This window comes from Micromonospora sp. NPDC049359, assembly GCF_044466585.1.
GTDB lineage: Bacteria > Actinomycetota > Actinomycetes > Mycobacteriales > Micromonosporaceae > Micromonospora.
This window is the reverse complement of sequence record NZ_JBITMW010000020.1, coordinates 1-57190: the sequence shown is the minus strand read 5'-3', so window position 1 is coordinate 57190 and position 57190 is coordinate 1. Positions and strand designations below refer to the sequence as shown.

Here is a 57190-nt window from a genome sequence, read left to right as displayed (position 1 = left end):
TGCTCGCGTACGGAGGTGTGCCGCGCGTCGCGGTCCGGCACCTCGATCCACCGGACCGGGAACGGGCGGCCGAGCTGGGCGGAGGTCAGGTAGGCGACGTCCGGCAGCACGGAACCGTCGTCCATGATGATCTGCATGGCGGCGAGGACACCGGCGTCCGGCGCGAGGCGGGTCAGCACACCCGGGCCCAGCTTCACGCCGCGCGGCGCGGACCAGCGGTAGAAGAGGCCGTTGGGCTCGTCGGCGTCCTCGGAGAGGTAGACGTGGGTGCGGTCCCGGTCGATCGCCAGCGCCTCGTGGGAGTAGCGACCCAGACACTTGATCGGCCGCGGGTCAGCGCTGCCGTCGGCCCAGACCTCGAAGACGTACCCGTGGTCCTTGGCGTAGACGCCGGAGCGGTCGCCCTCCTCCCACCTGTCGCCGGCGCGGTCCTCGGTCTCCTCGCAGGTCAGCCAGGTGCCCCACGGGGTCGGGCCGCCGGCGCAGTTGGAGATGGTGCCGGAGAGGGCGACGAACTCGCCCAGGTTGCGGCCCGCGAGATCGGTCGTGATCACCGTGCAGCCACCGGCGTCGACGGCGCCCGGGTCGTAGACGGTGCCCTTGACGTGCGGTACGCCGAACTCGGCGCCCGGGTCGATCTCGTGGTTCTGGATCAGGGTGTAGCGGCCGCGTCCGGCGTCGTAGACGGCCATGCCGTCGTGGTCCGCCGGGGTCACGCCCTGACCACGGTCGAGGCGGGTGACGCCGGTACGGGTGACGATCGTGTAGCGGAAGCCCTTGGGCAGGGCCAGGATCCCCTTGGGGTCGTCCACCAGCGGCGGGAAGGGAACGCGACCAGCCCCGCCCGGCGAGTGCGGTCGGGCGGGGCTGGCCTGCGCCAGGGACGGCAGGCCACCGGCGACGGCGAGGCCCACACCGGCGGCGGCGCCGCCGGCGAGGAAGGTACGACGGGAGGAAGGCACGGGGATCAGCTCCTGATCAAGACAGTGCGACGGCCGAAAGCCAACCCGCACCGATGAACACCGAAGCGTCAGCTGTGGGCTCCACCGGTGACATCGGGGTGAAGAAACGGCGTCACCGGGGTCGTCGCGGTGACGCCCAGCCCTGCTCGTGCAGCCGTTCGATGCCGTCCAGCAGCAGGTCGAGCGCGAACTCGAACTCGAACTGGTCATCGCAGCCCTGCCCCACGACCGACTCGTCGTCGTGGGACGCCGCGGTGGCGATCTCCGCCAGGTGTGGGAACCGGGCGGCGAACTCCGGCGGCATCGCCGCGGCGGGTTCGGGGCTGGCCGCTCCGGACCGACCGGCGCGGCGGGAGTCGTCGAACAGCTCCTGGCTGAAGCCCAGCACCCGGCTGCCCATCGTGTGCATGACGTGGTGTGCGAGGTTCGCGGAGAACCCACCGGCCCGGAGGGTGCCGACCACCGAGTCGAGGTAGGCCAGGACGGCCGGCGTCGCCATGGTCCGCGACTCGATGGCCAGCGGCGCCCAGGGGTGCCGGCGCAGCACCGCCCGCGCCGAGAGGATGCGCCGGCGGATGGCGTCCTTCCAGGTGGTGTCGCGCTCGGGTGGGTCGATCTGGCCGACGACCACGTCGATCATGCCGTCGAGCAGTTCGTCCTTGTTGGCCACGTGCTTGTAGAGAGCCATCGGCACGACGCCCAGGTCCTGGGCGAGGTTGCGCATGCTGAGTGATTCGATGCCGGTCTCGTCGGCGAGCGCGACGGCCGCCCGCAGGATGCGGTCCCTGCTCAACGGCGTACGGCGCAGCGTCTCAGCCTGCTCGACCATCTCGTCCTCGTCCTGTCCGGCGGTTGTTGAACGATAACCACCATTGACAGGTGTACGGCGTACACTTACCGTTGGTGTACGCCGTACACCCCAGGGAGGGGCCATGAAGGCGATCGTGCAGGACCGGTACGGCGGCCCGGAAACACTCGTTCTCGGCGACGTCGACACGCCGACACCCGCCCCGAACGACGTGCTCGTGCGGGTGCGGGCCGCCTCGCTCAACGCGTACGACTGGCACGCCATGCGCGGCGATCCCCGGATGGCGCGGTTGGCGATGGGCCTGTCGCGGCCCCGCGCACGCATCCGCGGCCGGGACATCGCCGGCCGCGTCGAGGCCGTCGGGGCCGACGTACGCGACATCCGGGTGGGCGACGCGGTCTTCGGCGACCTCGGCGACGCCAACGGCGCGTTCGCCGAGTACGCGTGCGTGCCCCAGACGCAGGTCGCACAGCTGCCGACGAACCTGACCCCCCAGCAGGCGGCGGCCCTGCCACTGGCCGGCACCACGGCGCTCCTGGGACTCTGCGACGTCGGGCGGGTCGAGCCCGGTCAGCGCCTGCTCGTCAACGGCGCCTCGGGCGGCGTCGGCACCCTCGCGGTGCAACTGGGCAAGGCGCTCGGCGCGACCGTGACCGGGGTCTGCAGCACCCGCAACGTCGACCTGGTCCGCTCCCTCGGCGCCGACGACGTCGTCGACTACCGCCGGGACGACTTCGCCGACGGCTCACGCCGCCACGACGTCGTGCTCGACCTGGTCGGCAACCGCTCCCTCACCGACCTGCGGCGCGCGCTGACACCGACCGGGACGCTGGTGCTCTCCGGCGGCGGCGTGTACGGCGGCGGCAGCCTCGTCGGGCCGGTGTGGCTGATCGCGCGCGGACGACTACTCGCGCCGCTGGTCCGGCAGCGCATCGTCACGCTCACCACGACGCCGGGCCGGCAGCACCTCGACACGCTCCGCGCCCACGTCGAGGCCGGCCGCCTCACCCCGGTCGTCGACCGGACGTACCCGCTGCACGAGGTGCCCGACGCCATCCGGTACGTCGAGGGCGAACACGCGCGGGCCAAGGTCGTCATCACCATCTGACGTCCGCCGCGCGACCGCATCCGCCGGTACGGACGTCCACCAGCGTCGCGACGCCAGCGCGGCCAGACCCGCACCGGCGGCGTTGAGCAGCACGTCGTCCACCGAGGACACCCGGTCGAGCCGCAGGACGTACTGCGCGGCCTCCACCAGGACCGAGCAGCCCGCCCCGAGCAGCAGAACCCGGCGCACCGACGTCAACGCCGCGAACCGCAGCGGGGCGAAGAACCCCAGCGCCGCGAACACCAGCAGATTGCCGACGATCTGGCCCGTCGCCCTCGACGGGCCACCATCGACGACGATCGTGATCAGATCGCGTAGCGGCACGAGGTTCACCCGACCGGCGACGACGCCGGCCGCCGACCCCGGCAGGAGGATCATCCACACCCACGGCACCGTCCCGTAGGCGATGCCGACCTCCGCCGCCGACTTGCGCCACGCGTGCGGGTCACCGGCGGCCCGCCGACGACGCGCCAGGGCCCACACCGCCAGCGCGGCCAGCGGCAGGACGACCACCGTGACGAGGGCGACGCCGGTGAAGGTGCCGAACCAGCCGTGCCAGCCCCGGAGCATGGCTATCCGACGCCCTTCCACTGCGTCGCCGGGGTGAGCGGCACGGGCACGGGTCGGCGCGGCGTCGTCGTCAGCTCGATCCGGCGGCCCTGCGCCGCCGACTCCAGCAGCGCGGTCATCGTCTCAAGGACGTGCAGGGCGACGTCGCCACCGGCGCGGGGCGCACGCTGGTCATCGGCCAGGACGAAGTCGAGCAGGCCGATCCCCCGGCCGCTCTCGGCGTACCCGGCGCGCGCCTGGAGGGCACGCCACTCGTCGCCACCGAGCGCGAAGTGGCGGACCTCGCCGTCGAAGTAGTTCGGGTCCGGCACGGCGAGCGTGCCGGTCTCCCCGTGGACCTCGATGGGCGCGGCGGTCGTCGCGATGCCGTCGAAGCTCGTGGTGATCGTGGACAGCGCGCCGTCGACGTGTTCGAGGACGCCGGTGACGTGGGTGTCCACCCGAACCGGGATGTGCTCACCGGCGCGTGGGCCCGAACCGATGACGCGCTCGGAGCGCAGGCGGCTGGCGGCCCCGACCACCGCGCGGACCGGCCCGAGCAGGTGCACGAGCGCCGAGATGTAGTACGGCCCCATGTCGAACAGGGGGCCACCGCCGGGGGTGTAGTAGAAGTCCGGGTGCGGGTGCCAGCGCTCGTGACCGGCCGTGACCATGACGGCCGTCGCGGACATCGGGCGGCCGATCAGGCCGTCGTCGATCGCCGCACGCGCCGTCTGCGTGCCCGTGCCCAGGACGGTGTCCGGCGCGCATCCGATGTGGACGCCCGCCGAGGCGGCGCGGTCGACGATCGAGCGGCCGTCCGGGAACGTCACGGCGAGCGGCTTCTCGACGTACACGTTCTTGCCGGCGTCGATCGCGGCGCGTGAGACGTCGGCGTGCGCCGCGGGGATCGTCAGGTTGAGCACCGTGTGCACGTCCGGGTGGGCGAGCAGGCGCTCGACGCTCATCGCCGCACTGCCGGGGACCGTGGCCGCCGCCGCGGCCGACCGGGACTCGTCGAGGTCGGCCAGCGCGGCGATCCGCACCGCGGGGTGGTGCGCGAGGGTGTCCAGGTACGCGCGGGAGATGACCCCGAGACCTACGATGCCGACGCCGTGCGGGTCGCCCACACCATCCCCCTCTCGATGACGGTACGTACCGACGGGTGCTCCAGCACGTCGAGGTTGTGGCCCGGAGTTGTCACGACGACGCGGCCCGCGCCCCAGCGGCGGGTCCAGATCGCCGGCGAGGTGACCGACCGGTGCCACGGATGCCACTCCCGCGTGGGGTGGGTGGTGACGGCCAGGACGTCGATCAGGTCGTCGTGCAGCACCCAGTACTGCTCGCTGACCAGGTCGAAGTCCTCGATGCCGGCGGTGATCGGGTGTTCCCGGCCGAGGTCGGTGACGCGCACGCTGTGCGGCAGGAAGTTGTCCTCCTCCCCACCGTGGCGCTCGCACGGCTCCTTGCCCGGGTGGGTGGCGAACTGGCCGCCCACCAGGTGCAGGTACTCCGCCGAGGCACGGAACGCGTCCACCATGCCGCCGTGCCAGCCGGTGAAGCCCGTGCCGGCGACGACCGCCGCGGCGAGTCCGGCCACCTGGGCCGAGGTGATCTCCGACATCGTCATGCACTGCACGATCAGGTCGGTGCCGGCCAACTCGTCGGCATCGGCGTAGATCTCCGTCGACTCCTCGACCCGTACCGCGTAGCCGTTGCGTTCGAGGAAGGGGATGAACAACTCGGTCGCCTTGACCGGCTGGTGCCCTTCCCATCCGCCTCGGACCACAAGTGCTCTCAGCTGCGTCACCGTCGCTCCTTCCACCGTCCGTCGCCACCGGGCCGACCGCTGCCGCCCCGGCGTTTGTCGGGCATCGAAACCGTACCCGTGCGGCCGTGTCACGGCACGGCGCGGTGCGTGCCGGATCGTACGTCGGATGGCCGATTGTCCACGCTCAGCGCCGTCGATACGGTGATTCCGTGTTCGGGGAGGCCGTGCAGGAGCTTCGGCGCAGCAGCGCGTTGACCCAGGAGGATCTGGCCGCGAAGACCGGGCTGTCGGTCCGTCACCTGCGGGACCTGGAGGCCGGGCGGATCGCCCGACCGCGTCCCGCGACGATGCTGTTGCTCGCCGACGCCTTCGGTCTACAGGGGTCGAGACGGGACCGTTTCCTCGCCGGGGCCCCCACCCCACCCCCGTCCAGTGGCGTTCCGGCGCAGTTGCCGGCGGACGGTTTCGGCTTCGTCGGCCGCGAGGGCGCGCTGGCCCGCCTCGACGAGATCCTGGCCCGGTCGGTGGATCAGCCGACCGCGATGGGGCTCGCGATCGTCTCCGGCACCGCCGGGGTGGGCAAGACCGCGCTCGCGGCGCACTGGGCGCACCGCGTCGCCGCGCACTTCCCCGACGGCCAGCTCTACGTCAACCTGCGCGGCTTCGACCCGGGCGGCGTCCCGCTCAGTCCGAGCACGGCGCTCGCCGGGTTCGTCAACGCTCTCGCGGGACCGGCGGCCCGCCCGTCGACCGGGCTGGACGAGCAGGTCGCCCGGTACCGGAGCCTGCTGGCCGGCCGACGGGTGCTCGTCGTGCTGGACAATGCCGGCGACGCCGACCAGGTACGCCCGCTGCTGCCGGGAGCGCCGGGCTGCTTCGTCCTCGTCACCAGCCGCCACCAGTTCCTGGGCCTGGTCAGCGTGAACGGCGCCCATCCGGTCACCCTGGACGTCATGTCCGGGGCCGAGTCCCGCGCGCTGCTGACCCGACGCCTCGGCGCGGAACGCGTGGCCGCCGAGCCCGAGGCCGTCGACGCCATCGTCGGCGCTTCCGCCGGGCTGCCGCTGGCGCTGTCGGTCGTGGCCGCCCGCGCGGCGATCCACAGTGGGTTCCGGTTGACGGACCTGGCCGCGCACCTGCGCCCGGAGGCCGATCGCCTCGACGCCTTCGACGGCGGTGAACCCGTCACCGACCTGCGGCTGGTCATGTCCTGGTCGTACCGGACGCTCGACCCGGCCACCGCCGGGCTGTTCCGGCTGCTGAGCGTGCATCCGGGCCCGGACTTCGCCGTCGCGGCGGCGGCCAGCCTCGCCGGGATCACGCCCGCGCGGGCCCACCGCCACCTGACCGAGCTGACCCGGGCCCACCTGCTCAACGAGCACCGGCCCGGCCGGTTCACGTACCACGACCTGCTGCGCGCTTACGCCGCCGAGCTGACGGCGGTCGAGGACGGCGAGGCGGACCGTCACGCGGCCCGTACCCGCCTGCTCGACCACTACCTCGGCGTCGCGTACGCCGCCGACGAACTGCTCTATTCGCAGCGGGACCGACTGCCGATCGACCCGCCGGGGCCGGGGGTCGCGCCGGTGCCACTGGCCGACCGGGACGCGGCGCTGGCGTGGTTCACCGACGAGCACCCGGTGCTGCTCTCGGCGCTGCGGCTGGCCGCCGACCACGGTTTCGACCGTCACACGTGCCACCTGGCCTGGGCGATCACCACCTATCTCAACCAGCGCGGCTACTGGGAAGACTGGACCGGCAGCCTGCGGGCGGCGTTGTCGGCGGCCGTCCGGCTGGCCGACGACCGGGCCGAGGCGTACGCCCACGGGGTGCTCGGCTTCGCCGGCATCGCGCTGCACCGGTACGCGGACGCGCAGCGCCACCTGGAGCTGGCGTACGACCGGTACCGGCGGCTGGACGACCTCGCCGGGCAGGCCCGCGCCGAGCTGAACCTCGGCTGGATCCGCGACCAGACGGGCGAGCCCGAGTTGGCCCTCGGCCACGCCCGGGAGGCGCTGCGGCTGCACCGGCAGGCCGGCCACGTCACCGGCCAGGCCTTCGCGCTGAACGCGGTGGGCTGGTCCCAGGGCCAGCTCGGCGACCACCACGCCGCGATCGAGAGCTGCCAGCAGGCGCTGGCCCTGTTCACGTCGGCGGAGAACGTGCTCGGGCAGGCGATCACCTGGGGCAGCCTCGGGCAGTCGCACCTTCAGCTCGACGCGTTCACCGACGCGGTCACCTGCTACGGGCACGCTGTCCGCCTGCGCCGCGAGATCGGTCACCGCCGGTTGGAGGCGGACGCGTTGGTGAGTCTCGGCGACGCTCACCTGGCCGCCGGCGACGCCCCGTCGGCCCACCTGGCGTGGCAGCGGGCGCGGGACATCCTCTCCTCGCTCGGCGAGGCCGACACCGGGGCGCTCGACGCCAAACTCGCGCAGCCGCGCTGAGGGCCCCAGGTGCCCCGCGTACCGGTCAGAACGTGGCGATCGGGTTGACCGGGCTGCCGGACGTGCCGGCGAAGCGGACCGGTGCGACGGCGAGCTGGAAGTCCCACTGGCCGAGTTCGGCGGCGGTCGTCGCGCACGCCTCCAGGTCGCAGTTGTCGAGCAGCCAGAGACCCATCGCGACGAGACCGACGGCGTGCACGGGCATCAACACGTCGTCGTACCCCGAGGGCTGGACGTCCTGCGGGGAGTCGGCGGCGATCAGCGCGACGCCGCGCTCGTGGAGCCACGGCAGGCAGGACGCGTGCCAACCGGTCTGCGCGAAACCGGTGGCCGAGCGCCCCTCGCGCCGGAAGCGCCCGTGGCCGGTACGCAGGAGCACCGCGTCGCCGACACCCACCCGTACGCCCTGGCGGCGCTCGGCCTCTTCGAGGTCGTCGGGGAACACCCCCTGGCCCGGTTCCCACCAGGGGACGTCGCGGGCCCCGGCGACGTCCAGCAGGACACCGCGGGTGATGATGCCGTCCGCCGCCGCCGTGACGGCCGCCCACGCCGAGCCCGCCGCCTCGTCGACCAGCGAGTGGGACCGCCCGTTGTACATCGCGCCGTCCCAGAAGATGTGGCACGGCGAATCGAGGTGGGTGATGGTGTTGCCGTGGTACGTGATGCCGAGTCGCTCGTTCGAGAAGCCCCAGCGCCGGTCGGCGTGGAAGGCGGCCGGCATGTTCTCGGCGCCCGGCATCTCCACGGCGTACGGGCACGTCGTCGTCGACCGTTCCATCTCCCCCGGCACGGTGACCTCCCACGCGCAGGACACACTCCTGCCACGGCGCACGGCCCGCGCCGCCGCCAGTCGGACGTCGTCGGTGATGTGGTTCAGCGTGCCGCGCTCGTCGTCGTCGCCCCACCGGCCCCAGTTCGACAGCTTGTCGAAGTATCCGAGCACGTCCTCCTGCGTCGGCAACGCCCGCTCTGCCGTCATCGCGGCACCTCCTGTCCGGCCTTCCTGCATCCCAGGCAGGGTATCCCCCGGCGCGTCAGGTCTGGATGGTGAACGTGGCGACGACGCCGTTGTGGTCGGACGCGGTGCCGCCGACGATGTCGTATCCGGTCATCCACATGAGCTGGTACTCGGGCAGCCGCTTCCAGAAGTAGATGTAGTCGATGTGCCGGTTGCCGTGCGTACCGGTGCCCTTCTCGCCGTACAGGTTGTAGTTGGAGCGCAGGTTGGGCAGTTCGTTGGCCTCGAAGACCCGCCACGGGAACTTCGCGTACCCGAAGGCGCGGTCGGCGCTGAAGTCGACGTTGAGGTCACCGCTCACGATGACCTGGCCTCCGCCCTGCTTGTCGACCGCCAGGTCCTTGAGTCCCTGGAACTGCGCCTCGGCGCACCGGGTGCGCGGCAGGTCCTCCGGCCGGCCGGCGTCTTCGATGCCGGCCACCGCGTGGGCGTTGATGTGTGTCACGGTCCGACCGCTGGCCTTGTGGCGGTACGTGACCCAGTTGTTGTACCGCGCGGGCGGCACCTCGCCCGGGCCGTTGGTGTCACATACGAAGATCGAGCCCTTGTCCCGTACGTCGAACATGCTCCGGCGGGCGATCAGTGCCTCGCCGGCCTGGTTGGTGCCGCCCGGCGCGTACAACCACCATCCGTTGTCGGCGGCCCAGTTCTCCAGGAAGTCCTTGCGGTTGCCGACCTCGTTGAGACCGACGAGGTCCGCCCGGGACGCGATCAGGTTCAGGTCGTGCGCGAAGTCGGCCTGGCTCAACCCGTTGTAGATGTTCAGCGTCGCCGCCCGGAAGGCCGTGGTCGCGGCGGCCGCCGGTGTGGCCGGCAGCAGGGCCGCCACCAGCGCGATGGCGGCCGCGAGAGCACCAAGGGCGCGGGCTGGGCGGCGTGTTGTCGTCGGCATCGACTCCCCTTCGCACACGTGAGGACCGCCGTCGGTGGCGGTCGGCGCACTCTATCGATCTCAGTCGACCTGATGCCGAACGCGGAAGTACGCGGAGGCGACAGCTTGGGGTCGCGGGCCGGTGGGGGTCCAGCCCTGCGGGTCGGCCAGCACCACCGCCTGTGCGGCGATGACGCGTTCACCGTCAGAGGTGAGCACGGGAGCTCAGATTTCTTGCGTGTCACGCATCTTTGCGTGGCACGCAAGAAGTGCTAGGGTGGTGGCATGACGGGGCTGCGGGAGCGCAAGAAGGCCGAGACGCGGGCGGCGCTCGGCTGGGCCGCGATCCACCTCACCGCCGAGCGCGGCTACGACAACGTCCGCGTCGAGGACATCGCCGAGGCGGCCGGCGTCTCCCCGCGTACCTTCAACAACTACTTCTCCAGCAAGGCCGAGGCCATCGCCTCCCGCCACCTCGACCGCAGCCTGCGCACCGCCGCCGCGCTGCGCGAACGCCCCGCCGACGAGCCGCTGTGGGCCGCGCTCACCCAGGCCGCGCTGGCGCAGTTCACGCGCGGCCCCGAGGTCGAGGCGATGCCCTCCCCCGCGCACGCCCAGTGGGTGGCCGGCGTCCGCACCATGCTCGCCGAGCCCGCCCTCCAGGGCGAGCGCCTGCGCGCCGTCGCGACCGCCGAGGCCGAGTTGGCCAACGCGGTCGCCGAACGCACCGGGACCGACCTCGCCACCGACATGTACCCGAGGCTCGTCGCGGCCGCTGCCAGCGCGGCCGTCGCCGTCGCCATGCAGCACTACCTCGACAGCGCCGACCCGCCCACTCCGATCGAACACCTCATCACCGACGCCTTCGCCCAGGTCGCCGCCGGCCTCCCCGCGCCGCCCCGCTGACGCGCCGGCCCGCACCCGGGCACCCCTCACCCACCATCCTCAGCCGCGTCACACCCCGCGGCGGGCCGGTCGTACGCCGCGCCCGCCGTGGCGACGACGCACGCCCCGAAGGGATCACGACCGTGATCGACGTCCTCATCGTCGGCGCCGGCCCCAACGGCCTGATGCTCGCCTGCGAACTGGCTCTCGCCGGTGTCCACCCCGTCGTCCTCGAACGCCACCCGACGCCCGGCGGCGAGCCCCGCGCCAACGGCCTCGTCGGCCAGGTCGTCCGCCTCCTCGACCGGCGCGGCCTGTACGCGCGCCTCAGCGGCGACAGCAACCCGCCGTCCCCGCAACCCGCCTTCACCTTCGGCGCGTTCCCGCTGGACCTCACGGTGCTCACGGACAACCCGCACTACGTGCTCGGCGTGCCGCAGGCCCAGCTCGAAGCCGCCCTCGCCGCCCGCGCCGCCGAACTCGGCGTCGACCTGCGCCGCGGCCACGAGGTCGTCGACCTGCGCCAACGGCCCGACGCGGTCGAGGTCGACCTCGCCGACGGTACGCGGCTCACCGCCCGCTTCGTCGTCGGCGCGGACGGCGGCCGCAGCCGGGTACGCCGTACCGCCGGCATCGACTTCCCCGGCGTCACCAACGACCGGTCGGTCTCCCGTACCGCGACGGTGACCGTCCCCGCGTCGTTCCTCGACCCCGAGACCGGCGGCCTGCTCGCCCCCGGCTACGGGGTCGTGCCGCCGTTCCTGCACACCCGCACGCCGCGCGGCCTGATCGCCTGGGCCCCGTTCCCCGGCCGGCCGGCGCTGGTCAGCACCACGGAGTGGCCCGACGCGCCGACGAGCGACGAGACCCCGATGAGCCTGGCCGAGCTGCGCGCCAGCGTCACCCGGGTGCTCGGCGTCGACGTGCCTCTCGGTCCACCCGACGGCCCCGGCCTGCTCCGCCGGCTGACCGGTCGCAACACCCGGATCGCCGCCCGCTACCGCGCCGGTCGGGTGCTGCTGGTCGGCGACGCCGCGCACGTGCACCCCGCCATCGGTGGCCCCGGCCTCAACCTCGGCCTGCAGGACGCCGTGAACCTGGGGTGGAAGCTCGCCGCCACCGTGCGCGGCTGGGCGCCGGAGGGTCTGCTCGACACGTACGAGACCGAACGTCGTCCGGTCGCCGAGCGGGTCGTCATGTCCACCGAGGCACAGTCGGCGCTGATCGGTCCCGGCGAGGAGATCACCGGGCTGCGGGAACTCTTCGGCGAACTACTGCGGATACCGGAGGTGACCGGGCACATCGCGGCGCTGATGTCCGGCGCGGACATCCGCTACCCCGCCGATCCCGCCGACCCGATGGCCGGCCGGTCCGCCCCCGACGTGGTCGTGCACGGCGACCGGGGCGTCGTACGACTCGCCGAGCTGACCCGCGGCGCCCGGCCGCTGCTGCTGGACTCCACGGGCGCCTGGGCCGAGGTCGCCGCACCCTGGCGGGACCGGGTGGACGTGGTCACCGGCCACCTGGAGGGCACGACCGCGACCGGGCTGCTGGTCCGCCCCGACTGCTTCGTCGCCTGGTCGGCCGGGGACGCCTGCACGTTGCGCGCCGCGCTCACCCGCCACTTCGGCCGGCCGCTCTGACCATCGGTGGCCGGGAACGCCTCGCGCTCCCGGCCACCGGCTGTCCACAGCGCGGGATCAGTTGGTGATCACCGGCCAGGCGTAGGCGAGCAGCGCGCAGGCGGCGCCGAGCAGCGCGAACGAGATGCCCCGGGTGGGCAGGGGCAGGGCCGCGAGCACGATCAGGATGACGGCGATGATGTAGAGAAATGCCTGGGCGGACATGGAGGTCTCCTCAGTAAGGGGGGTAAGAAAAACGATCAGCCGTCCGGGGTGAACAGCCCCTGGATGCCGACGACAATCGCGATCAGGCCAAAGATCGCGAGCAACAGGCGGACTCCGGTCGCGCCGTCCGACTGCTCCACGCCCGACGCCGGACGACCGGTCAGACGGCCCCACAACAGGGCCAGGCCGACACCGATCCCGACCACCTCGAAGTGGAACACCCGGGGGCCGGACACCAGGTGGACGATCAGGTAGTAGCCGCCGGTCACCAGCGCCACGAGCCCGACCACCCACGCGATCGGCGCCACCCGACCGGCGAGGCGGCCCAGGTCGTCACCGACGCGCGGCAGCAACCGCAGCACGGCGATGGCGAGCAGGAAGCCGCCGACGATGTTGGCGAGGTCGAGCAGCAAAGCCATGATCACGAGGGTCTCCGTCGATCGGACGATCAGCCGGCGGGCAGATACCCATGGACCTGACCGGTTGAAACGACATTCGGCGATCGACCTTGAGCCGGAGCGCTCACTGTGGAGCGATGAGGGGGGCGTAGTCGGCACGGCCGAGCGGCTGTGCCGACAGCAACCCGTCGGCGCGCGGCACTCCCAGCGGCCGTTCGTCGCGCACGAACGTCACGGTGCTGACGTCGGGACGGCTGGTGAGCGTGCAGACGATCTGCCCGAAGGCGAGCACCTCGTCGCTGCGACCGGCGTCGTCACCAGGTTCGTCGACCATGACCCGGGCCTGGCTGGCGCTCAGCGTCACACCGGCCGCGTTGACCGCCCCCGGCAGGGCACTGGTGAGGTCGGTGTCGCGTTCGGCAGTGGTGGGGCCGGCGAACAGGTGCCGCAGGTGCTCCTCGATGGTGGGTGGACGGTCGACGCTCCGCAGCACCGGGACGATCCGGTTGTCGCGTACGAGGCAGAGGGTCTCGGTGGCCGGACCGGCCGGCGCGGTGTCGGCGGATGCGGTGTCGGCGGTGGTCGGGAACGGCCCGCGCGGCGGCGACACCGGGCGGGGCGCGTCGTCGGCGGGGATGCCGCAGCCGACCAGCAGCGCGACGAGACCCAGACCGAGCAGGCGCCGACGACTCATGCCAGGCTCTCCGGCAGGGTCACGCGGAACCGGGCGCCGCCGCCGGGATGGTCGGTGACGGTGACGGTCCCACCGTGCGCGCTCGCGTGCTGGGCGACCAGGGCGAGACCGAGCCCGGTGCCGTCGCCCGCGCCACGCGTGTGGGCGGCACGTCCACGCACGAAGCGGTCGAAGATGGCCTCCCGGTCCTCGACGGGTACGCCCGGGCCGTCGTCCTCGACCTCGATCACGGCGGCGCTGCCGTCGCGGTCGAGCAGGACGGACGTCGGACCGCCCCCGTAGGTCACGGCGTTGTCCAGCAGGTTCGCCAGGATCTGCGCGACGCGCCGACGCTCGACCCGCCACGTCGCGGGCGCCCCGGGCGCGAGCCGCACGATCGACACCGGCAGGTCCAGGGCTTCGCAGGCGGCGCGGGCCAGCGCCACCGGGTCCACCGGCGCGCGGTGCGCGGGCTGGTCGCTACGGGCCAGGTCGATCAGGTCGTTGACGAGCCGCTGAAAGCGGTCGATCTCGTCGGCGACCAACCCCGCCGCGATCGCCGTCCGCTCGTCCTGGTGTTCCCGGCGACGGGCCAGCACGCTCGCCGCGGCGGCGAGGGTCTGCAACGGCGACCGCAGTTCGTGGCTGACGTCGGCGGCGAAGCGGCGGTCGCGCTCGATGCGGTGGGCGAGCCGGTCGACCATCTGGTTGAACGAGGAGGACAACCGGGTCAGGTCGGGGTCGGTGGCCGGGTCCAGGCGGGCCGTGAAGTCACCGGCCGCGATCTTCTCCGCCGCGTCGGCGACCGCCGTCAACGGGCGCAGCCCGTGCCGGGTGGCGTGCCACCCCAGCGCGGCGCCGGACCCGGCGATCATGATGGCCACGGTGGTCAACGCGAGCGCCAGGACCTGAAACGTCTGCTCCAACTCGCGCAGGGAATTGACCTCGAAGTACGTCGCCGTCGCGGACAGGGGCACGCCGACCACGAGAACCGACTGACCGTCCACCCGTACCCGTTGCACCGCCGGCTGCCCGGACGCCACGACGCGGCGCAGGTCCTGGGGGATGGCGGTGGTGGGGCCGGGGTCGGCCGTGCGGGCGTACCACTCGCCGTTGAGGTGCAGCACCGGGCGACGTCCGCCGCCGGTGTCCAGCGACCGCAGCACCTCCACGACATTGGGGGTGTCGGTGTCGATCCCGGCGCGCACGACCGTCGCGTCGAAGTACGCGGCGCGCAGGGCGGTGCGTTCCCGCTCTCCGATCAGGGATCGGCGGGTCAGCTCGTAGGAGACCAGGGCCATCGAGGCGGCGAGCAGGAGCGCGCCGACGGCGAACGCGGCGGTGACCCGGGTACGCAGTCCGAGGCGTCTCATCGCTGCAACTTGTAACCCATACCCCGCAGGGTGACCAGGTGCCGAGGGGTCGCCGGGTCCGGCTCGATCTTCTGCCGCAACCGGCCGACGTGCACGTCGACAAGCCGCTCGTCGCCGATGTCGTAGCCCCAGACCCGCTGCAGCAACTGTTGGCGTGACAGCACCCGGCCCGCGTGCTCGGCCAGCTCGCACAGCAACCGGAACTCGGTACGGGTCACCGCCACCGGCCGGCCGCCACGACGCACCTCGCCCGCGTCGGGACTGATCTCCAACTCGCCGAACGCCAGCACGGGCACCGGCTCCGCCGCCGGCCCCCCGACCACGGCGCGGGCACGGCGACGCAGCGCCCGCAGCCGCGCGGTCAGTTCCTTGATCGCGACCGGCTTGACCAGGTAGTCGTCCGCGCCGGCCTCCAGGGCGGCGACGATGTCATGGGTGTCGTCCCGGGCGCTGACCACCACGATCGGCACGTCGTCGTCGCGGCGGAGCTGCCGGATGCACTCGAAGCCGTCGAGGCCGGGAAGCATCAGGTCGACGAGCACGTAGTCCGCCGGATCACGGCGCTGCGCGCGCAGCCCCTCCTCGGCGGTGGCCGCGCCCACCGCGTCGTACCCCTCGTCCTGGAGGGCGAGCAGCAGCGCCAGTCGGATCCGGTCGTCGTCCTCGATCACCAGTACGGCCGTCATAACCGCATCATCCCCAGGCCACGACGACACGGCCAATCGCGTCCGCCGGCCTGCGGATTTGTCACCCAACTGTCATAGATCCGCGCGACGCCCGCCACGCCGGACCGGCACGGTGGCAGGCGACCAGAGCCACGAGAAAGGGGTACGACAGTGACGGGACCACTCAAACCTCCGTCGTACGCGCTGCCGCTGGTGGAGGTCAGCATCACCCAACTGGACCTGAGCTGCCTGGCCGAGAGCGGCGCCGTGTTCGACCGGCTGCTGGCGCTGCGCCCCGGGCAGGTCGTCGTCGACCTGTCGGAGTGCCGTTACCTCGACGCCGCCGCCATCGGCCTGCTGCTGGACATCCACCGACGGCTGGCCCGCGCCGACGGGACCCTCGTCGTACGCAACCCCAACCGGCGTATCCAGCGCATCCTGCACCACGCCCGGCTGGACCAGGTCCTGCCGATCGTCACCGAACCGCCGTCGGCGTCGCCCGGCGATCCGGCGACGCGGGACGAGTCGCGGCCGGTCGAGCCGGCGCTCGCCGCTCGCGGCGGACAGAAAGGATCAGCGGCATGACCGTCGTCCCGGACGACAACCTGATGACCCTCATCTGTGACATCTGCGGCGACAGTCTCACCGCCACCGCCTGCGTGCTGCCCGACGCCGAGGTCGTCTGGACGCTCGTGTCCGAGCACGGCTGGAGCGGCTCGCCGTTCGCCACCGGACCACACCGCTGCCCCCACTGCAGCCTGCTCCCGCCCGCGAACCCCCGGCAGGCCTCGATCGAGGGCCACGGTCCCGGCGGGATTCTCGGCATCGACCACCTCGACGACGCCACCATCGTCACCGCCAGCGGCGACATCGACGTCGCCACCGGGGACGCGCTGCGTGCCGCGCTGCGGCAGGCGGCCGAGGCGGGCGCACCCGTGCTGGTCGACCTGAGTCGTGTACACGCCATCGACTCCACCGGCCTCGGCCTGCTGGTCCGGGCCCACCTCGACGCCCGCGAGCGGGGCCTCACGCTCTGCCTCGCCGCGCCGTCGCGGTTCATCCGGACCGTCCTGCACACGATGCGCCTGGACGGCGTCTTCCCGATCTTCGACAGTCGCGAGGACGCCCTGGACCGGATGGCCCGGCCGGCGCTGTCCGTGGCCGCGCCCACGGCCGAGACGTAACGCCGACGGCCGTGGCAGCAGCTCAGACGCCCATCGTCACGAGATCCGCGGACGCCAGGTTCACGCCGATGACCAACGGTTTCGCAGGGTGGCCAGGCCGGCCGGGGTTATCTCGCCGAGGACGCGGAGCCGGGCCATTCCACCGTCCGGGTACGCGTCGAGGCGTACCCAGGTCACCGCGTCCGCGTCGGTGACCAGGAATCGGTGCCGGGTGTCGGGTTGCAGGCGGGTCACCGGCAGCAGGTCGAACCAGCCGTCCGGGTCGTCCGGGTCGGTGGCGCACCCGCGGACCGCCGCCGCCCCGGGCGCGTTGCCCTTGAAGTGGCTGGTATCCAACTCGACGAGCCGGACGACGCCGGGTGCGGCGAGGCGCAGCAGGACCCAGTCGTTGCCGTCGTCGCGGCGGCGGGCCGTCTCCCAGCCCTCCCCCATCGTGCGGGCCCGGCCGGGGGCGATCAGGTTGTGGGGCGTGCCGTAGAACATGTCGCTGCATCCCACGACGAGACCCCCGTGTTCCAGGGCCGCCAGGTCGACCAGGCCACCGGCGAGGAACCGGGGGTCGGGGGTGGCCTCGCCGTGCACCCGCAACCGGGCGACACCGCCGTCCGGGAAGATCGACAGGCGTACGTGGGTGACCCGGTGTCCCGGTTCGACGGAGAAGACGTTGCGGGTGTCGCCGGCGAGCGCCACCCGGGGCACCAGGGGCGTCCAGGTCGCCTCGGCGAGGTCCTCGGGTGCCGGATGCCCGTCCAGGCGGCAGGCGTCGACCGCCGCGTACGGCGGGTAGTTGCCGGTGAAGTGGCTGGTGTCCACGACGACGGTGTGCACGATCCCGGGCACGCCGAGCCGCACGATGGCGTGATCGTGCCCGGGGGTACGCCGACGGCGGGTCTCCCACCCCTCGTACACCTGGCCCTTGGCCCCGAAGGTGGCTGGGGCGAACGTCGGCGGCTTCGGGTCGACGAGGTGGTCGGCGGGGGCGAAGAACTCGTCGTTGGCGTGGACGACGCCACCGGACAGCGCCCGGGAGGCGAGGTCGGGAAGTGTGCTCATCGGCTGCTCCCGGAGATGAGGCGTCCCCGTGGCGGTCCGTCCGGCGAGACCGGCTGGCCACGCAGCCACACGTCGCGTACGACGCCGTGCAGCGTCCGCCCGGCGTACGGGGTGACGGGATGGCGGTGCCGCAGCGTCGCCGGGTCGACCACGAACGGCTCGTCCGGTGCGAAGGCGACGAGGTCGGCGTCGGAACCGGGAGCGATGCGCCCCTTGGTGCCCAGTCCGGCGATCTCGGCGGGCCGCTGCGCCATCCACCGGACGACGTCGATCAGCCGGTACCCGCGCCGCCGGGCACTGCTCCAGATGGCCGGCAGGCCGATCTGCAACGACGAGATGCCTCCCCACGCGGCGGCGAAGTCACCGCTCGGCGGTCTCTTCAGAGCCGGTGTGCTGGGTGAGTGGTCGGAGACGACGCAGTCGATGACCCCGGCGACCAGACCCGCCCAGAGCCGGTCCTGGTTGGCGCGGTCCCGGATCGGCGGACAGCACTTGTACTCGGTGGCGCCGTCGGGCACCTCCTCGGCGCTCAGGCAGAGGTAGTGCGGGCAGGTCTCGACGGTGACGCTGACGCCCGCGTCCCGCGCGGCGGCGATCAGCGGCAGGGCGTCGGCCGACGACAGGTGCAGGATGTGGACGCGTGCGGCGGCGCGTCGGGCGGCGTCCAGCACCCGGGCGATGGCCGTTGTCTCGGCGTTCGGTGGCCGGGACGCCACGAAGTCGGCGTAGCGGCGCGACGGTGGTGCGGCGCTGATGTCGTCGGGGTTCTCGGCGTGCACGATGAACAGGGCGTCGACCGCGCGGAGCGCGGTGTCGAGCGCCGGTGGGTCCAGCGGCGGGAACTCCGGCACACCGGAGTCGACGAGGAAACATTTGAAGCCGAGGACACCGGCGCGGTGCAGCGCCGCGAGGTCTCCGGCGTTGCCGGGCACAGCTCCGCCCCAGAAACCGACGTCCGTGTGCACCGCGCCGTCGGCGGCGCGGCGCTTCACGTCGAGGGCCGGCACCGACACGGTCGGCGGGAGGGAGTTGAGCGGCATGTCGACGATCGTCGTCACGCCGCCGGCTATCGCGGCGCGGGTGGCCGAGGCGAAGCCCTCCCATTCGGTACGCCCGGGTTCGTTCACGTGCACATGGGTGTCGACGAGGCCGGGCAGCAGGGCCAGGTCGCCGAGGTCGGTGACCGGCCCGTCGGGCGTGGCGTCGTGGTCGGTCACCGCCATGATGCGTCCGTCGGTGACGCAGACCGTCGCCGGCCGTTCGCCCCGCGGGGTGACGACCCGCGTCGAGCGCAGGACGAGGTCGTAGCTCACAGCGCCTCCAGGGTGGCTCGGTCGACGCCGACCTCGTCCGGGTCGAGCGCGCCGCAGTCGAGGCCACGGCGCAGGAACCCGGCGAGCGCGTGTGCGGTCGCCGGTTCGTCCAGCACGCCCCCGGCGCGGCGGTCCAGGTACGCGGTGAGGCGTTCCACGGTGGCCGCACGGCTCTCGCGGAAGAAGGCGTAGGTGGCGGCGTACCGGGTGGGCAACTGCGCGGGATGCAGGTCCCAACCCTGGTAGAAGCCGCGCGCGAGGGACCGCCGGACCAGGCTCGTGTGCAGCCGCCAGGCCCGGTGTACGGCCGTCGCGTCGCCGACCGGGAGCACGTTCGACGAGCCGTCGCTGAGGCGTACGCCGGTGCCGGCCGCCGCCGCCTGCATGACGGCCTTGGCGTGGTCGGCGACGGGATGGTCGAGCGACTGGTGGGCGGCCGCGACGCCGCAGGCGGCGCTGTAGTCGTACGTGCCGTAGTGCAGCCCGACGCAGCGGCCCTGGGCGGCGGTGATCATGCGGGCGACGGTGGCGGTGCCGTCCGCGCCCAGCACCGCCTCCGGGGTCTCGATCTGCAGCTCGAAGCGCAGGCTCGCGGCCGGCAGCGCGTACGCGGCCTCCAACGCCGCGCACAGCAGGGACATCGCCGCGACCTGCTCGACGGCCCGGACCTTCGGCAGGGTGACGACGAAACCGGGTGGGGGTGGACCGAGCGCGTCGAGGAACACGTCGAGGGTACGGATCGCCCGGTCCCGGCTGTCGGCGTCGAGGCTCTTGCAGCGCAGCCCGACGAACGCGGGGCGCGGGCCGTTCCGCAGCGCCGTCGCGGCGACGCGGGCGCTCTCGTCCTCCTCGTCGTCGTCGCGTACGCCGTAGCCGTCCTCGAAGTCGAGACGGAGATCCTCGATGGGCTCGGTGGACAGCTTCGCCAGCACGCGGTCGCGCAGCTCCACCGGGAACGGCAGGGGTGGGCACCCGTTCAGCGTGTCGAGGGCCTGCTCGCCCCAGCGCCGGCACAGGTCCGGGGTGTACCGGTCCGCCGGGACGTACACGGTGTGCACCGGCTGCCGGCCGGCGGCCGCACCCGGGTAGCGCCGCCGCAGCGCCTCGTCGACCGGCGCGAGCCGGCGGTCCAGTTCGAGGCCGGTCCGCTCGTGCAGTCGCCGGCCCATCAGTCGACGACCTCGTACGCGGGCACCGTGAGGAAGTCGACGAACTCGTCGTCCAGCGCGCCCCGCTCGACGAGGGCCCGTGCGTCCGGCCACCGCCCGGCCGCGTAGGCGGTCTCCCCCACGGCGTGCCGAATCCCGGCCAGTTCCTCCCCCACGACGCGTCGGACGAGGTCCGCGGAGACCGTCTCGCCGGTGTCGGCCAGCCGGACAGCCTGGTGCGCCCACTGCCAGATCTGGGCGCGGGAGATCTCGGCGGTGGCCGCGTCCTCCATGAGGTTGTTGATGGCGACGGCCCCGACGCCCCGGAGCCAGGCCTCCAGGTAGCGCAGCGCGACCGAGACGTTGGTCCGCAACCCGGCCGAGGTGACCTCGCCGCCCGCGACCGTGAAGTCGAGCAGCCGGTCGGCGGGCACGCGCACGTCGTCGCGGATGCGGTCCAGTTGGTTGTCCCGCTGCCCGAGGACGCCGTCGAAGACCTCGCGGCAGACCGGCACCAGCGCCGGGTGGGCCACCCAGGAGCCGTCGAAGCCGTCGTTCGCCTCGCGCTCCTTGTCCGCGCGGACCTGCGCGAAGGCCGCCGCGTTCCGCTGCGCGTCACCGCCGGGCACGAAGGCCGACATGCCGCCGATGGCGACCGCGCCACGGCGGTGACAGGTCGCGACGAGCAGATCGGTGTACGCGCGCAGGAACGGCGCGGTCATCGTGATCGCGGCACGGTCGGGCAGCACGGTCCGCTCGCGGAAGTTCTTGATGATGGAGAACAGGTAGTCCCAGCGCCCCGCGTTGAGCCCGGCGGCGTGCGGCCCCAGCGCGTGCAGGATCTCGTCCATCTCGAACGCCGCCGTGATGGTCTCGATGAGCACGGTCGCGCGGATCGCGCCGCGTCCGATGCCGAGCGTGTCCTCGGCGTACGCGAACACGTCGTGCCAGAGCCGCGCCTCCCGGTGGCTCTCCAGCTTCGGCAGGTAGTAGTACGGGCCGACGCCCCGCGCGATCGACTCCCGCGCGTTGTGGAAGGCGTGCAGGCCGAAGTCGACGAGCGCGCCGGCGGCCGGCACGCCGTCGACCAGCACGTGACGCTCGTCGAGATGCCAGCCCCGTGGTCGTACGACGATGGTGGCGAGCGGCCCGTCCGCGCGCAGGGCGTAGTGCCGCCCGTCCGGCGCGTCGTGGGTGATCGTGGCGCGTACGGCGTCGTACAGGTTGATCTGCCCGGCCATGACGTTCGCCCAGTGCGGCGTGTTGGCGTCCTCCAGGTCGGCGAGCCAGACCTGCGCGCCGGAGTTCAGCGCGTTGATGGCCATCTTGCGGTCGGTGGGTCCGGTGATCTCCACGCGCCGGTCGGCGAGACCGGGTGGTGGCGGGGGCACCCGCCACTCGGATTCGCGGATGTCCTTCGTCTCGGTCAGGAAGTCGAGTCGGCCGGTCCGGGCGATCTCCGCGCGTCGCCGAGCGCGACGGGCGAGCAGTTCCGCCCGGCGGGCGTCGAAGCGCCGGTGCAGCTCGCTGACGAACCCCAGCGCCTCGGGGCTGAGGATTTCCCGTTCGGTCATCGTCGGCACGTGCACTCCTGTCCTCGCTGTCGGGTGGGCCGTCACCGGGTTGCGTCGCGCAGCCGACCCGCTGCCCGTCGGGCCCGCAGGAGCAGGTCCCGTTCGTCGACGGTGCTCAGACGGCCGCCCTCAACGACCGGTCGACCGCCGACGAGCAGCAGCTCCACCGGCGCCGGCGCGCCGAGGACGAGGGCGGCGACCGGATCGGCGATGTCGGCGTGGCCGAGCCCGTCGAGACGCCAGAGCGCGACGTCGGCCAGCTTGCCCACCTCCAGCGAGCCGATCTCGTCCGCGCGGCCGAGGCAGCGGGCGCCGCCACGGGTGGCGAGGGTGAGCGCCTCGCGCGCGGTCAGGGCGGTCGGCCCACCCCGCAGACGGGCCACCAGCAGGGCCTGGCGTACCTCCGCGACCAGCTGTCCGGCCTCCTGGGAGGCGGCGCCGTCGACGCCGAGGCCGACGGACGCGCCGGCGTCGAGCAGGTCCCGCACAGGGGCGATACCCGCGCCGAGCCGGGCGTTCGAGCTGGGACAGTGCGCCAACGACGTGCCGCTCGCCGCGATCCGCCCGATGGCGTCGGCGTCCAGGTGCACGCCGTGCGCAAGCCAGACGTCGTCGCCGAGCCAGCCGAGCCGCTCGGCGTACTCGGCGGGCGCGCAGCCGTGCGTGGCCCGGCAGTAGTCCTCCTCGTCCACGGTCTCGGCCAGGTGGGTGTGCAGCCGGACGCCCCGGTCCCGCGCCAACGCGGCAGCGTCCCGCATCAACCGTTCACTCGCGGAGAACGGGGAGCAGGGACCCACCGCGACCCGGACCATCGCGTCCGGTGCGGGATCGGAGAAGCGGTCGATCGCCTCGGCCGTCGCGGCCAGCGCGACGTCGGTGTCCTCCACGAGGTGGTCCGGCGGCAGACCACCGGCGGACGCGCCGAGGTCCATGGAGCCGCGGACGGGGTGAAAGCGCAGCCCCACCCGGCCCGCCTCGGCCACCTCGGCGGCGAACAGGTCGCCGGCCCCCGCCGGGAACACGTAGTGGTGGTCGGTGGTCGTGGTGCAGCCGGACAGCGCGAGCCAGCCCAGCCCCGCGCCGACGGCCGCCGAGACGTCCTCCTCGCCGATGCGCGCCCACACCGGATACAGGTCGGTGAGCCAGCCGAACAGGTCGGCCTGCTGCGCGAGGCCCCGGGTAACCCACTGGTAGAGGTGGTGGTGGGTGTTGACCAGCCCCGGCGTGGCGAGGCAGCCGGTGCCGTCGACGCGCCGGACGGGCCCCGCCTGGTCCGTGGCGGCCGCCGGACCGGGCCCGACGGCGACGATCCGTCCACCCTCGACGACCAGGTGACCGCGCTCGTACTCGCGGCCCGTGCCGTCGACGGTCGCCACCGCGCAGCCCTCGATGACGATGCGCTCCGGCCGGGGCGGGGTCACACGTCCCACCACGACTCGACCCACCGTGGCGCGTCGTCGCGACGCACGGCGCCCTCGATCAGCCCGTACGGGCGGTCGGGGGCGTGGAAGACCTCGTTGGGATTGTCGAGCCCGAAGGGTGCGAGGTCGACGAGGAAGTGGTGCTTGTTGGGCAGCGACATCCGTACCTCGGTGATCTCCGGCCGATTTTCGAGGACCCGCTGACCCATCGCGTGGAGGGTCTGCTGCAGGGAGAGGCTGTGCGTGTCGACGAACGCCTCGACGAGGTGCCGCCGTGCCTCGCCGAACGAGACCGCCCAGTCGTCGCTCCCGCTCGTCGCGTGTCGCCAACGAGCGTCCACCGCCGTGGCCAGGATCCGGTCGTGCGCCTCGGGCAACGTCGTGTACGCGTCCCGCACGAAGCCGAAGAACTCCGAGTCGGTCGTGTTCATCAGCACCATCCCGGTCAGCCCGGAGACGACGACGGCGTCCGACCCGTCGACGGTGACCGTCGCCGTCCGCGTCTCGGCCCCCGAGCGGGCGAACGAGTGCGGGCCCAGGCGTCCCCAGGCGTGCTCGTGGATGTCGACGGTCGCCCGGGTGACGGCGGGCTGCGACTCGACGAAGTGCCGGGCCAGGCGCAGCCCGAAGTCCTCGATCGCGCCGACGCCGTGTTGGCGGGCGAAGGCGTACACCGTGTTCTTCTGGCTGTCGGTCGGCAGGACCTTGCTGTTGTCGCCGGTCAGGTGGGTGTCGGCCAGGTCGCCGGCGAGCGCGACGCCGACGGTCAGATCGGTCAGGTCGTGCCGCGCGCCGTGGCGGACGACGTGGACCAGCCGCACTTCGGCCTTGCCGTACTGGTGGGGGCCGAGAACAACGTCCAACGGGTCAACTCCCTCGATACGTCGAATAGCCGTACGGGCTCAGCAGCAGAGGCACGTGCACGTGCCGCCAGACATCCGTGACCACGAACACCACCGACACCTCCGGGAAGAACGCCCCGAGGCCGAGGTAGCCGGCGGTGTCGAAGCAGAGTCGGTACGTCCCCCGGGCCCAGCGCCGCTTGGGCACCCAGTCGCGCAGCCGCCCGTCGGGGTCCGTACGCCCCGTGGCGACGTCGATCCACCGGTCGCCGGCCCAGCGGTACAGGTGCACGGCCACTCCCTGGGCCGGTTCCCCGCGGGCGGTGTCGAGGACGTGCGTGGAGAGGCTCACTCGGCCATCAGCCTCGTCAGTCGCAGCGCCGTGATCCGGGTCAGCTCGGCCCGGACCACCTCCCGCTCCGCCGCCGCGCCGTTGGCGAGCCGGGCGGTGGCGGCGGCGACGATCTCCGCGGGCGACCGTCCGTTCGCGAAGATCAGGAAGAGGTGGCCGAAGCGGGCCTCGTAGGCGCGGTTGACCTCGCGCAGGGCGAGCCGGGTGCGCTCGTCGCTGTCGGCGACGCCGGCCTGCTCGCGGCGGGACCAGGTCGCGTCACGCCCGTCGCCGTCGGCCCGTTGCCCGATCCGGGGATGCGCCGCCAGCGCCTCGGCGATGTCGGGCCAGGGCAGGGCGGCGAGCGTCGCGGATCCCGTGGTGACGAGCGCCGCCGGGGTGGCGTAGGGACGGGCGGCGGCCACGGCCCGCGCCCACGACGGCGACGCGCAGCACGCCGACAGCTCCCGCTCGGCGTCGGCCGCCGGCAACGCGTTGAACCACGTCAGACGCTCGTGCACCGGACCTCCCCTCCACTTCGCGGTGGCGGTAGTCAAACAGCGACATCGAGCCGGGTGCATTGGGCGAGCGAACCGAACTTGAAACATTGCCGCCCTACGGTCTCTGGAGCTTCCTCCAAGGCAAGGAGTTGTCGATGCGCCTCAACGACCTCCTGGGCCAGGCCGGCCTCAAACTGACGTTGCTCAGCGGCCACAGCCAGGGCGAGCGGGTGATCCAACAGTTCTTCACCACCGACCTGCTCGACCCGAGCCGCTACCTGTCCGGCGGCGAGGTGGTGCTCACCGGTCTCATGTGGAGACGCGGTCCGACGGACTCCGAGGTGTTCGCGGCGGCCGTCGCGCGGGCGGGCGTCAGCGCGGTCGGGGCCGGCGCGGCGGCGTTCGGCACCGTCCCGGCCGATGTCGTCGAGGCGTGCGCACGTCACGACGTCCCCGTGTTCGAGGTACCCGTCGAGGTGTCCTTCACCGTCATCAGCGATGCCATCGGCACTGCCCTGCGGGTCGAGAGAGCCACCGGACTGGCCGCGACCGTGCACCGGCACCAGGGTCTGATCGCGGCGCTCACCGAGGACGCGCACCTCGCCGACCTGCTGCCGTCGGCCGCCGCCGAGACCCCCTGCTGGGTCCTGTCGCCCACCGGCCGGCTCGTCGCGGGCACCGCCCCGATCGACGGCGACCTGTGCGCCCGGCTGGCGCGTACGTTCCTGACCGCCCCTCGGCTGCCCCACGTCCTCGGCGTCGGCCGGGACCGGCGCGTCTCGCTCTTCGGCGCGAGCGCCCACCCGGGCCGGCGGGTCGGCACGTGGTTCCTGGCCTGCGCGGGCGACCTGACCACCTGGGAGCCCGAGCGCCGCCAGGCCGTCGAAGGGCTGGTCACCCTGCTCACCCTCGAACGCGCCCACCTCGACCGGCACCTGCACGTCGAGCGTCGCCTCGCCGCGCTCCTGCTGCGACCGCTGGTCGGCGGCGCCGCGCCCGCCGAGATCGCGGCGCGTCTCGAAGCGTGTCGCCTGGACCCGGACGCCACCTTCCTCGCCCTCACCGCCGGCACCGCAACGGCGGCGCCCGACGACCTGCCGCTCAGCGTCGTCGAGGAGGTCGTGCGGCCGCTGGCGCCCACGTCGGCCATCGCGACCGTCGGCGACGAGGTCCACGCGCTCATCCCCGTCGACTCCCCCGGCGACGTCAGCCCGGCCGACCTCGTGCAGGGGATCCGCCAGGCGACGCGGGCACTGACACCGGCTCTGGGCGCAGCGCGGTTCGCCATCGGGATCAGCGCCGCGGCATCGGGGGCCGACGCGCTGGACACGGCGGTCGAGGAGGCCCGCCACGCCTACCGGTACGCCGTCACCGGGCAGGAGCGGGTGGCGGTGGTGTCCAGCGGAGACCTGTCCTCGCACGCGCTGCTGCTGGCCGGCGTCCCGACCGAGGCCCGGCGGGCGTTCCACCGCCGGCTGTTGCGCCCCCTCGCCGAGTACGACCGCGCGCACGACGCCCGCCTCGTGCACACCCTCGACATGTTCCTGCGCTGCGACGGCTCGTGGACCCGCACGGCGAAGGAGCTGCACGTCCACGTCAACACCCTGCGCTACCGCATCCAGCGCATCGAGCAGCTCACCGGCCGCAAGCTGCACCGCTTCGACGACCGCGTCGACCTGTACCTCGCGCTGCAACTGCAACGCCACTAGGCCGTGTGTCAAAGCCCCTGGCCGGCCTGCGGAGGCCGAGCGGACCGGCCGTTTCGGCCGCTGGTGAACCGCCGCTCGCGGGCCCGTGGTCCGACCGGATCGGAGCCACCCGCTCCATTGAGCGTGATGCCTGTGGGTCATCAAGATGACTCACCGGCATCACGCTCATTCTGGTGTCCGCCGTCCGCCCCTCGGCTCGACCGAGGACCTTGACACCCGGCCTGGACGAGTACGTGTCCAGGTGGCTGCCCGCTGTGCGAAAGCCCAACTCGCGGCGGCGAGCACCCGGCAGCCTTCGTGCCCTGAGCCAATGGGCTGCGACCCTCCGCACTGCTGAGATGGCTGTCAGGTGAGCCGACCGGGTTCGCGGGACGGGGTGTGCGGGGTGGATCTGAACTCGGTACGGACCGTGGTGCCCGCGGCGGCGGCCGGTCGCTGGCAGCCGGGCGACGCCTGGCTCGCCGGTGGCACATACCTGTTCTCCGAACCCCATCGGCACCTCCGCCGGCTCCGCGACCTGACCGGCGAGGACTGGCCGCCGGTGACCGACACACCGCGTGGCCTGGACATCGCCGCGACGTGCACGATCGCGGAGCTGGCCCGGTCCACGACGGTGCGGCCCACGGCACTGCGGGAGCTGGTCCGGCGCTGCTGCGAGGCGTTCCTCGCCTCGTTCAAGATCTGGAACACGGCGACCGTCGGCGGGAACCTGTGCACGGCGCTGCCGGCGGGCCCGATGATCTCGCTGGGCACGGCCCTGGACGGCACCTGCCTGCTGCTGACCGCCGAGGGCGGCCGGCGTGAGCTGGCGGTCGCGGACTTCGTGACAGGCGAGGGCACGACCGCCCTCGTACCCGGGGAGTTTCTGCGGTCGATGACCCTGCCCGCCGCCTCCCTGCGCAGTCCGACCGCGTTGCGCCGGGGATCCCTGTTCGTCGGCGGCCGGTCCGCCGCGCTGCTGGTCGGCCGCACCGACCCGGACGGGTCGTTCGTGCTCACCGTGACCGCGTCCACGGTACGGCCGGTGCAGCTCCGGTTCGACGCCCTGCCCACGGCCGGGACGCTGCGGCAGGCCGTCACCGACGGCATCCCCGCCGAGCGGTACGTCGACGACGTGCACGGTCTGCCGCGGTGGCGACGCCACCTCACCCTGCTGTTCGCCGAGCAGATCCGCGCCGAACTCGCCGGAAGGAGCCCGCGGTGACCGCCGGCGGAATCGTGGTTGACGGGACGGCGTGCAACCAGGCCCCCCGGCCCGGCCAGTGCCTGCGCACCTACCTGCGCGAACGCGGTCGCCTCGGGGTCAAGAAGGGCTGCGACACGGGCGACTGCGGCGCCTGCACGGTGCACGTCGACGGCCAACCCGTGCACAGCTGCGTCTACCCGGCGGTCCGGGCCCGGGGTCGTCAGGTCACCACCATCGGCGGCCTGGCCACGCCCGACGGCCTGCACCCCGTGCAGCAGCGCTTCCTGGACGCGCAGGGCTTCCAGTGCGGTTTCTGCACCGCCGGGTTCATCATGACGGCCGCCGCGCTCGACGAGCGCCAACTCGACGCGCTCCCGCAGGCGTTGAAGGGCAACCTGTGCCGCTGCACCGGCTACCGGGCGATCGAGGACGCCGTTCGCGGTGACCGCCACGTCCACGAGCCGGCCTCGGGCGCGGCGGTCGGGGCCAACGTGGCGGCGCCGGCCGGCCGGGAGGTGGTCACCGGCGCGGCCCGGTACACGTTCGACGTCGACGTGCCCGGTCTGCTGCACCTGAAGGTGCTGCGCTCGCCCCACCCGCACGCGCGGATCCTGGCCGTCGACACCACCGCGGCGCTCGCCCTACCGGGCGTCCACGCGGTGCTCACCCACGCGGACGCCCCCGACCGTCGCTACTCGACCGCGCAGCACGAGCACCCGAGCGACGACCCGGCCGACACCCGGCTCCTGGACGACGTGGTGCGCCACGTGGGCCAGCGGGTCGCCGCCGTCGTCGCGGACACCGAGGCCGCCGCCGAGGAGGGCTGCCGACGCGTCGTCGTGCGCTACGAGGTGCTACCGGCGGTCGTCGACCCGGAGGCGGCGATGGCACCCGGCGCGCCGGTCCTGCACGGCGACCGGGGCGCCGAGGCCGGCATCGCCCGACCGGCCGACAACGTGGTCGGCGAGATCCACGCCGAGGTCGGCGACGTGGACGCCGGGCTCGCGGCCGCCGACCTGGTCCATCGGCAGACGTTCCGCACCCCACGTGTGCAGCACGCCAGCCTGGAGACGCACGGGGCGCTGGCCTGGGTCGACGCCGACGGACGGGTGACCGTACGCTCCAGCACCCAGACGCCGTTCCTCACCCGCCGCGCGCTGTGCCGGCTGTTCGACCTGCCGCTGGACCGGGTGCGGGTGCTCACCGGCCGGGTCGGCGGCGGGTTCGGCGGCAAGCAGGAGATGCTCGTCGAGGACCTCGTCGTCCTCGCCGTGCTGAAGACCGGCCGCCCGGTGAAACTCGAACACACCCGCGCGGAACAGTTCACCGCCACCACCACCCGGCACCCCTTCACCGTCGAGGTGACCGCCGGCGCCCGTCGGGACGGCACCCTGACCGGCATCCGCCTGCGGGTCGTCTCTAACACCGGGGCGTACGGCAACCACGGGCCCGGTGTGCTGTTCCACGGCTGCCACGAATCCCTGTCGGTGTACCGGTGCCCGAACAAGAGAGTCGACGGGTACGCGGTCTACACCAACACCGTCCCCGCCGGCGCGTTCCGCGGCTACGGCCTCGGGCAGGTCAGCTTCGCCGTCGAGTCGGTCCTCGACGAGCTGGCGCGACGCCTCGACCTCGACCCGGTCGACCTGCGCGCCCGCAACGTCGTACGCCCCGGTGAACGACTCGTCCCCCCGGCCGGCCACGACGACGACCTGACCGTCGGCAGCTACGGCCTCGACCAGTGTCTGGACGTCGTCGCCGCCGCCGCGCGGGACGCGGGACCGCCCGCACCGCCCGGCTGGCTCACCGGGCACGGCATGGCCCTGTCGATGATCGCCACCGCGCCACCCGGTGGGCACCACGCGGACGCCCGGGTGACGCTGCTGCCCGACGGGCGTTTCGAGGTCGCCGTCGGCACCGCCGAGTTCGGTAACGGCAGCACCACCGTGCACCAGCAGCTCGCCGCCGAGACGCTGGGCACGACGCCCGACCGGATCGCCATCCGCCAGTCCGACACGGACCTGGTCGGGCACGACACCGGGGCGTTCGGCAGCACCGGCACGATCGTCGCGGGCACCGCCGTCCTGCGCGCCTGTCGGGCGCTGCGTGACCGCCTGCTCGCGTTCGCGTCCGCGCACACCGGCGTACCGGTCGCGCACTGCCGACTCGACGCCGACGCCCTCGACTGCGCCGGCGACCGGCTGTCCCTGCCGGACCTGTGGGAACTCGCCCAGTCGGCCGGCGAGCAGACGGCCGCCGACGGGCACTGCGCGGGCACGCCACGGTCGGTGGCCTTCAACACGCAGTGGTTCCGGGTCGCGGTCGACCCGGACACGGGCGAGATCCGCATCCTGCGCAGCGTCCACGCCGCCGACGCCGGCACGGTCGTGAACCCCATGCAGTGCCGGGGCCAGGTCGAGGGCGGGGTCGCCCAGGCCATCGGGGCCGCCCTGTGCGAGGAGGTACGCGTCGATCCGGGCGGCACCGTCACCACGGCCGCGTTCCGCCAGTACCACCTGCCGACCCTCGCCGATATTCCGCGAACGGAGGTCCACTTCGCCCGGACGCGCGACGCCGTCGGCCCGCTGGGCGCGAAGTCGATGAGTGAGAGCCCGTTCAATCCGGTCGCGGCGGCGCTGGCGAACGCCCTACGCGACGCGACCGGCATCCGCTTCACCGATCTGCCACTCACCGCCGACCGGGTCTGGCTCGCTCTGCACGAGCAACGTTCAGCACCGACAATTACCTGATGGTCACGTGAACGGGTACGTTACTCGCCATTCACACGGATGACTGACCATGAGCGCGAAGATCAAGCAATCTCCTTCGAGGGCGCCCGAATGGCGCTTCCACCGATGGTCCGATGAGGAGTATCCCTTGCGTTCCCTTCCTATGCGCGCGGCTCTGGCCACGGCCGCGGCGACACTCGTCGTGCTGGGCACCGCGCCGGCCCCGGCGCAGGCCGCGCCGACCGAGGTGCAGATCCTCGGCTTCAACGACTTCCACGGCCGCCTGGAGGCGCCCACGGCGGGAGTCGGTGGCGCCGCGCAGATGGCCGGCATGATCGAGCAGTTGCGGGCGGCCAACAACAACACGCTGGTCCTGTCCGCCGGTGACAGCATCGGCGCGTCCCCGTTCATCTCGCTCGTGCAGAAGGACGAGCCGACGATCGACTTCCTCAAGATGATCGGCGTCGACGCGTCGAGCGTCGGCAACCACGAGCTCGACCGCGGGTTCGACGACCTCGACGACCGGGTAATCCCCCGCTCCGGCTTCCCGTACCTGGCCGCGAACGTGTACCGGGGCACCGAGGCCGCTCCCGGCCGCCTGGCGGAGTCCACCGTGCTGACGGTCGGCGGCGTCCGCATCGGCGTCGTCGGCGCGGTCACCCTGGAGACCCCGTCGCTGGTGTCACCGGCCGGCATCCCGGGCCTGACCTTCAAGGACCCGACCGCCGAGGCGAACCGCGTCGCGGCGAAGCTGAAGGCCGACGACGACGTGGACGCCGTCGTGCTCCTCGTGCACGAGGGCTCGGAGGCGAGCGGCACGGACGCCGCCGCCTGCGCCGCCGTGGCGGACCCGAGCACTCCCTTCGGCAAGATCGTGACCGGCGCCAGCGCCGACATCAACGTCATCATCTCGGGTCACACCCACGTCCCGTACAACTGCTCGTACGACGTGCCGAAGCTGGGACACAAGCGGCCGGTCCTGCAGACCGGCCGGTACGGGGACGCCCTGGACCAGGTCAAGCTCACCGTCGCCGACGGTAAGGTGACCGCCGCCGAAGGCGCCGTCCTCCCGATCAAGGGCTACCCGGCGGACCCGGCGGTCGCGCAGTTCGTCGCCGACACCAAGGCCGAGGCCGACGTGCAGGGCAAGGTGAAGATCGGCGAGATCACCGCCGACATCAAGCGCGCCGTCACCGCCGAGGGCGTCGAGGACCGTGGCAGCGAGTCGACCCTCGGCAACTTCATCGCCGACGTCCAGCTGGAGGGCACCCGCGCGGCCAACCGGGGCGGAGCGCAGATCGCCTTCATGAACCCGGGCGGCCTGCGCGCCGACTTCGTCAAGAGCCCCGACGGCACGGTCACCTTCGCCGACGCCGCCACCGTCCAGCCGTTCGCCAACGACGTGATCACCAAGACCTACACCGGTGCGGAGATCAAGGAGACGCTGGAGCAGCAGTGGCAACCGGCGGGCGCGTCGCGGCCCTTCCTGCACCTGGGCGTCTCCAAGGGCTTCAGCTACGTCTACGACCCGAACGGTCCGGCGGGCAACCGGGTCATCGCCGACCGCATCTTCCTCAACGGCACGGTCATCGACCCGAAGGGCACCTACCGGGTGACGGTCAACTCGTTCCTGGCCTCCGGCGGTGACAACTTCAAGGCGCTCGCCGGCGGCGTCGACCCGCTCGCGACCGGCGACAACGACCTCACCGTGCTCGTCGACTACCTCCGGGCGAAGTCCCCGGTCACCGCCGACACGGTGGAGCGCGCGTACACCGTGGACCAGCCGGGCGCCCCGGTCGGCGGCGGCCCCAGCGGTGAGCCCACCGGCAGCCCCACCGCCAGCCCCAGCGGCGGCACCGGCAACGGCGGCGGAGCCGGCGAACCCGGTCTGCCGATCACCGGCGTCAAGGCCCTCACGATCGCCGGCGCCGGCATCCTGCTGTTGCTGGCCGGCGCCGTCGCGCTCGTCGCGGCCCGGCGGCGGCGCATTCGCCTGACCGTCGAGTGACGCGAAGCTGAAACGAACTGTCGTCTCCGGAAGCCCGCGCGGCTTCCGGAGACGACCGTCGGTCTGTCACACCGCCCGGGTCAGCCGCAGCAACCGCCAGACGGTACGCAGTGACACGCTCGGATAGAAGCCGACGTACTCGGGCGTCACCCGCGGCTGCCACTTCTCCTTGAACTCGGCCTGGCTGCGGGCCGGGTAGATCCAGTCCCCGTGCTCGGCGATGAACCCGATCAGCCGGTCCGTGCCCCGATGGCTGCCACCGGCCGGCTGGTGCCGGGGCGACAGCTCCCGGAACGGCGTGAGGCCCAGGTGCAGCCACCGCGCACCCTCGGCCTGGAAACGCTGCGACGCGACCACGAACGCCAGGTCGACCGCGCCGGGTGGCGCGTCGGGCTCACGGCGCGTGATGTCGTACAGCCAGCCGCCCTCGCGGCCGAACGCCGGGGAGTACGACACGTACGCCACCGGCGCACCGTCGGACAACGCGAGGAACAGCCGGCGTACGGGATCGTCCTGGCGGGCACGCTCACCGACCAGGAACTCGATCTGCTTGACGTGCCGGCCCTTGTCCGCGAGCCAACGGGCGTCCAGGGCGTCCAGGCGCGCGGCGAGCGGCGCGTCGTACGGCACGTCCCGGCCGGCCTCCACGACGGTGACCCCGGCCCGCCGGGAGCGCGCCAACTTGTTGCGCACCTTCTCGAACTTGCGGCCACGCAGGCTGAAGCTGTCCAGGTCGATCGAGTACGCCGCGCCGAGCTGACTGAGCTGGTAACCGAACTCGGCGTACAGGTCGAGGTCGTCCGGGGTGAGCTGGACCGCGCACAGCCGCCGGCCCTCCTGCTGCGCCCAGCCGTGGAACGCCCCGAGCAGCCGCTTGCGGTCCTCCGGGTCGGCGTAGACGCTGCCCAGTTGCACGGCGTGCCGCCGCCCGGCCGGCCGGTACGCGATGAACCCGTCGAGACCGGTCACCGTGAAGTGCCGCGTCTCCCTGTTCAGCGCCAGCGCGGCGCTGGAGTGCTGCGCGTGCCGGCGCAGGACGGCCAGGGCGGTCATCGGTTCCATGGCGGTGGCCTCCACCTATCAGGGAGCGGACGGGTCGTGGCGGGTCGCCGCGCGCCGGCGTGCCCGCGCGAGCTGGACAAGGTCCACGGCCTCACGCCCGACGGCCGAGGCGGGTTCGCCGCCGGTGACACGGTGGGCGACGGCACCCACCAGCCGGGGCAGGGTGAGCAGTCGGTCGGCGTCGAGCCGGTCACCCATCACGTCATCGAGCCGGCCCACGGCCCGGGAGTTGCGCTGGAGGCCGGCGAGGAACGCGTGCTCCATCGCGGTGACCGTGCCGCCCCGGCCGATGTCCTGGCCGTACCAGTAGTTCGGCAACTCAGCCCGGTCTCGGTTCCGGGCCCACCGGGCCAGCCCCGACGACAGCGCCGCCGGCTGTTCCCAGTGCGCGGTCAGCACCGCCGCGAGCGCGCGGGCGTTGCGCAGCGCGTCGTTGATCCCGTGTCCCAGGGTGGCGTCCTTGGCGTGCCCGGCGTCGCCCACCAGGGCCCAGCCCGGCCCGAACGGCTGCCGGAAGAAGGACGGGTACCGCACCACGCGGTGCAGGTCCCCCACCGGCTCGCCGGCGGCGGCGAGGTGGCCCACCTGCGGGCTGACCGACTCGACGTGCCGCAGGAACCCGGCCACCTTCTGACCGGCCAGCTCGCCCTGTAGGCGCTCCGGAGGTTGCGCGATGACCACGAAATCCTCGGGACCGGTGGGCAGGATCGAGACGATGTGCACCCCGATGCGGTGCCACAGCAGCGCCGGCGGGATCCGTGCGCCGGTGAAGTACCGCCAGAGCAGGGCCCGTTCGCTGCGCGCCGTCAGGTACTGGCGGGCACCCACCCACCGGGCCACCGACGAGTTACGGCCGTCCGCTCCCACCACCAGCCGCGCCGACACGTCCCGGACCGAACCGTCGGCACGCTGCACGGTCACGCCGCGCACCGCGCCGTCCGCGCCGTGCCGCAGACCGACGACGGCGGTGCCGGTGGAGGTCTTGGCGCCGGCGGCGACCGCCCGGTCCAGCAGAACCTGGTCGAGGACGTCCCGAGGTGGACACAGCCCCGGGTCGTCCGGGTGGCGGAAGTGCAGCTTCACGTCGTCCAGCCGGACCCACACGTCGTGCAGCGGCGGCACGCCCTGTGCGACGACGGTGTCGTACACGCCCTCGATCCGCAGGTCCTCGGTGCCGTGCAGGATGTGCGTGGACAGGGTCGGCGCGGGCAGGTCACCGCGGTCGAACACGGCCACCGACAGACCGGCTGCCGCGAGCCGGGCCGCCAGCGCCGAACCGGCCACCCGCGCCCCCACGATCACGACGTCGACCTGCTGCTCCATCGCCCGGTTGCCGGCCACGACCGCGCCGCCCGTCGCCGCCGCCGGCAATCCGGTGGCCGGGCCCGTTGGTTCCGCGGCCGCACCGACCGGCGGCACCGTCGCGGTGGCCGCTGGCTCTGGGGCCGCGGCGACCGGCAGGTCTGGCGTTGTGGCCGGCCCGGACGCCGCGGAGACTGGCAGCTCCGCCGCCACAGCGACCGGGGGCCGAGTTGGCTCGACGGCCGACGACGGGTCGGTCGGCGCGACAGGGGTCACGAGGGCGGGTGGGATTGGCGAGCGGCGGGCAGGGGCGATCTTGTCGGCCGCGTCCAGCCCGCGCAGGTAGCCGGCCAGCAGCAGGTTGCCGATCCGGCCCGTCGGCATCAGGCACGCGGTGCCGCGCAGCCAGGGCAGCTCCGGCAGCGGCGCGGTCGGGTCGGCCGCCGTCGGATCCGAGCGGTCGACCAGCCGGGGGGCGAGCACCTCGGCCGTCAGCGCCGAGAGGGCCAGGCCGTGCCCACACCACGCGCCCGCGAACCACACCCCCGGCCGGCCCGGAACCGGACCGACGATCGGCAGCCGGTCGAACGTGGACGCCGTGACGCCGGACCAGAAGTCGGTCACCGGCACGTCCGCCAGCGCCGGAAAGGTCGCGGCGAGTTCGCGGACCAGCCGGTCCCGAACGGCGGCGATACCGCGCTCGTCGACGCGCGGCTCCAGCAGGGCGGGACCACCGCCGAACAGCAGCCGGCCGCGAGCGGTCATCCGCAGGTAGTTGAAGAACGACCGGCTGTCGATGGCCGCGCCGCGCCCCTCCCAACCGGTCCGCGCCAGCAGGTCGGCGGGTACGGGGCCGGTGCGCAGGACATGGGTACGGATCACCGCGACGTTCCGGGTGAACAGTCCCAGCCCGGTGGTGAAGCCGTCCGTGGTCAGGGCCACCCGTCTGGCGCGTACCCGATGTCCCCCGGCCGTCACCGTGACCGGGTCGCCGCCGGTGATCGCGGTGACCGGCGTGTTCTCGGCGATGCGCACCCCGGCGGTGAGCAGCGCCGCCCGGAGTGCCTGGACCAGCAGCCACGGGTTGACCAGCGCCACGTCGGGGTAGCACAACGCGCCGTGGTAACGGGTGCTGCCCAGGCGCTCGGTGGCGCCGTCGCGGTCCAGGTAGGAGGCGTCGAAGCCGAGGTCGCGCAGGGTCTGCGCCTGACGTCGGAGCGATCCGGCGTGTGCGGGCGCCGACGCGGCCACGAGCTGGAAGCCGTCGGTCAGCTCGCAGCCGTCGGGCAGACCCCGGGCCAGCCGCCGCAGCGCGGCGATCCCGTCGAGCGTGGCGGCGAACATGGTCCGGGCCCGGTCCCGTCCGTACCGTCTGACCAGTGTCGTGATCGGGCCGCCGACCCCGGGGCCGACGATGCCGGTGCTGTGTCCGCTGGCGCCGGAGCCGACCTCGGTGGCCTCCAGGACCAGGATGTCGCGGGCGGGCAGGTGGTTCGTCAACTGGTACGCCAGCGCGAGCCCGGCCAGCCCTCCTCCGACGATGGCGACGGACGCCTCCTCGTCGCCGGCGAGGGCCGGCAGTCGCGCGGCCCGCGGGTCGTCGCGTTGCCAACCGCTCGCCGCGGAGACCGGCCGGCTCATCAGGCCACCGAGGTGGGTCTCGACGTGGCCGTCGGGACCGGTGAGTCGGCTCGCCCGGCAGGGGCCGGCGACGGACCGCCGGTCACCTCGCGCAGCAGCGCGTCGAAGGCGGGCAGACGCTTCGGCTCGAACGGCACGCCGAAGGGCTTGAGCTGGTTGCCGAAGAGCGAGCGGTCACCGAAGAGGTGGATCGGCACCGCCAGCAGCGCCCATTCCGGCCCGATCAGCCAGGCCCAGAGCGCCACCACCAGTCCAGCGCTGAGCAGGCTGTGCATGCTGTTGTAGAGGACGTAGTACGCCTTCGGAATCCGCCCGTCCGGGCTGCGATGGTAGGCGATCGCCCCGGGGATGTAGCCGATCAGGTCGATGTAGAGGAACAGCCCGATCGCCGGCAGCCACCGGATCTCGTCCCAGTGCGCGATGAACAGGCCACTCGCCAGCGCGAGCCCGGCGAACCACTCCGCGCGGTGCAGCCGGGCGGTGGTCGGCGTGTCGAACGTGTTCAGCTGGTCCATCGTCAGGCCTTCCCGCTGACGCCGACCGACGCGGTCGCCAGGACGCCGTCCGGGATGGTCACCGCCGGGAACAGTCCCCGGAGAACGTGGTGGATCGTCTCGGTGAGGACCCGCTCCGCGACCGGATCGATGATGCTGGCGAGACTGGGCACGCCGAAGTCGAAGCTCGCCACGAACGTCATCGCCACCCCGTCCGGGTCCTGGCGCAGCGTCCACGCGCCGGAGAACTCGTCGAAGTCACCGTCGATCTGGTCGAACTCGATGGTGAGACGATCGCGGTCCAGGTCGTCGGCCTCCGTCCAGGCCAGGATCCCGTTGCGGAACAGGACCTCCCACGAGCTGACGACCCGTCGCGCGTCGGCCGGCGACTGCACGGTCACCCTCTGGACCACGTCGACCAGGTGCGGGTAGCGCTCGAAGTCGACCAGCTGGTCGAACACCGCGCCGCCGTCCCCACCGGAAAGGAATGCCTGGATCTCGACCCGTCGCATGTCAGTGGACCCCCAGCCGGTCTGCTGTCGGATAGCGGTGGCCGAGCGTGCGCAGCGCGCCGTCGAACGCGTCGACCAGGAGGGCGACCTCGTCGCCGGAGAGCACCGCGGGTGGAGTGAGGCGCAGCACGGCGCTGGCGTTCAGCGAGTGGTTCACGATCACCCGGGCGTTGAGGAGTTCGAGGATGGCCTCGCCGGCCAGCCCCGGACCGGCGAACTCCACGCCGATCAGCAGCCCGACGCCGCGTACCTCACGAACCAGGTGCGGATACCCGGCCGCCGCCGCCCGCAGGCGGGCCAGCAACTCGTCACCGAGCGTCGCCGAGCGCTCGACCAACCGTTCCTCGGTGGCGACCGTGATCGCGGCACGGGTGGCGGCCATCGCGATCGGCGCGCCGGAGAACGTAGACGTGTGCAGGAACGGGTCCTTGTCGAAGGCCTGGAACGCCTCGGCGGTGGCGACCACGGCGGAGACCGGCACGATGCCGCCGGACAGGCTCTTGCCGGCCAGCAGCACGTCCGGTGTCACGCCCTCGCGAAGGGCGCCCCACCAGTGACCGAGGCGGCCGACGCCGGTGAGGATCTCGTCGAGCACCAGGAACGCGCCGTGCTCCCGGCACAGTCGGGACACCTCGCGCAGGTAGCCGGGCGGCGGGATGACCACCCCGCCCTCGCCCTGCACCGGTTCCATGATCACGCAGGCCGGCGGCCCGGCCGCCAGCACGGCGGCCAGCGCCTCGGCGTCTCCGTACGGAACGTGCGAGGCGTCCGGCAACAGCGGGCGGAACGGACGCTGGTAGAGGTCCTGCCCGGTGACGGAGAGCGCCCCCATGGTCTTGCCGTGGTATCCGTTGACGGTCGAGACGAGCCTGCGCCGGCCCTGGACACGGGCCATCTTGATGGCCGCCTCCACAGCCTCCGCGCCGGAGCCCGCGAAGTGCACCCGGGTCAACCCGGGCGGCGCCACCGCGACGAGCGCCGCCGCGGCCTCGGCCACCGACGGCTCCAGCATCAGTCGGGTGGCAATCGGATGGCTCTGGATCTGCGCGATGACCGCGGCGACCACGGCCGGGTGCCGGGCGCCATGCAGGAACACGCCGTAGCCGCCCACGTTGAGGAAACGGTTGCCGTCCGAGGTGTACACCCAGGCGCCCTCGGAACCGACCTCGACGTGCCCGCCGAACATGTCGCCGAGCTTGGCGCGGCCCCGGGACAGGAACCGACGGTAGTTGTTCCGGACCTGCTCCCGTACCTGCTGATCGGTCTCTACGCTGCTGGCTGTCACCACTCCTCCTAGCTCACCACGAGCGGCTGGCCGCCGAACCAGGCCGTCAGTTCCGCGGCGGTGCTCACCCGCGACGGTGGATGGAAGGCGACCGCGTGCGACGTGGCGGCGAGATAGGCCACCTCGGGCGAGGAGATGAACGCCATCCCACCGAGCAGATCCACCGACCCGCGCACCGCCGTGGCGATCGCGTTCGCGGCGGCGAAGCGCACCACGAGCGCCCGGCCGAGGGCGTCGTTGCCGCCGTCGCCGTCGTCGAGACTCCGTGCCGCGCCGTCCAACATGATCGCCGCGCCCTGCACGGCGGTCGCCACGTCCGCCCGCTCGGTGACCGGTCCCCGGCCGCTGGTGATCGCGCGCTCGACCAGCGCGGACGCCACCCCCAGGTAACACGCGGTCACCAGGAGCTGGAACCAGACGAACCCGATGGTCTGCAGGTCGTCGAGCTGGCCGTCGAGCGCGACCTCCGGGTAGACGAACAGGTCCGGGTGCACCTCGACGTCGTTGAGCAGCACGGCGTCGGACTCGGCGCCGGTGAGCACCGGCGACGCCCAGAAGGGCTCGATCGTGATGCCCGGCGACTCCGCCGGGATGAGCGCCACACCCAGGCGGGTGCCGCCGTCGTCGGTGGGCACCGCCACGCTGGCGGTCAGCAGGTCCATCGAGGCGGAGAGGCTGCACGGGCGCTTCGCACCGGTGACCCGCCAGTTCTTGCCGTCCCGCCGGGCCGTCATGGTGGGCGTCAGGATGCCGCGACCGGCATGCCCCTCGGCGAAGCCGGAGGCCACCAGCCGGCGATCGGTGGCCACCGCCTCCAGCAGCATCCACTCGAACCCGACGTTCGCCCGGGCCAGGGCCACCAGGCCGGCGACCGAGAACTGGTGCATCGTGGTGGCGACCGCCAGCGACGGCGCCTGCGCGGCCAGGGCGCGGGTGACCCGCACGGCCTGGAGGGCGGACGCGCCGAGCCCCTGGTAGGTCTTGGGCACCACCAGACCCGCGCCCCCCGCCTCCCGGAAGAGGGCGACGCCCGGCCCACCCGGGCGCTCCAACTCCATCAGGGGAACCTCGCCGAGCCTCTTGAGCAGGCCGGGAAGCAGCATGTCGCAGGTGTCCCGCTCGGTGTCGAGAAAGCTCATGCCGCCAGACCCTCCCGCTCGGCACGCAGCGGGGAGGCAAGTGCCGCCCGCCGGGGCTGGACGTCGCGACCGATGCTGATGCCCTGCAGGTGCGACGTACGCAGCATTGGATAGTTGCTCTCGCCCCCCGGGCCGCCGGTCAGGCCGGCGCCACCGTGGGTGGACAGGTACGGGACGAACCCGATGTGCGAGTCGTTGATCTTGAGTAGGCCCCCGTTGTGCACCCGGGCCACGAACTGCTCGACCATGGACTCGTCACCGGTCCAGACCGAGTTGCGCAGGGCGTACTCGTTGGCGTTCAGGAAGTCGATGACGTCGTCGAGCAGGCCGTCGCCGTGGTCCGGGTCGGGCACCACCACCGGCAGCAGCGGGAAGAAGGTCTCCCGGGCCACCGCCCACACCGCCCGGGCGTCGGTCAGGCCGTTGACCCGCAGAACGGTCGGCTCGACGAACACCCCGGTGGACGAGATCGAGCCGTCCAGCTCCATCCGGTTCCCACCGGCGAGCACCTCGGCGCCGCACTCCGTGGCCTGCTCGACGTACCGGGCGAACTGGTCGCTCTTGAGCACCGGCGACAGCAGCACGTCCGGATCCTCGGGATGACCGGGCCGGATCTTGCGGGCGTGGCTGATCAGGCGGGCCAGCAGACGGTCCGCGATCGCCGGGTGGGCCACCACGTAGTTGGGAACCATGCAGATCTGCCCGGACCCGAAGAAGCTCTCGGTGAGCGCCTCGGCGGCACGGTCGAGATCGGCGTCGTGCCACACCACGCAACCGTCGTTGCCGGCCAACTCCAGGATCGGCTTCTTGCCCCGGCGTACCGCCTCCACTCCGAGCGGGATGCCGAGTTCGCTGCTGCCGAAGTAGAAGATGTCGTCGACGAGCGGGCTGGCCAGGAACTGGTCGAGGATCCGCTTGGGCGGGCCGCAGACCACGTTCAGGGTGCCGGGTGGGGCACCGACCTCGTCGAGGATCGGCGCCACGATCTCGCGCAGCACGAACATCACGCCGTAGGGGCTCCCCCGCGGCGCCTTCACGACGAGCGCGTTGCCGGCGGCGAGCGCGGGAACGCCGAGCAGCGAGTTGACCGCCGCCGCGTTCTGCGGTGGGCTCAGCGCGACCACGCCGTCGGGCTTGCGTACCACCAGTAGACGCCGGTTCGCGTCGTCGTACTCCCGGTGCATCTGCTCCGCGCACAGCCCGATCGTCTCGGGGCTCGTCCCGTGCAGGCACCCGGCCAGCTCCCACTCGGCGAGCGCGCGGGGGTGCCCCTCCTGGACGAGGACCTCCACCACCTCGTCGTGCCGCCGGCGCAGCTCCTCGTGGAGTCGGTGCGCCACCTGGAGCCGTACCCGAAGAGGCATCGCGCCCCAGACGGGCGCCGCCGCCGCGGCGGCCTGGATGGCCTGCTCGACGACGGCGTCGTCGGCCACCGCGCAGCGGGCCAGGACGCTCGCGTGGTCGTCGCCGTCGTGGCGACGGCCGCGGTCCAGGTCACGCTTGAGGGAAAGCTGGGGCAGCATGTCGTCGAGCACCGCCGAGGCGCGCAGGCAATGTACCCACTTGTCCGCTGGAACGTCCTGACCTGCGATGTAGGACCCGTACGATCGCAACGTCGCAGCCCCCTCCCATAAGCGAGTCTGTGCTACTAATTCATTAGTCGAGGAACGGTCGAACCATAGATGCCCTCGTTGAAGGGTGTCAACGAACCTTTGAGCAGAGGCAAGATGCCGACACACGACGCGCAAGCGCCCAGGAAAAGCCCCATGCGGTGGATTCGGATCGGATCGGCATTACTGGCCGCGCAGATGCTCGCCCTCGGCGTGCCGGCGTCCGTCGCGCCACGGTGGTTCTTCGACTGGTTCCCGTTCGGCGCGGGCTGGGTCGCCGCCGGTGGCCCGTACAACGAGCACCTGCTGTCCGACCTGGGCTACGCCTACCTGGCGTTGGCGGTCGTCCTCGGGTGGGCGGCCGCGCGGCCGGTGCGGGAGTTGTGTCTCGCCGCAGCGGCCGCGTCGGTCGTCGCGAACACGCCACACCTGCTGTTCCATCTGGCCCACGCGGGGGCGCTGCCAACCGCCGACAGCGTCGCGGAGAACGCCCTGCTGGTGCTCACCGTCGTGGTGGGACTGGCGGTCTTCTTCGCCGGCTACCGTCTCCCGGCCGGCAACGCCGCCGGGCAGCCAACCGCCGATCTCCCGCGCGAGCGGCCGTAGCCCGCACGCCGACCGCCCGAACGGGAGTCGTCCGACGGTCAGGAACGGCTGGTCGGCCAGATACGGCGGGCCGGGCGGCCGTCGGCCGCGGGAAGCGGACGCGTCGACTCCCACAACCGCCGCCACTCGGCGGCCTGCGGCCCGGTGGTGGACGCGACGGCGGCGGCCGGCGCGGTCCGCAGTGAGCGGTACCAGCCGACCTCCTCCTCCACCCACAACCGGCCGATCGCGGCGGACATCCGCTCGTGGAACGCCCGCGCCCCCTCGCCCTCGCGGGGCCACAGTGGCCGGCCGTAGCGCACCACGACCGTGCGCCGGCCGGGCACCGGCCAGTTCCGGCCGCGCGGCATGGCGCCGAACGTGCCCCGCAGCGCGACCGGCACCGCCGGAACGTTGTGCGTGCAGCACAGGTGCGCGGCGCCCAACCGCATGCCGCTCATCCAGCCGTCGGTGGACCTGCTGCTCTCCGGAAAGAGCAGCAGGCTCCAACCGTCGCCGAGCAGCTTGGTGGCGAGGCTGCGTAGCCGCCGGTCACCCTGCCGCTCGATCGGGAAGGCGTTGAACACCAGCGACGTCACGACGGCCCGCCAGCGCGCGTCGAAGAAGTAGTCGGCGGCGGCCCCGACGGCCAGCCGCCGCGCGAACCGACGGGGCACCGAGCCGAGAATCAACGGCGTGTCCAGGTGACTCGCGTGATTGGAGACGAAGACGGCGGGCCCCTGCAAGCCGTCGAGGTACTCCGTGCCGCGAACGACCGGATGGGTCTGGGTCCAGGCCACCGACTTGAGCACGCCCCGCTGCAGGCCGAAGCGGACCGCCCCCGCCGCCCGGGTGCGGGCCCAGGCGGTGGGGAACTCGGAGCGCTCGCGGCGGATCTCGTACGGCTCGGCGGAGCGAGGAGTCGTCGCCCGGCCACGCCAGTCGCGGCGGCCGCGCAGCAGCCTCACCTCGTCGATCAGGCGCACGTCGCCTCCCGGGTCATCGGACGTCCGCCAGGGTCACGGGCGGGGCGTGCAGGTAGGTGATGCTCGGGCTCGACCCGACCGTGTCACGCGCCATCTCCAGCGCGTCGGCGAGCGAAGAGGCCGCCCGGAAGCCCATCACCGCCGCCGTCTTCCGGTCGGCGCCGACGAAGATCACGTCGCCCAGGTGCTCCATCGCGTGCGCCCCCCAGTACCACATGTAGAACGGGTGCACGCCGTGGTACGCGTAGCTGGTCCGGTACAGGTGCCGGTACCAGGGGTCCTGCGCGTACTGCTGCTCGTACTTCGCCTCGATCGCCGCCGGGTCGGTGGTCTGCGGCAGGACCTCCTCGAAGAAGTCGATGTAGCTGGGGTGGTGCACCGGGTGGAACTCCTTGGGCATCGGGTGGTAGAAGATGCCGACCCCGCCGCGCCGCACGATGGGCTGGTTGCGGTAGAGGTTGAAGAAGTACCCCAGGCCCAGCGACATCACCAGGATCGGGTTCATGATCGAGTTGACGTTGTACGGGCAGATGAAGGGCAGGCCCCACACGCCGATGTCACTCTGACCCTGCACCTCGGTGAGCTGCTGACGGTGCACGTTGGCGAGCGTGAGCGGGTGGACCGAGTCGGGCCGGCCCGCGTTGACCCCGGTCACCCCGTACGGCGCGTCGTTGTTCTGCCAGACGCGTCGGCGCAGCTTGGGCGGCGTCAGGTCGTTGGCCCGCTTGGCGGCCAGGTAGGAGAGCTGGTCGCCGATCCCCCACTCCCATTCGCGCTTGTTGAGGAAGCCGACCTGGCTGGGGAACGAGTCGAGGTTGAGGGTGGTCTCGACCGTGAAGACCTTGACCGCCTCGCCCAGCACGTCGGCCATCCGGTCGTACGAGTGGTGCATGGCCGAGTTCGGCGGGTCGTTGAAGGAGCGCGAGTGGCGCAGCGTGTGGACGTTGTGGTGGTGGCGAAGACTCCGGTAGGAGCCGAGACCCACGGTCACCGACTTGCTGCCGCCGCTCATCGCGGTGAGGTTGATGTTGGCGTACACGATGAGATCGCTCTCGGCCGCCCGCCGGTTGATCTCCACGTCCTCGCCGTGCGGCGTGGTGCCGAGGTGGACCAGACCGTCCGGGTCCTCGGCGTCATGATTCTTCAGGTGCTTGGGGAAGAACGCCCGGAAGACCCGCTCGCCGACGATCCGCTTCAGCTCGGCCGGCGTCATCCGCCGGTGCAGCGAGTTCGCCGCGATCAGCTCGACGTCGTCCACACCCGCCTCGGCGGCGAGCTCCAGCACGTTCTCGATCACCCGCTGCCGGACGTCCGGTGGGCGCATCTGCGGCAACGGGAGGGACAGGTCGTCGAAGACGATCGTCAGTCGCATCCCGGGGCGGAGCAGGTCGGGCAGCGGCGGCGAGTCCACCGGGTGCAGCAGCGCGCGCTGGATGGCGGCGTCGACGTTGGCGATCGGCGGAAGCGAATCCGGCGGGTACACCACCCGTGTGCCGAGCGGGAACCGCTCGAGGAGGAAACCCTCCCCCTGGTGGACGAGCAGCGGCGGCGTACGCTCGTCGACCTCGAGCACGAAGCCAGGTCTGCTCATGAATTGTCCTTTCGTCGTTCCGGCTCGTGCGGGTGCGTCGGGCTGCTTGGTCAGTTGCGGCTGGGGTCGAAGGCGACCTTGACGGCGCCCAACTGCCCGGCCTTGGCGGCGTGGCCGAGCGCCTCGCGCCACCGCGACAGCGGGTAGATCGCGTCGACGTAACCGTCCAGGGGCGCTTCGGCGGCCAGCGCCATCGCCTCGGCGAACGTGCCCCCGACGGGCTCGTCGGCCTCCGGCGCGTCGGCCTCGGTCCCGGCGGTCGGGCTCGCCGCCGCGCTGCCGCTGGAGGCGTACGACCCGACGAGGTTCAGCTCCCGGAACCAGACGGGTGTCAGGTCCACCCCGCCGGAAGGCATCCCGGACAGCAGCACCGTGCCACCGGCCCGGACCAGCCGCAGCGCCATATCCAGGCCGGCCCCGGCACCGGTGCACTCGAAGGCCACGTCCGCCCCGCCGAGGAGGAAGTCGCCGCCGATCATGGGTTGCTCCAGCGTGCCGCCACAGGCCCGGCGTACCGCGCGAGCCGCACGGGACGGCTGGAAAACCTCGGTGGCCCCGAGCTCGCGGGCCCGGGCGTGCTGGTGCGCGTGCTTGGCCACCACGTAGATGGGGCCGGCCTTGGTCAGGGCACGCAGCGCCAGCAGGGTCAGCAGGCCGACCGTGCCGGCGCCGACGATCAACACGGCCGCCCCGGCCGGCACCTGCGCCCGATGGACCGAGTGCACCGCGCAGGCCAGCGGCTCGACGAGCACCGCCCGGCGGTCGTCCATCGTGTCGGGTACGGGATGCAGCTGGGCCGCGTGCGCGACCATCTGCCGACCCCAGCCGCCGCCGGTGTCGGTGCAGTAGCCGGTCTGCAGGCCGGCGGAGACACGACCGGCGGTGACCCGGTCGCACCGGCTGTGCTGCCCCGCGACACACCATCGGCAGGGCTCCCCGCCGCGTACGGCGCAGGACAGCACCGGGTCGACCACGACGCGGCTGCCCTTGGGCAGGTTGGGTAGGTCGTCCAGGGTCTCCGCGACCACCTCGTGCCCGGGCACGAAGGGCATCGACACGACCGCTCCGAAGTACGGCGACGAGCGACCCGTCAGCAGGCTGACGTCCGAGCCGCAGATGCCGGAGAGCAGCGGTCGCAGCCGGACCCAGTCGCCCGACGGCAGGCTGGGCTCGGCCCGGTGCACCAGGCGCAGGGGCGCCACGTTGCTGGCGAGCACGCCGGACATCCGGCCGCCGAGTTTGGTGGAGCTGGCGCCCCGGGCGGCGAGGAAGCGGGGAGTCGACTGGCGGTATTCCAGGGCCGGCATCATCGGGCCGCTCCCCGCGCGCCGGGGCCGGCGGCCGAGGTGGTCAGCTCGACCATGTTCTCGACCGCGCCGACCGTGTGCCCGCCCCACTCCTCGATGCGCCAGTTCTGGCGCTTCGCGTGGCGGTACAGCTTGGGATCGGGGTTGACGGCCACCGGGTTGCCCACCCCCTCGAGAAGTGATCGGTCGGAGAAGCTGTCGCCGTACGCGTACGAGCTGCGCAGGTCTGCGCCGATGTCGTCGGCGTGGTGGCGGAGCCAGGCCAGGCGGGCCTCGCCCACCAACGGCGGTGAGGCCAAAAAGCCGGTCAGGACGCCGTCGCGCACGTGCAACCGGCTCGCGACCACGTCGTCGAAGAGCGGGCGCAGCGATTCGATGAGGATGTCCGCGGTGCCGGTGATCAGGATGGTGCGGTGGCCGGCCGCACGGTGGGCGCGGATCTGCCGGATCGCCTCCGGCAGCGCCCGCCGCAGCAGCGCGTCACCCATCCGGTCACGGATCAGGTCGCGCAGCGCCTCCTCGGAGGCGCCGGCGTACCGCCGCATGAAGGTCCGGATGAACTCACCCCGGCTGCGCTGCTCGGCGCGCAGGTAGCGCGGCGCGGCTCCGGCGAGCGCGGCGAACTCCTTGGCCCAGCCGCCCTTCGGCCGGTCGGACAGGCGGGCCCACAGGAAGGTCTCGATGAGGTTGGACGCCACCACCGTGCCCTCCAGGTCGAAGACCGCCACCGTGTCGCGGCCCTCGGGCAGCGGCCCGCGCCCGCTGGAACGGGGACGCCGGGTCACCGACTGCCGCAGCAGCGCGGTGATGGCCGGGCAGTGCACCTCCTGGAGGTAGTGCGGCCAGTCCACCTCGGCGACGTCGAAGCTGCCCCGGCTGACCATCTCCTCGGGCACCTGGCGGTGCAGCGCCAGCACGTTGCCGTCGGTGTAGATGGCCTCGACCTCGGTGTAGACGCCGTACAGGTCGGACAGTCGACGCAGCGACTCGATCCGCTTGGTCTCCTTGTGCACCTTCGTCATCCAGTCGCGGGTGCGCGGCGAGGCCGGCAGCCGCAGCAGCGCCCGTTCGGCGAGCGACACGGCGCGCTCACCGGTGCGCAGCTTGCGCTCGATCTGGCTCGCGCCCGGAAAGCGCCAGGTCGGCACCGCGATGTGACCGCGACCGGCCTCGGGCAGCGGGTGACGGCGGAAGTAGTTGCGGATGTTCTCGTCGAGCTGGCGTTGGGTCAGCGGGTTCCGCGCGCCGGTGCCGACGTGGTAGTAGACCGGCGCGGCGGGCTCCGGCTCGACGGCCGCGACCGCCAGCAGGGCGTTGGTGACCAGGTCGATGGGGACGATGTCCACCACCGCGTCGGGCAGGCCGGGAAAGTCCGGAAGCGTGCCGCGCCCGTACGACAGGATGATCGGGTCCACCATCTTGAAGGAGTCGAACCACCCGGGGAACGGATGACGCAGCGCGCTCTGCACGATCGCCGGGCGCACCACGGAGAGGCGCAGCCCCTCGTCGCGGGCGTACTGCTCGGCGACCCGCTCCCCCAGCGCCTTGGTGAACGTGTAGACGTCCGGCCAGCCGACGCTGTGCGCGCGCAGCCGGCCGTAGTCGATGAGTCGCTCGGTCACCTTGCGACGCCGCGCCTCCTCGGCGGCCCGCGCCGTCGCCTGCGGGCCGGCCTTGCCGTGCTCGGCGCGGGCCTCGGCCAACAGCGCGCGCAGCGCCTCGGGGCGGCGGGAAGCGCGCTCCACCTCGGCGCGGGCGGCCCGCGCGGCGGTCAGCTCGGCCTGCCAGTCGACGTCGTGGTCCAGCGGGGCCTCGGGCACCACGCCCTTGCGGGCGCCGGCCACGTACGCCGTCGAGACGTGGACCACGTGCGGACGTCGCGGCAGCGCGACGACCGCATCGTAGAGGTTGACCAGACCGCCGACGTTGACCTCGAACGCCTCGTCGATCGGCGGGTCGAAGGACACGGTGGACGCGCAGTGCAGGACGGCGGTCAGGTCGTCCGGAAGCGCCGGGACCGAGCCGGTGAGGTCGCCCTCGAGGACGCTGACCCGCTCGGCCAGCAACTGCGTGAGGGCCGGCCCGCCGATCCTGCGGCGCAGCGTGCGGAACACCGGCTTGCGCCCCAGTCCGGCGACGCGGTCGGCGCCCGACGTCGCGCCGCGCCCGCGCACCAGCACCGTCACCCGGGTGTTGGGGTAGTCGGCGAGCAGCCGCTCCAGCGCTGCCTGCCCGAGGAACCCGGTCACCCCGGTGAGCAGGACGTGGGCACCATCGAGAGACCAGTTCGGCGTGGCGGGTCGGTCACCCGGGTTGTAATTCACCAGATGAGGATAGCGTCAAACGGGCCGCGCGTCAGCCACCGATTCGCGGAAAAAACGACGCCGACGGTCAGCGCCAGCGGTCCGGATCGTCGAGCAGTTCGTTCATCGATCCGGACCGGAACGCCTCCACGGTGAGCGGCAGGTCGGGGAATCCGGCCGCGCGGATGGCCGCGGCGACCCGCTGGTCGGCACGGGCCCGCTCCACGATGGGCGCGTCGACCTCGAGGCGGACGCCGTCGCCCAGGTCACGGACCCGCAGGTCGACCACCCCGTGCGGGGCCAGCAGGCGGCGGGCGGCCAGCTCGGCCAGCTCCACCCGGGCCAGCCGGGCCGGCGAGATGGGCACCCCGAACGCGATCCGGCTGGCCAGACAGGCGGCGGCCGGTTTGGCGGCCGTGTCGAGGCCCCAGAGCTCCGCTATCGCGCGTACCGCCGGCTTGTCGAGCCCGAGGTCCGCGAGCGGCGTGCGGGCCTCGCGCTCGGCCGCGGCGGCGATCCCCGGTCGGAAGCCGGCGGCCAGGTCCGAGGCGTTGGTGCCCGTCACCACTGTCGTGAAGCCGAGCCGGTCGGCCAGCTCACGCACGGTGTCGATGAGCGTGCTCTTGCAGAAGTAGCACCGGCGCGGGCCGTTCTCGCGGTAGCCCTCGACCTCCAGCTCGCGGGTGCCGAGCACGTGGTGCGCCACGCCGAGCCGGGCGCAGAAGTCGCGGGCGGCGGCGACCTCGGCGGCGGGGACAGCGGCCGAAACCGCCGTCACCGCGGCGACATCGGCCGGATCCAGAGCCCGCACCGCCGCCGCTACGGCGACGCTGGAGTCCACGCCACCGGAGAATGCGACGAGCGTTTTGCCGTATCGTGTGAATTCCGCGACGAGCTGATCCGCGGCCCCCCAGGCCCATCCATCAGGTCTCACAGCTCGACAGTACTGGAAGGAGCGTGAGGTGTCCGCACCGGAATTCATCGACCTAGGATTCGCACGGATGGACGTGGACCGTCTGTCGCGCACCGGCGACCCCGAAGTGGTGTACGGCGCGGGCAAAACTCCTGAACAGGTGACGGGAGCGATGCACGCGCTACGCGTCGCCCATCCGGACACTCCGATCCTCGCCACCCGGCTCACCGACGCCGCCATGGCCCGGTGCGCCGACGAGTTCGGCGCCGACGTGGTGGATCCGGTGTCCCGGACCGCGGTGGTGGGCCCCGAGCGCACGCCGGTGGGCACGGTCGCCATCGCCTGCGGCGGCACGAGCGACCTGCCGGTCGCCCGTGAGTGCGCGGCCACCGTGGCCGTCTTCGGGTCCCGGGCGGATCTCGTGGTGGACGTCGGGGTGGCCGGCCTGCACCGGTTGCTGGCCGAGCGGGACCGGATCGCCCGCGCCGACGTGGTGGTGGCCATCGCCGGGATGGAGGCCGCGCTGCCGTCGGTCCTCGGTGGACTGGTCGGCAGCCCGCTGATCGCGGTGCCCACCAGCGTCGGGTACGGCTGGCACCTGGACGGCCTGACGGCCTGGCTCGGCATGCTCAACTCGTGCGCCCCGGGCGTGCTCACCGTCAACGTGGACAACGGCTTCGGCGCGGGCGTCGCCGCCGCCAGGATCGCCCGCCGCACGCCGAGCTGCGCAGACGCGAATGGCTGAGCCGCGGACGATGACCGAGGACAGCGCGGCGGTCCCGTCGAGCACCGCCCTGTGGGTCGACCCCAGCAACGGCGCGGCCGGCGACATGCTGCTGGCGGCGTTGCTCGACGCGGGCGCGAGCCTGTCCGCCGTCGAGCAGGGCGTGGCGCGACTCGCGGTGGAGCCGGTGACGCTGAAGCTGGAGAGCGTACGCCGACACGGCCTGCGCGCCGCCCATCTCGTCGTCACGGCACCCGACAGCGGCACCCACCGCGACCTGGCCGCGGTGACCGCGATCATCGCGCGGGCGGCGCTCCCGTCGGCGGTGCACGACTTCGCGGTCGCCGCCTTCACCACCCTCGCGCGGGCCGAGGCGCGGGTGCACGGCGTACCCCTGGCGGACATCCACTTCCACGAGGTCGGCGCCCTCGACGCGGTGGTCGACCTGGTCGGATGTGCGCTCGCGCTCGCCGACCTGGGGCTGCTCGACGCGCCGATCCGGGTGGTCGGCCCGGTCGCGGTCGGCTCCGGCGTGGTCCGCACCGAGCACGGCCCGATGCCGGTACCCGTGCCCGCCGTTCTGGAGATCCTCTCCGGCGCGGGCGCACCGATCGCCGCCCATCCGGCCGCGATGGAGTTGTGCACGCCGTCGGGCGCCGCCCTGCTCGCCACCCTGGCCACCGGCTGGGGGCCGCCACCGGCGTTGGTGCCGCACGCGGTCGGGGTCGGCGCCGGCACCCGCGACCCGGCCGGCCACCCGAACATCCTGCGGGTGCTGGTGGGCGCCTCGGCGGCCCCGGACTCCGACGCCACACCCTGGCAGGGCGAACCGCTGCACCGGGTCGACACCACCATCGACGACCTGGACCCGCGAATCTGGCCGGATCTGCTGGAGCGGTTGCGGGCCGTGGGCGCGGCGGACGCCTGGTGCACGCCGGTGCTGATGCGCAAGGGCCGACCGGGGCAACTGCTCAGCGTGCTGGCCGCACCGGCGCAGCTCGACCTGGTCTGCCGGCTGGTCTTCACCTACACCGGCACGCTCGGCGTACGGGTGTCCACCGTGCAGCGCCGCCGGCTGCGCCGCGACCAGATCGCCATGCCGTACGGCGACACCGCCGTACGGGTCAAGCGCGGCTACCTGGGTGACCGTCTGGTCAGCGTGCAACCGGAGTACGACGACGCCCTGGCGGTCGCCCAGCGCGCCGACGTGCCGGTCGCCCGGGTGCTGGACGAGGTACGCGCGGTGGCCCGCGGCGTCGGCCCGTCACCGCAGGCCGAACCGCTCCCGGAGGCCGACTCGGTCCCGGAGGCCGACTCGGTCCCGGAGGCCGGTCCGCTCCCGGAGGCCGGTCCGCTCCCGGAGGCGACGACCGCGTGATCTGTCTGATGCCGCACTGCGGCTTCCTCTCCGCCACCTCGCGCATGTTGGAGATCTACCGCGCGCTGCGACAGCGCGGGGTGACCGCCCGCATCGCCACGCACGGCGGCACCTACGAGCACGTGCTCCGCGACGTCGGCGTCCCGTACGACATCGTCGGTGAACGGATGACGCCGCAGCGGTGCGAACGGTTCATCCGCGACGAGATCGGCATGGGCTACGTCGGTCAGAGCATGTACACCGACCGGGAGATGCGCGACTACGTCACCGCCGAGACCGAGTACTTCCGCCAGCACGACATCCGTACGGTGGTCACCGGCTTCACGCTGACCACCCTGCTGTCGACCCGGCTGGCCGGTGCCCGGCTGGTCACCGAGCACGCCGGCAGTTGGGTACCGCCGCTGTTCGAGCGCGGGATGCTGCCGGCGCCGAGTCAGGCGCACTTCGGCCTGCTGCCGTCGCCGCTGCTGCGGTGGTTGTCCAACTCCCTGCCGTCCCGGGTCGGCTTCTACTGCGGCGGGTTCAACCGGCTGGCGGCCGACCTGGGCGTACCGCGCGTACCCAGCCTCGCCGCGCTCGTCCTCGGCGACCTGGCGCTCATCCCGGAGGTGCCGGAGGTGCTGGGCGTGTCCGCCACGGAGGTGGCCGACTGGCGGCCGGACGGCCGGTCCGGCTATCGGGCGGGCACCCGGCTGCGCTGCGTCGGGCCGCTCTACGCCCGGCTCGACCTGCCGTTGCCCGAGCGGGTCGCCCGTTTCCTCGCCGAGCCGGGGCCGGTCGTCTACGTGGCGGTCAACTCGGCCGAGGTCGGCTTCGTGCGGCGCGTGGTGACGACCATCGCCACCCTCCCGGTGCGCGTACTGGTCGCCGGCACCCACCACGACCTGCACGACATGGCCGGCGACCGGGTCATGGTCGGCGGCGTGCTGCCGAGCCACCTGATCATGCCGGAGGTGGACCTGGCGATCACCGCGGGCGGACAGGGCAGCGTGCAGACGGCGATGGCCGGCGGCACGCCGGTGCTCGGTTTTCCGCTCCAACCGGAGCAGGACCTGAACCTCGCGCTGCTGGAACGGATCGGCGCGGCACGCCTGCTGGCGCCGAGACACGTGGGCGCGAGACTGGCCGCGCTCGCCGCGGAGATGCTGGCCGACCGGTCCTACCGCGAGGCGGCCGAGCGGGTCCAGCGCTGGTACGCGGCCACTGACGGACCCGCGAACGCGGCCGAGGCCATCCTCGCCCTGCACGATTCCGGGGAGGCCGACCCCATCGGCCCCGCCGGCGTCCTGGGTTGATCCGCTGGGTCGGCCCGCTACGCGGCCGGCGGGGCGCCCGTGCCCGCCGGTCGGACGACCGGTCCGGTCGCCCACTGCTCCTCGTGGTCGGCCTTGCGCAGGAGTTCGTCGGCGCTGTGCGCGACCCGGGACATCGCCAGGCGTAGCAGCGGGGGCGCCATCATCGACGTGACGATGGCGACGAGGGCGATGATCGTGAAGGTGGCGATGTCCAGGACGCCGAGCCGCAACCCCACCATGGCGACGACGATCTCGACGACGCCCCGGGCGTTCATGCCGGCGCCGACGGCCAGGGACTCCCAGTGGCCGAGCCGGCTGGATCGCGCACCGAGGTACGCGCCCGTGAACTTGCCGAGGATCGCCGCCGCGAGGACCACGAAGGCGGCGATCGCCACGTCGCGGTCGAGCAGCACGCCGAGGTCCATCCGTAGGCCGGCGGAGGCCAGGAAGATCGGTGCCAGCACGGTGAGCACGACGGTCCGCAGGGGGGCCAGCACCGCCCGCCGATCCCGGATCGCCTGGCCGACGAGAATGCCGGCGACGAACGCGCCGAACACCGCCTCCATGTGCAGCGACTGGGTGATCGCCGCGCCGACGAGGACGATGATCACGGCCGTGACGATGGTCGGCCCGCTCTCGGTGGACCGGCCGGCGAGCCGCAACGCTCCACTCACCAGCGGCCGGCCGACGACGATCGCGGCGACCACGAACGCCACCAGCAGCAGCAGGGACAGCGCGACCTGACCCGCGCGTACGCCGACGGTCGCCATGGCCGACACGACCGACAACAGGAACCAGCCCACGGCGTCGTCGACCATGCCGGAAGTCATGATCAACTGCCCGACGTCGCGGTGGATGAGCTTCATGTCCGCCAGCGTCTTGGCGATCACGGGGATCGCCGTCACGCACATGGCGACGGCGAGGAACAGCGCGAACACCGGGCGTTCCGTGGTGTCCGGCACGAGGACGGCCGGGGCCAGGTAACCGATCAGGATGCCGAAGCCGATCGGGATGAGCAGACCGCCCAGACTGATCCGGAGCGCCGAGGTGCCACGGCGGCGGACGATCCGGGTGTCCAACTCGATGCCGGCCACCCCCACCAGCAGCAGGACGCCGATCTGGGCGACCGCGTCCAGCAGGTGCATCTGCGCCGGGTCGGCGGGGAACAGCCAGTCGTGGACCGCCGGAGCGGCGTGGCCGAGCAGCGACGGCCCGAGCACCACGCCGGCCATCAGCTCGCCGACGATCTGGGGCAGGCCGAACCGCGCCGCCAACCGGCCCAGGCCGAGGCCGAGCAGGAGCAGGGACGCGATCTGGACGAGCAGGATCACGACCTGTCCGCCGGCCAGCGGCATGATGGGTGCGTTCATACCGGCCTCATCTCCCTGATCAGGGCCGCCAGTCGGTCGAGCCCCTGCTCGATCTGCGGTGGCTGCAGCAGGCTGACCGACAGACGGAGCTGGTGGCGTCCACCTCCGTCGGCGTAGAAGTGGTGCATCGGCGTCCACAACACACCGAAGTCGCGGGCGGAGCGCTCCAGCAGCGCGTCGTCCACCACGAACGGCACCGTCACCACGAGGAAGAAGCCCCCACCGGGGGTGTTCCAGGAAACGCCGGCACCCGGCCCGAAGCGCGCAGCCAGGCCGTCCAGCACGTGCCGCAGATTGCGCCGGTACGCGCCGGCCTCGCGCTCGTTGGCGCGGACGAGACTGCAGTCGTGCTCCAGCAACTTGCCGGCGATGATCGCCTGCGCCAGCGGTGAGGTGTTGACGGTCACCATGCTCTTGATCTTGGAAAGCTCGTCGGCCAGCAGGCCCGTTCCCCCGGGGCCGGCCACCGGCTGGTCAGCGACCACGTAACCCACCCGGGCGCCGGGCATCCCGGTCTTGGCGAACGAGCCGAGATAGACGACCCGACGGTCGTCGTCCATGGCCTTGAGCGTGGCCGGGCGGTCGCCACCGGCGTGGAACAGCCCGTACGGGTTGTCCTCGATGATCAGCAGATCGTGTTCGGTGGCCGCGCGCAGCACCGCCACCCGGGTCTCGGTGTCCAGGCTCGCCCCGGCCGGGTTGGCGAAGTCGGGCACGAGGTACAGCGCGCGGGGGCGCTGCCCCGCCGCCCGGGCGTCGCGCACCACCCGGGCGAGGTCGGCCAGGTCGATGCCGCGCGAGCCGTCCCGCACCGGCAGCGTGGTCATGTCCACGAGCGACGCGGCCCCGCGAATGCCCACGTAGTTCGGCGAGACGGCCAGCAGCACGTCGCGGGGGTCGGTCCGCAACGCCCGCAACACGAGGAACATGCCCTCCTGCGCGCCCACCGTCACCACGACCGACTCCGGGTCGACGTCCATCCCCTCGTCGACGGACAGGTTGCGGGCCACCAGGTCGTGCACGATGCCCTTGGTCCGCCCGTACTGCAACAGCGTGCGGTTGACCTGACGTTCGCTCAACCCGTGCTCGTCACGCAGATGGTCGCAGTAGCGGCGCAGGTAGCGATGCACCGCCTCGACCTCGAAGAACTCCTCGTAGGGCCGGCCGGCGGCGAACGACACCGCGTCCGGGAAGCGACCGGCGATCTCGTTGAGGAAGGTCATCGAGTCGAGCACCGGGTCGGCCAGCGAACCGTGCAGGTCGGCCAGGGCGATCGGCGCGCGGGCGCCCACCGTGGTCGTCCCCGACCGGCCGGTCACGGGGACCATCCCGCGAGGGCATCACCCGACGCCCGGCCCCGCCCCGTCGACACCGGCCCGCCACCGGCCACGGTGGTGCCGTGGCCCAGCGCCCGCAGGTCGGCGCAGCCCATCATCGCCATCGCATCCTCCAACTCGGCCCGCAGCAACGAGAGCACCCGGCGGGCCCCGGCCCGGCCACCCACCGCCAACCCCCAGAGAGCGGGCCGACCCACCAGCACCGCGGACGCGCCGAGGGCCAGCGCCCGCGCCACGTCCACGCCGCTACGGACGCCGCTGTCCAGGAGCACCGCGCACCGGTCGGCCACGGCCGCGACCACCGGCTCCAGCGCCGCGATGCTGGGCACCGCGCCGTCGAGCTGGCGGCCGCCGTGGTTGGACACCACGACCGCGTCCGCTCCGAGGTCCGTCGCGCGCACCGCGTCGTCCGCGTGCAGGACGCCCTTCACGACGATCGGCAGCCGCGTCCGTCGCCGCAGCCAGTCCAGATCCCGCCAGGACAGCCTCGGGTCGAAAGCGAGACCGGTGTGCACCATCAGCGCCGAACTGTGCAGGCCGCCGGAGTGCGCTGCCGCGCCGACCTCCGGTGGCAGGTTGGCGGCCACCACGTCGTCGGGCAGCGTGAACCCGGACCGCATGTCCCGCAGGCGGCGACCCATTCGGGGCACGTCGACCGTCAGCATGAGAGCCCGGCAGCCAGCGGCCTCGGCGCGTGCCACCAGATCGGCGACCAGCCCGCGGTCGCGCAGCCAGTAGAGCTGCATCCAGACCTCCGCCTGGGTGGCGGCGATCCGCTCGACCGGCTCGCTGCTGAGCATGCTGGCGACGAAGACCGCGCCCTCGTCCCGGGCCGCCTCGGCGAGCGCCACCTCGCCGTCCGGGTGCAGGAGCCGCTGGTAGGCCATCGGCGCCACCCCGACGGGCAGACCCATCGGCGTGCCCAGCAACTCCGTGCCGAGGTCGCAGGTGTCCGTACCCACCAGCACACGGGGGACCAGGTGCACCCGGTCGAACGCGTCCCGGTTGTCGCGCAGCGTCGACTCGGTGCCGCTGCCCCCGGCCACGTAGTCCCAGACGGGCTCGGTCAGCACCCGCCGCGCCGCCAACGCCACGTCGTCGAGGCAGAGCAGGCCGGCGAGGTCGGTTCCCTGGGCCGCGATGGTGGTCACAGGACGTCGTGGGTCTTGGTCCGCTCCGCCTCGACCGCCTCGTACAGCGCCCGGATGTTCCCGCTGCCGAAGGTGCGCGCACCCAGCCGCTCGATGACCTCGAAGAAGAACGTCCGGCGCGGATGGGTGGACCTGGCGAAGATCTGGAAGAGCTGGCCGTCGTGGTCCTCGTCGACGAGGATGTTGCGGGACCGCAGCTGGTTCACGTCGTACCGGGCGAGGTCGAGTCGCTGGCCGAGCAGGTCGTAGTAGGTCTCCGGCGTGCGCAGGAACTCCACGCCCCGATCGGTCAACGCCGAGATCGCCGACACGATGTCCGGTGAGCACAGCGCCACGTGCTGCACACCGGGGCCACCGTGCCCCTTGAGGAAGTCGTCGATCTGCCCGGCGGCGGCCGAGGCGTCCGGCTCGATGAGCGTGAGCGTGACCAACCGCGACGGGCTCTGCACCACCTTGGAGAACATCGCCTGGCTGCCGACGAGGATGTGCTCCTCGAACGTCATGTCGAAATCCAGCACCGTGCGGTAGAAGTCGACGGTCGGGTCGAGCGTGCCCGCCTCGAGGCAGACGGCGAGGTGGTCGACCACCCCCAGCCCCAGAGCCGGCCCCGCCTCCGGCAGGTGCCCGTCCGGAAGACCGGGCGTCAGGCCGGGCAGCACCGGGCCGGCCGACCCCTCGGGTGGCTGGACGAAGGTGTGCGTCACGTCGCCGAAGCCGCCGACCGTGGCCGTGACGAACCCGTCGCGGGCGGGGGGGTGCACCCCCCCCCCCGCCCCCCCGGGCCCCCCCCCCCCCCACCCCGCCCCCCCCGGCCCCCCCCCCCCCCCCCCGG

At 72.9% G+C, this 57190-nt stretch carries 49 protein-coding genes and 2 pseudogenes (1 of these 51 cut by a window edge); 14 read left to right on the top strand and 37 right to left on the bottom strand.

Going from position 1 to position 57190, the window contains the following annotated elements:
- Positions 1-962 carry the 5' portion of an alkaline phosphatase PhoX gene (locus ACIBTX_RS31850; RefSeq protein ID WP_357169121.1) on the bottom strand. 493 nt of this gene lie to the left of the window's left edge, so only the first 962 of its 1455 coding nucleotides appear in the window; its start codon is at positions 960-962; its stop codon lies off the left edge, out of view.
- A 112-nt stretch (positions 963-1074) separates the two neighbouring features.
- A complete protein-coding gene (locus ACIBTX_RS31845) occupies positions 1075-1791 on the bottom strand; it encodes a TetR/AcrR family transcriptional regulator C-terminal domain-containing protein (RefSeq protein ID WP_357125392.1) in 717 nt (238 codons plus the stop codon).
- 103 nt (positions 1792-1894) lie between these two features.
- On the opposite strand from ACIBTX_RS31845, the gene ACIBTX_RS31840 reads away from it, so the two are divergent.
- Entirely contained in the window at positions 1895-2878 is a 984-nt protein-coding gene (locus ACIBTX_RS31840; protein WP_357125389.1) for an NAD(P)-dependent alcohol dehydrogenase, read from the top strand.
- A gap of 63 nt (positions 2879-2941) precedes the next feature.
- On the opposite strand, the pseudogene ACIBTX_RS31835 reads toward ACIBTX_RS31840, so the two are convergent.
- The 3 genes and pseudogenes from ACIBTX_RS31835 to ACIBTX_RS31825 form a co-directional block, all read right to left on the bottom strand.
- Positions 2942-3256, bottom strand: a pseudogene (locus ACIBTX_RS31835) (VanZ family protein); the annotation flags it as partial.
- A 194-nt stretch (positions 3257-3450) separates the two neighbouring features.
- Entirely contained in the window at positions 3451-4557 is a 1107-nt protein-coding gene (locus ACIBTX_RS31830) for a Gfo/Idh/MocA family oxidoreductase (RefSeq protein WP_357125386.1), read from the bottom strand.
- Entirely contained in the window at positions 4527-5237 is a 711-nt protein-coding gene (locus tag ACIBTX_RS31825) for a ThuA domain-containing protein (protein WP_357169118.1), read from the bottom strand. The genes ACIBTX_RS31830 and ACIBTX_RS31825 overlap by 31 nt, the downstream gene beginning before the upstream one ends.
- Positions 5238-5407: 170 nt before the next feature.
- Here ACIBTX_RS31825 and ACIBTX_RS31820 point away from each other — a divergent pair, with 170 nt between their 5' ends.
- On the top strand, positions 5408-7645 hold the full coding sequence (locus ACIBTX_RS31820) for a tetratricopeptide repeat protein (RefSeq protein ID WP_357169115.1): 2238 nt from the start codon (positions 5408-5410) through the stop codon (positions 7643-7645).
- A gap of 25 nt (positions 7646-7670) precedes the next feature.
- On the opposite strand, the gene ACIBTX_RS31815 is transcribed toward ACIBTX_RS31820, so the two are convergent.
- The 3 genes from ACIBTX_RS31815 to ACIBTX_RS31805 are packed head-to-tail and all read right to left on the bottom strand — an operon-like array spanning position 7671 to position 9753.
- Entirely contained in the window at positions 7671-8624 is a 954-nt protein-coding gene (locus ACIBTX_RS31815) for a cyclase family protein (RefSeq protein ID WP_357169112.1), read from the bottom strand.
- A gap of 55 nt (positions 8625-8679) precedes the next feature.
- Entirely contained in the window at positions 8680-9555 is an 876-nt protein-coding gene (locus tag ACIBTX_RS31810) for an endonuclease/exonuclease/phosphatase family protein (RefSeq protein WP_357169109.1), read from the bottom strand.
- Between the two features lie 60 nt (positions 9556-9615).
- Complete coding sequence (locus tag ACIBTX_RS31805) at positions 9616-9753, bottom strand: hypothetical protein (protein ID WP_357125370.1); 138 nt, start codon at positions 9751-9753, stop codon at positions 9616-9618.
- A 66-nt stretch (positions 9754-9819) separates the two neighbouring features.
- On the opposite strand from ACIBTX_RS31805, the gene ACIBTX_RS31800 reads away from it, so the two are divergent.
- Both ACIBTX_RS31800 and ACIBTX_RS31795 read left to right on the top strand, forming a co-directional pair.
- A complete protein-coding gene (locus ACIBTX_RS31800; RefSeq protein ID WP_357169106.1) occupies positions 9820-10440 on the top strand; it encodes a TetR family transcriptional regulator in 621 nt (206 codons plus the stop codon).
- Positions 10441-10562: 122 nt separating this feature from the next.
- The gene (locus tag ACIBTX_RS31795) at positions 10563-12062 is read left to right on the top strand and encodes an FAD-dependent monooxygenase (protein WP_357169103.1); all 1500 of its coding nucleotides are present in this window, start codon (positions 10563-10565) and stop codon (positions 12060-12062) included.
- Between the two features lie 57 nt (positions 12063-12119).
- On the opposite strand, the gene ACIBTX_RS31790 is transcribed toward ACIBTX_RS31795, so the two are convergent.
- From ACIBTX_RS31790 to ACIBTX_RS31770, 5 genes are all read right to left on the bottom strand, one after another.
- Positions 12120-12266, bottom strand: coding sequence for a hypothetical protein (locus tag ACIBTX_RS31790; protein ID WP_355048005.1), 147 nt, complete (start codon positions 12264-12266; stop codon positions 12120-12122).
- A gap of 35 nt (positions 12267-12301) precedes the next feature.
- Positions 12302-12685, bottom strand: coding sequence for a hypothetical protein (locus ACIBTX_RS31785; RefSeq protein ID WP_355048247.1), 384 nt, complete (start codon positions 12683-12685; stop codon positions 12302-12304).
- A 103-nt stretch (positions 12686-12788) separates the two neighbouring features.
- Entirely contained in the window at positions 12789-13358 is a 570-nt protein-coding gene (locus ACIBTX_RS31780) for a GerMN domain-containing protein (RefSeq protein ID WP_357125359.1), read from the bottom strand.
- Positions 13355-14710 (bottom strand): HAMP domain-containing sensor histidine kinase, encoded by a 1356-nt coding sequence (locus ACIBTX_RS31775; RefSeq protein WP_357125356.1) that lies wholly within the window; start codon positions 14708-14710, stop codon positions 13355-13357. The genes ACIBTX_RS31780 and ACIBTX_RS31775 overlap by 4 nt, the downstream gene beginning before the upstream one ends.
- Positions 14707-15396: a response regulator transcription factor gene (locus ACIBTX_RS31770; RefSeq protein ID WP_355048002.1), complete on the bottom strand. Its 690-nt coding sequence runs from the start codon at positions 15394-15396 to the stop codon at positions 14707-14709. Before ACIBTX_RS31770 ends, ACIBTX_RS31775 begins: the two co-directional genes overlap by 4 nt.
- Before the next feature lie 150 nt (positions 15397-15546).
- Here ACIBTX_RS31770 and ACIBTX_RS31765 point away from each other — a divergent pair, with 150 nt between their 5' ends.
- Both ACIBTX_RS31765 and ACIBTX_RS31760 read left to right on the top strand, forming a co-directional pair.
- A complete protein-coding gene (locus ACIBTX_RS31765; RefSeq protein ID WP_357125352.1) occupies positions 15547-15960 on the top strand; it encodes an STAS domain-containing protein in 414 nt (137 codons plus the stop codon).
- The gene (locus tag ACIBTX_RS31760; RefSeq protein WP_357125349.1) at positions 15957-16559 is read left to right on the top strand and encodes an STAS domain-containing protein; all 603 of its coding nucleotides are present in this window, start codon (positions 15957-15959) and stop codon (positions 16557-16559) included. Before ACIBTX_RS31765 ends, ACIBTX_RS31760 begins: the two co-directional genes overlap by 4 nt.
- 60 nt (positions 16560-16619) lie before the next feature.
- Here ACIBTX_RS31760 and alc read toward each other — a convergent pair whose 3' ends face one another.
- From alc to uraD, 8 genes are read right to left on the bottom strand one after another with little or no spacing between them, the layout of a single operon-like run.
- Complete coding sequence (alc, locus tag ACIBTX_RS31755; RefSeq protein WP_357125346.1) at positions 16620-17612, bottom strand: allantoicase; 993 nt, start codon at positions 17610-17612, stop codon at positions 16620-16622.
- Positions 17609-18925, bottom strand: a complete 1317-nt coding sequence (allB, locus tag ACIBTX_RS31750) for an allantoinase AllB (RefSeq protein ID WP_357125343.1) — start codon at positions 18923-18925, stop codon at positions 17609-17611. The genes alc and allB overlap by 4 nt, the downstream gene beginning before the upstream one ends.
- Complete coding sequence (locus ACIBTX_RS31745) at positions 18922-20094, bottom strand: DUF6986 family protein (protein WP_357169100.1); 1173 nt, start codon at positions 20092-20094, stop codon at positions 18922-18924. Before ACIBTX_RS31745 ends, allB begins: the two co-directional genes overlap by 4 nt.
- On the bottom strand, positions 20094-21647 hold the full coding sequence (gene aceB / locus ACIBTX_RS31740) for a malate synthase A (protein ID WP_357125711.1): 1554 nt from the start codon (positions 21645-21647) through the stop codon (positions 20094-20096). Before aceB ends, ACIBTX_RS31745 begins: the two co-directional genes overlap by 1 nt.
- Positions 21648-21688: 41 nt before the next feature.
- Positions 21689-23080 carry an 8-oxoguanine deaminase gene (locus tag ACIBTX_RS31735; RefSeq protein ID WP_357169097.1) on the bottom strand — a complete coding sequence of 464 codons (1392 nt, stop codon included), beginning with the start codon at positions 23078-23080 and terminating at the stop codon, positions 21689-21691.
- Positions 23065-23931 carry a factor-independent urate hydroxylase gene (pucL, locus tag ACIBTX_RS31730; RefSeq protein WP_357169094.1) on the bottom strand — a complete coding sequence of 289 codons (867 nt, stop codon included), beginning with the start codon at positions 23929-23931 and terminating at the stop codon, positions 23065-23067. The genes ACIBTX_RS31735 and pucL overlap by 16 nt, the downstream gene beginning before the upstream one ends.
- 4 nt (positions 23932-23935) lie before the next feature.
- Positions 23936-24262, bottom strand: a complete 327-nt coding sequence (gene uraH / locus ACIBTX_RS31725; RefSeq protein WP_355047963.1) for a hydroxyisourate hydrolase — start codon at positions 24260-24262, stop codon at positions 23936-23938.
- The gene (uraD, locus tag ACIBTX_RS31720) at positions 24259-24762 is read right to left on the bottom strand and encodes a 2-oxo-4-hydroxy-4-carboxy-5-ureidoimidazoline decarboxylase (protein ID WP_357169091.1); all 504 of its coding nucleotides are present in this window, start codon (positions 24760-24762) and stop codon (positions 24259-24261) included. Before uraD ends, uraH begins: the two co-directional genes overlap by 4 nt.
- Before the next feature lie 134 nt (positions 24763-24896).
- Here uraD and ACIBTX_RS31715 point away from each other — a divergent pair, with 134 nt between their 5' ends.
- The 4 genes from ACIBTX_RS31715 (at position 24897) to ACIBTX_RS31700 (ending at position 32373) form a co-directional block, all read left to right on the top strand.
- Positions 24897-26450, top strand: a complete 1554-nt coding sequence (locus tag ACIBTX_RS31715; RefSeq protein WP_357169088.1) for a helix-turn-helix domain-containing protein — start codon at positions 24897-24899, stop codon at positions 26448-26450.
- Between the two features lie 385 nt (positions 26451-26835).
- On the top strand, positions 26836-27654 hold the full coding sequence (locus ACIBTX_RS31710) for an FAD binding domain-containing protein (protein ID WP_357169086.1): 819 nt from the start codon (positions 26836-26838) through the stop codon (positions 27652-27654).
- On the top strand, positions 27651-30386 hold the full coding sequence (locus ACIBTX_RS31705) for a molybdopterin cofactor-binding domain-containing protein (RefSeq protein ID WP_357169083.1): 2736 nt from the start codon (positions 27651-27653) through the stop codon (positions 30384-30386). Before ACIBTX_RS31710 ends, ACIBTX_RS31705 begins: the two co-directional genes overlap by 4 nt.
- Positions 30387-30513: 127 nt before the next feature.
- Positions 30514-32373, top strand: coding sequence for a 5'-nucleotidase C-terminal domain-containing protein (locus ACIBTX_RS31700; protein WP_357125318.1), 1860 nt, complete (start codon positions 30514-30516; stop codon positions 32371-32373).
- Between the two features lie 66 nt (positions 32374-32439).
- Here ACIBTX_RS31700 and ACIBTX_RS31695 read toward each other — a convergent pair whose 3' ends face one another.
- The 7 genes from ACIBTX_RS31695 to ACIBTX_RS31665 are packed head-to-tail and all read right to left on the bottom strand — an operon-like array spanning position 32440 to position 41331.
- The gene (locus ACIBTX_RS31695; RefSeq protein ID WP_357125315.1) at positions 32440-33435 is read right to left on the bottom strand and encodes a DUF2156 domain-containing protein; all 996 of its coding nucleotides are present in this window, start codon (positions 33433-33435) and stop codon (positions 32440-32442) included.
- An 18-nt stretch (positions 33436-33453) separates the two neighbouring features.
- Entirely contained in the window at positions 33454-36378 is a 2925-nt protein-coding gene (locus tag ACIBTX_RS31690; RefSeq protein ID WP_396833377.1) for an FAD-dependent oxidoreductase, read from the bottom strand.
- Positions 36378-36893 (bottom strand): hypothetical protein, encoded by a 516-nt coding sequence (locus ACIBTX_RS31685; RefSeq protein ID WP_357125308.1) that lies wholly within the window; start codon positions 36891-36893, stop codon positions 36378-36380. The genes ACIBTX_RS31690 and ACIBTX_RS31685 overlap by 1 nt, the downstream gene beginning before the upstream one ends.
- A 2-nt stretch (positions 36894-36895) precedes the next feature.
- Positions 36896-37384, bottom strand: coding sequence for an SRPBCC family protein (locus tag ACIBTX_RS31680; RefSeq protein ID WP_357125305.1), 489 nt, complete (start codon positions 37382-37384; stop codon positions 36896-36898).
- A 1-nt stretch (position 37385) separates the two neighbouring features.
- Positions 37386-38669 carry an aminotransferase class III-fold pyridoxal phosphate-dependent enzyme gene (locus ACIBTX_RS31675; RefSeq protein WP_357125302.1) on the bottom strand — a complete coding sequence of 428 codons (1284 nt, stop codon included), beginning with the start codon at positions 38667-38669 and terminating at the stop codon, positions 37386-37388.
- Positions 38670-38677: 8 nt separating this feature from the next.
- Complete coding sequence (locus tag ACIBTX_RS31670; RefSeq protein WP_357125299.1) at positions 38678-39808, bottom strand: acyl-CoA dehydrogenase family protein; 1131 nt, start codon at positions 39806-39808, stop codon at positions 38678-38680.
- Positions 39805-41331 carry an aldehyde dehydrogenase family protein gene (locus tag ACIBTX_RS31665; RefSeq protein ID WP_357169077.1) on the bottom strand — a complete coding sequence of 509 codons (1527 nt, stop codon included), beginning with the start codon at positions 41329-41331 and terminating at the stop codon, positions 39805-39807. The genes ACIBTX_RS31670 and ACIBTX_RS31665 overlap by 4 nt, the downstream gene beginning before the upstream one ends.
- 243 nt (positions 41332-41574) lie before the next feature.
- Here ACIBTX_RS31665 and ACIBTX_RS31660 point away from each other — a divergent pair, with 243 nt between their 5' ends.
- Positions 41575-42024 carry a hypothetical protein gene (locus tag ACIBTX_RS31660; RefSeq protein WP_357169074.1) on the top strand — a complete coding sequence of 150 codons (450 nt, stop codon included), beginning with the start codon at positions 41575-41577 and terminating at the stop codon, positions 42022-42024.
- A gap of 38 nt (positions 42025-42062) precedes the next feature.
- On the opposite strand, the gene ACIBTX_RS31655 is transcribed toward ACIBTX_RS31660, so the two are convergent.
- The 5 genes from ACIBTX_RS31655 to larE all read right to left on the bottom strand — a co-directional run bounded on the left by ACIBTX_RS31655 (position 42063) and on the right by larE (position 49172).
- Positions 42063-42989, bottom strand: a complete 927-nt coding sequence (locus ACIBTX_RS31655) for a lysophospholipid acyltransferase family protein (protein WP_357125290.1) — start codon at positions 42987-42989, stop codon at positions 42063-42065.
- A 13-nt stretch (positions 42990-43002) separates the two neighbouring features.
- Positions 43003-44580, bottom strand: a complete 1578-nt coding sequence (locus ACIBTX_RS31650; protein ID WP_357125287.1) for a lactate racemase domain-containing protein — start codon at positions 44578-44580, stop codon at positions 43003-43005.
- Between the two features lie 50 nt (positions 44581-44630).
- Positions 44631-45890, bottom strand: a complete 1260-nt coding sequence (locus tag ACIBTX_RS31645; protein WP_357125284.1) for a zinc-binding dehydrogenase — start codon at positions 45888-45890, stop codon at positions 44631-44633.
- Entirely contained in the window at positions 45887-48211 is a 2325-nt protein-coding gene (locus ACIBTX_RS31640) for an HAD-IB family hydrolase (RefSeq protein ID WP_357125281.1), read from the bottom strand. The genes ACIBTX_RS31645 and ACIBTX_RS31640 overlap by 4 nt, the downstream gene beginning before the upstream one ends.
- Before the next feature lie 67 nt (positions 48212-48278).
- Positions 48279-49172, bottom strand: coding sequence for an ATP-dependent sacrificial sulfur transferase LarE (gene larE, locus ACIBTX_RS31635; RefSeq protein WP_357169071.1), 894 nt, complete (start codon positions 49170-49172; stop codon positions 48279-48281).
- Between the two features lie 19 nt (positions 49173-49191).
- Between larE and larB the strand changes: the two genes are divergently transcribed.
- From larB to ACIBTX_RS31620, 3 genes are read left to right on the top strand one after another with little or no spacing between them, the layout of a single operon-like run.
- On the top strand, positions 49192-49848 hold the full coding sequence (gene larB, locus ACIBTX_RS31630; protein WP_357125274.1) for a nickel pincer cofactor biosynthesis protein LarB: 657 nt from the start codon (positions 49192-49194) through the stop codon (positions 49846-49848).
- The gene (gene larC / locus ACIBTX_RS31625) at positions 49841-51205 is read left to right on the top strand and encodes a nickel pincer cofactor biosynthesis protein LarC (protein WP_357169068.1); all 1365 of its coding nucleotides are present in this window, start codon (positions 49841-49843) and stop codon (positions 51203-51205) included. The genes larB and larC overlap by 8 nt, the downstream gene beginning before the upstream one ends.
- Positions 51202-52500, top strand: a complete 1299-nt coding sequence (locus tag ACIBTX_RS31620; RefSeq protein ID WP_357125266.1) for a nucleotide disphospho-sugar-binding domain-containing protein — start codon at positions 51202-51204, stop codon at positions 52498-52500. The genes larC and ACIBTX_RS31620 overlap by 4 nt, the downstream gene beginning before the upstream one ends.
- Positions 52501-52517: 17 nt before the next feature.
- On the opposite strand, the gene ACIBTX_RS31615 is transcribed toward ACIBTX_RS31620, so the two are convergent.
- The 4 genes and pseudogenes from ACIBTX_RS31615 to ACIBTX_RS31600 all read right to left on the bottom strand — a co-directional run bounded on the left by ACIBTX_RS31615 (position 52518) and on the right by ACIBTX_RS31600 (position 57119).
- The gene (locus ACIBTX_RS31615; protein WP_357125263.1) at positions 52518-53870 is read right to left on the bottom strand and encodes a cation:proton antiporter; all 1353 of its coding nucleotides are present in this window, start codon (positions 53868-53870) and stop codon (positions 52518-52520) included.
- On the bottom strand, positions 53867-55198 hold the full coding sequence (locus ACIBTX_RS31610) for a PLP-dependent aminotransferase family protein (protein ID WP_396833374.1): 1332 nt from the start codon (positions 55196-55198) through the stop codon (positions 53867-53869). Before ACIBTX_RS31610 ends, ACIBTX_RS31615 begins: the two co-directional genes overlap by 4 nt.
- A gap of 80 nt (positions 55199-55278) precedes the next feature.
- Positions 55279-56349 (bottom strand): annotated as a pseudogene (locus ACIBTX_RS31605) (alpha-hydroxy acid oxidase); the annotation flags it as partial.
- A 5-nt stretch (positions 56350-56354) separates the two neighbouring features.
- Entirely contained in the window at positions 56355-57119 is a 765-nt protein-coding gene (locus ACIBTX_RS31600) for a VOC family protein (protein WP_396833373.1), read from the bottom strand.
- Positions 57120-57190: the final 71 nt, after the last annotated feature.

Coding starts and splice junctions, on each gene's coding strand:
- ACIBTX_RS31845 (WP_357125392.1), bottom strand. CDS start 1,791: ATGGTCGAGCAGGCTGAGACGCTGCGCCGTACGCCGTTGAGCAGGGAC.
- ACIBTX_RS31840 (WP_357125389.1), top strand. CDS start 1,895: ATGAAGGCGATCGTGCAGGACCGGTACGGCGGCCCGGAAACACTCGTT.
- ACIBTX_RS31815 (WP_357169112.1), bottom strand. CDS start 8,624: ATGACGGCAGAGCGGGCGTTGCCGACGCAGGAGGACGTGCTCGGATAC.
- ACIBTX_RS31810 (WP_357169109.1), bottom strand. CDS start 9,555: ATGCCGACGACAACACGCCGCCCAGCCCGCGCCCTTGGTGCTCTCGCG.
- ACIBTX_RS31800 (WP_357169106.1), top strand. CDS start 9,820: ATGACGGGGCTGCGGGAGCGCAAGAAGGCCGAGACGCGGGCGGCGCTC.
- ACIBTX_RS31790 (WP_355048005.1), bottom strand. CDS start 12,266: ATGTCCGCCCAGGCATTTCTCTACATCATCGCCGTCATCCTGATCGTG.
- ACIBTX_RS31785 (WP_355048247.1), bottom strand. CDS start 12,685: ATGGCTTTGCTGCTCGACCTCGCCAACATCGTCGGCGGCTTCCTGCTC.
- ACIBTX_RS31780 (WP_357125359.1), bottom strand. CDS start 13,358: ATGAGTCGTCGGCGCCTGCTCGGTCTGGGTCTCGTCGCGCTGCTGGTC.
- ACIBTX_RS31775 (WP_357125356.1), bottom strand. CDS start 14,710: ATGAGACGCCTCGGACTGCGTACCCGGGTCACCGCCGCGTTCGCCGTC.
- ACIBTX_RS31770 (WP_355048002.1), bottom strand. CDS start 15,396: ATGACGGCCGTACTGGTGATCGAGGACGACGACCGGATCCGACTGGCG.
- ACIBTX_RS31760 (WP_357125349.1), top strand. CDS start 15,957: ATGACCGTCGTCCCGGACGACAACCTGATGACCCTCATCTGTGACATC.
- alc (WP_357125346.1), bottom strand. CDS start 17,612: ATGAGCACACTTCCCGACCTCGCCTCCCGGGCGCTGTCCGGTGGCGTC.
- ACIBTX_RS31745 (WP_357169100.1), bottom strand. CDS start 20,094: ATGGGCCGGCGACTGCACGAGCGGACCGGCCTCGAACTGGACCGCCGG.
- aceB (WP_357125711.1), bottom strand. CDS start 21,647: ATGACCGAACGGGAAATCCTCAGCCCCGAGGCGCTGGGGTTCGTCAGC.
- ACIBTX_RS31715 (WP_357169088.1), top strand. CDS start 24,897: ATGCGCCTCAACGACCTCCTGGGCCAGGCCGGCCTCAAACTGACGTTG.
- ACIBTX_RS31695 (WP_357125315.1), bottom strand. CDS start 33,435: ATGGAACCGATGACCGCCCTGGCCGTCCTGCGCCGGCACGCGCAGCAC.
- ACIBTX_RS31690 (WP_396833377.1), bottom strand. CDS start 36,378: ATGAGCCGGCCGGTCTCCGCGGCGAGCGGTTGGCAACGCGACGACCCG.
- ACIBTX_RS31685 (WP_357125308.1), bottom strand. CDS start 36,893: ATGGACCAGCTGAACACGTTCGACACGCCGACCACCGCCCGGCTGCAC.
- ACIBTX_RS31680 (WP_357125305.1), bottom strand. CDS start 37,384: ATGCGACGGGTCGAGATCCAGGCATTCCTTTCCGGTGGGGACGGCGGC.
- ACIBTX_RS31670 (WP_357125299.1), bottom strand. CDS start 39,808: ATGAGCTTTCTCGACACCGAGCGGGACACCTGCGACATGCTGCTTCCC.
- ACIBTX_RS31665 (WP_357169077.1), bottom strand. CDS start 41,331: ATGCTGCCCCAGCTTTCCCTCAAGCGTGACCTGGACCGCGGCCGTCGC.
- ACIBTX_RS31660 (WP_357169074.1), top strand. CDS start 41,575: ATGCGGTGGATTCGGATCGGATCGGCATTACTGGCCGCGCAGATGCTC.
- ACIBTX_RS31650 (WP_357125287.1), bottom strand. CDS start 44,580: ATGAGCAGACCTGGCTTCGTGCTCGAGGTCGACGAGCGTACGCCGCCG.
- ACIBTX_RS31645 (WP_357125284.1), bottom strand. CDS start 45,890: ATGATGCCGGCCCTGGAATACCGCCAGTCGACTCCCCGCTTCCTCGCC.
- larE (WP_357169071.1), bottom strand. CDS start 49,172: ATGAATTCCGGTGCGGACACCTCACGCTCCTTCCAGTACTGTCGAGCT.
- larB (WP_357125274.1), top strand. CDS start 49,192: ATGGACGTGGACCGTCTGTCGCGCACCGGCGACCCCGAAGTGGTGTAC.
- larC (WP_357169068.1), top strand. CDS start 49,841: ATGGCTGAGCCGCGGACGATGACCGAGGACAGCGCGGCGGTCCCGTCG.
- ACIBTX_RS31615 (WP_357125263.1), bottom strand. CDS start 53,870: ATGAACGCACCCATCATGCCGCTGGCCGGCGGACAGGTCGTGATCCTG.
- ACIBTX_RS31610 (WP_396833374.1), bottom strand. CDS start 55,198: ATGGTCCCCGTGACCGGCCGGTCGGGGACGACCACGGTGGGCGCCCGC.